The 57,671-nt window shown below is 59.4% G+C and carries 44 protein-coding genes and 6 pseudogenes (1 of these 50 cut by a window edge); 36 read left to right on the plus strand and 14 right to left on the minus strand.

The annotated features are described in order from the left end of the window. Window positions 1–94 precede the first annotated feature (94 nt). The 4 genes from gyrB to dnaA are packed head-to-tail and all read right to left on the minus strand — an operon-like array spanning window position 95 to window position 6,311. Window positions 95–2,518, minus strand: a complete 2,424-nt coding sequence (gene gyrB / locus JFV26_RS24490; RefSeq protein WP_201196039.1) for a DNA topoisomerase (ATP-hydrolyzing) subunit B — start codon at window positions 2,516–2,518, stop codon at window positions 95–97. A gap of 5 nt (window positions 2,519–2,523) precedes the next feature. Then, window positions 2,524–3,627, minus strand: coding sequence for a DNA replication/repair protein RecF (recF, locus tag JFV26_RS24495; protein WP_201196040.1), 1,104 nt, complete (start codon window positions 3,625–3,627; stop codon window positions 2,524–2,526). A gap of 20 nt (window positions 3,628–3,647) precedes the next feature. Beyond that, entirely contained in the window at window positions 3,648–4,751 is a 1,104-nt protein-coding gene (dnaN, locus tag JFV26_RS24500) for a DNA polymerase III subunit beta (protein ID WP_201196042.1), read from the minus strand. A gap of 39 nt (window positions 4,752–4,790) precedes the next feature. Further along, entirely contained in the window at window positions 4,791–6,311 is a 1,521-nt protein-coding gene (gene dnaA / locus JFV26_RS24505; protein WP_201196043.1) for a chromosomal replication initiator protein DnaA, read from the minus strand. 566 nt (window positions 6,312–6,877) lie between these two features. Here dnaA and rpmH point away from each other — a divergent pair. The 24 genes from rpmH to JFV26_RS24625 all read left to right on the plus strand — a co-directional run bounded on the left by rpmH (window position 6,878) and on the right by JFV26_RS24625 (window position 31,096). Beyond that, the gene (gene rpmH / locus JFV26_RS24510) at window positions 6,878–7,012 is read left to right on the plus strand and encodes a 50S ribosomal protein L34 (RefSeq protein WP_003213577.1); all 135 of its coding nucleotides are present in this window, start codon (window positions 6,878–6,880) and stop codon (window positions 7,010–7,012) included. Between the two features lie 16 nt (window positions 7,013–7,028). Further along, the gene (rnpA, locus tag JFV26_RS24515) at window positions 7,029–7,430 is read left to right on the plus strand and encodes a ribonuclease P protein component (RefSeq protein WP_201196098.1); all 402 of its coding nucleotides are present in this window, start codon (window positions 7,029–7,031) and stop codon (window positions 7,428–7,430) included. Then, window positions 7,423–7,668 carry a membrane protein insertion efficiency factor YidD gene (gene yidD, locus JFV26_RS24520; RefSeq protein ID WP_201196044.1) on the plus strand — a complete coding sequence of 82 codons (246 nt, stop codon included), beginning with the start codon at window positions 7,423–7,425 and terminating at the stop codon, window positions 7,666–7,668. The genes rnpA and yidD overlap by 8 nt, the downstream gene beginning before the upstream one ends. A gap of 2 nt (window positions 7,669–7,670) precedes the next feature. Continuing rightward, a complete protein-coding gene (gene yidC / locus JFV26_RS24525) occupies window positions 7,671–9,356 on the plus strand; it encodes a membrane protein insertase YidC (RefSeq protein WP_201196045.1) in 1,686 nt (561 codons plus the stop codon). Between the two features lie 79 nt (window positions 9,357–9,435). Then, complete coding sequence (gene mnmE / locus JFV26_RS24530) at window positions 9,436–10,806, plus strand: tRNA uridine-5-carboxymethylaminomethyl(34) synthesis GTPase MnmE (RefSeq protein WP_201196046.1); 1,371 nt, start codon at window positions 9,436–9,438, stop codon at window positions 10,804–10,806. Window positions 10,807–11,355: 549 nt separating this feature from the next. Beyond that, window positions 11,356–13,248, plus strand: coding sequence for a tRNA uridine-5-carboxymethylaminomethyl(34) synthesis enzyme MnmG (gene mnmG, locus JFV26_RS24535; RefSeq protein WP_201196047.1), 1,893 nt, complete (start codon window positions 11,356–11,358; stop codon window positions 13,246–13,248). Further along, on the plus strand, window positions 13,245–13,889 hold the full coding sequence (gene rsmG / locus JFV26_RS24540; protein WP_201196048.1) for a 16S rRNA (guanine(527)-N(7))-methyltransferase RsmG: 645 nt from the start codon (window positions 13,245–13,247) through the stop codon (window positions 13,887–13,889). Before mnmG ends, rsmG begins: the two co-directional genes overlap by 4 nt. Window positions 13,890–13,907: 18 nt before the next feature. Beyond that, window positions 13,908–14,705 carry a ParA family protein gene (locus JFV26_RS24545; protein WP_201196049.1) on the plus strand — a complete coding sequence of 266 codons (798 nt, stop codon included), beginning with the start codon at window positions 13,908–13,910 and terminating at the stop codon, window positions 14,703–14,705. A 9-nt stretch (window positions 14,706–14,714) separates the two neighbouring features. Next, on the plus strand, window positions 14,715–15,587 hold the full coding sequence (locus JFV26_RS24550) for a ParB/RepB/Spo0J family partition protein (RefSeq protein WP_201196050.1): 873 nt from the start codon (window positions 14,715–14,717) through the stop codon (window positions 15,585–15,587). A gap of 148 nt (window positions 15,588–15,735) precedes the next feature. Next, window positions 15,736–16,143, plus strand: coding sequence for a F0F1 ATP synthase subunit I (locus tag JFV26_RS24555; protein WP_201196051.1), 408 nt, complete (start codon window positions 15,736–15,738; stop codon window positions 16,141–16,143). Between the two features lie 16 nt (window positions 16,144–16,159). Further along, window positions 16,160–17,029 (plus strand): F0F1 ATP synthase subunit A, encoded by an 870-nt coding sequence (atpB, locus tag JFV26_RS24560; RefSeq protein ID WP_201196052.1) that lies wholly within the window; start codon window positions 16,160–16,162, stop codon window positions 17,027–17,029. 134 nt (window positions 17,030–17,163) lie between these two features. Next, a complete protein-coding gene (gene atpE, locus JFV26_RS24565; RefSeq protein ID WP_002555987.1) occupies window positions 17,164–17,421 on the plus strand; it encodes a F0F1 ATP synthase subunit C in 258 nt (85 codons plus the stop codon). 56 nt (window positions 17,422–17,477) lie between these two features. Next, on the plus strand, window positions 17,478–17,948 hold the full coding sequence (locus JFV26_RS24570; protein ID WP_008027535.1) for a F0F1 ATP synthase subunit B: 471 nt from the start codon (window positions 17,478–17,480) through the stop codon (window positions 17,946–17,948). Window positions 17,949–17,960: 12 nt separating this feature from the next. Further along, entirely contained in the window at window positions 17,961–18,497 is a 537-nt protein-coding gene (locus JFV26_RS24575; protein WP_201196053.1) for a F0F1 ATP synthase subunit delta, read from the plus strand. Between the two features lie 21 nt (window positions 18,498–18,518). Continuing rightward, window positions 18,519–20,063: a F0F1 ATP synthase subunit alpha gene (gene atpA / locus JFV26_RS24580; protein ID WP_007903032.1), complete on the plus strand. Its 1,545-nt coding sequence runs from the start codon at window positions 18,519–18,521 to the stop codon at window positions 20,061–20,063. Window positions 20,064–20,113: 50 nt separating this feature from the next. Then, complete coding sequence (atpG, locus tag JFV26_RS24585) at window positions 20,114–20,974, plus strand: F0F1 ATP synthase subunit gamma (RefSeq protein WP_201196055.1); 861 nt, start codon at window positions 20,114–20,116, stop codon at window positions 20,972–20,974. 27 nt (window positions 20,975–21,001) lie between these two features. Then, window positions 21,002–22,381: a F0F1 ATP synthase subunit beta gene (atpD, locus tag JFV26_RS24590; protein ID WP_201196056.1), complete on the plus strand. Its 1,380-nt coding sequence runs from the start codon at window positions 21,002–21,004 to the stop codon at window positions 22,379–22,381. A gap of 45 nt (window positions 22,382–22,426) precedes the next feature. Next, window positions 22,427–22,852 carry a F0F1 ATP synthase subunit epsilon gene (locus JFV26_RS24595; protein WP_201115593.1) on the plus strand — a complete coding sequence of 142 codons (426 nt, stop codon included), beginning with the start codon at window positions 22,427–22,429 and terminating at the stop codon, window positions 22,850–22,852. 116 nt (window positions 22,853–22,968) lie between these two features. Then, window positions 22,969–24,336 (plus strand): bifunctional UDP-N-acetylglucosamine diphosphorylase/glucosamine-1-phosphate N-acetyltransferase GlmU, encoded by a 1,368-nt coding sequence (gene glmU, locus JFV26_RS24600; RefSeq protein WP_201196057.1) that lies wholly within the window; start codon window positions 22,969–22,971, stop codon window positions 24,334–24,336. Window positions 24,337–24,537: 201 nt separating this feature from the next. Continuing rightward, window positions 24,538–25,314 (plus strand): DeoR/GlpR family DNA-binding transcription regulator, encoded by a 777-nt coding sequence (locus tag JFV26_RS24605; protein WP_201196058.1) that lies wholly within the window; start codon window positions 24,538–24,540, stop codon window positions 25,312–25,314. 1 nt (window position 25,315) lies between these two features. After that, window positions 25,316–27,151, plus strand: a complete 1,836-nt coding sequence (gene glmS / locus JFV26_RS24610; RefSeq protein WP_201196059.1) for a glutamine--fructose-6-phosphate transaminase (isomerizing) — start codon at window positions 25,316–25,318, stop codon at window positions 27,149–27,151. A gap of 82 nt (window positions 27,152–27,233) precedes the next feature. After that, on the plus strand, window positions 27,234–28,133 hold the full coding sequence (locus tag JFV26_RS24615; RefSeq protein WP_201196060.1) for a LysR family transcriptional regulator: 900 nt from the start codon (window positions 27,234–27,236) through the stop codon (window positions 28,131–28,133). Between the two features lie 250 nt (window positions 28,134–28,383). Next, window positions 28,384–29,010 (plus strand): glutathione S-transferase family protein, encoded by a 627-nt coding sequence (locus JFV26_RS24620; RefSeq protein ID WP_201196061.1) that lies wholly within the window; start codon window positions 28,384–28,386, stop codon window positions 29,008–29,010. Window positions 29,011–29,065: 55 nt separating this feature from the next. Further along, window positions 29,066–31,096, plus strand: a complete 2,031-nt coding sequence (locus tag JFV26_RS24625; RefSeq protein ID WP_201196062.1) for a 2Fe-2S iron-sulfur cluster-binding protein — start codon at window positions 29,066–29,068, stop codon at window positions 31,094–31,096. Between the two features lie 51 nt (window positions 31,097–31,147). Here JFV26_RS24625 and JFV26_RS24630 read toward each other — a convergent pair whose 3' ends face one another. From JFV26_RS24630 to JFV26_RS24665, 8 genes and pseudogenes are all read right to left on the minus strand, one after another. Further along, entirely contained in the window at window positions 31,148–32,278 is a 1,131-nt protein-coding gene (locus JFV26_RS24630) for a glycosyltransferase family 4 protein (protein WP_201196064.1), read from the minus strand. Further along, a pseudogene (locus JFV26_RS24635) lies at window positions 32,279–33,407 on the minus strand (glycosyltransferase family 4 protein). Next, a complete protein-coding gene (locus JFV26_RS24640) occupies window positions 33,391–34,758 on the minus strand; it encodes a glycosyltransferase family 4 protein (RefSeq protein WP_201196066.1) in 1,368 nt (455 codons plus the stop codon). The pseudogene JFV26_RS24635 and the gene JFV26_RS24640 overlap by 17 nt, the downstream one beginning before the upstream one ends. Further along, window positions 34,755–36,008, minus strand: coding sequence for an ABC transporter ATP-binding protein (locus tag JFV26_RS24645; RefSeq protein WP_201196068.1), 1,254 nt, complete (start codon window positions 36,006–36,008; stop codon window positions 34,755–34,757). The genes JFV26_RS24640 and JFV26_RS24645 overlap by 4 nt, the downstream gene beginning before the upstream one ends. Continuing rightward, the gene (locus JFV26_RS24650; RefSeq protein WP_201196070.1) at window positions 36,008–36,805 is read right to left on the minus strand and encodes an ABC transporter permease; all 798 of its coding nucleotides are present in this window, start codon (window positions 36,803–36,805) and stop codon (window positions 36,008–36,010) included. The genes JFV26_RS24645 and JFV26_RS24650 overlap by 1 nt, the downstream gene beginning before the upstream one ends. Then, on the minus strand, window positions 36,806–38,248 hold the full coding sequence (locus JFV26_RS24655) for a mannose-1-phosphate guanylyltransferase/mannose-6-phosphate isomerase (protein WP_201196072.1): 1,443 nt from the start codon (window positions 38,246–38,248) through the stop codon (window positions 36,806–36,808). Window positions 38,249–38,251: 3 nt separating this feature from the next. Beyond that, window positions 38,252–39,223 carry a GDP-mannose 4,6-dehydratase gene (gene gmd, locus JFV26_RS24660; protein WP_201196074.1) on the minus strand — a complete coding sequence of 324 codons (972 nt, stop codon included), beginning with the start codon at window positions 39,221–39,223 and terminating at the stop codon, window positions 38,252–38,254. Then, window positions 39,220–40,134 (minus strand): GDP-mannose 4,6-dehydratase, encoded by a 915-nt coding sequence (locus JFV26_RS24665; RefSeq protein WP_201196076.1) that lies wholly within the window; start codon window positions 40,132–40,134, stop codon window positions 39,220–39,222. The genes gmd and JFV26_RS24665 overlap by 4 nt, the downstream gene beginning before the upstream one ends. Before the next feature lie 440 nt (window positions 40,135–40,574). Between JFV26_RS24665 and JFV26_RS24670 the strand changes: the two genes are divergently transcribed. From JFV26_RS24670 to JFV26_RS24700, 7 genes and pseudogenes are all read left to right on the plus strand, one after another. After that, window positions 40,575–42,140, plus strand: a complete 1,566-nt coding sequence (locus tag JFV26_RS24670) for a glycosyltransferase (RefSeq protein ID WP_201196078.1) — start codon at window positions 40,575–40,577, stop codon at window positions 42,138–42,140. Further along, entirely contained in the window at window positions 42,134–43,438 is a 1,305-nt protein-coding gene (locus JFV26_RS24675) for a glycosyltransferase (RefSeq protein WP_201196080.1), read from the plus strand. Before JFV26_RS24670 ends, JFV26_RS24675 begins: the two co-directional genes overlap by 7 nt. Further along, window positions 43,435–44,320, plus strand: a pseudogene (locus JFV26_RS24680) (class I SAM-dependent methyltransferase). Before JFV26_RS24675 ends, JFV26_RS24680 begins: the two are co-directional and overlap by 4 nt. Then, window positions 44,317–45,471 (plus strand): acyltransferase family protein, encoded by a 1,155-nt coding sequence (locus JFV26_RS24685; RefSeq protein WP_201196082.1) that lies wholly within the window; start codon window positions 44,317–44,319, stop codon window positions 45,469–45,471. Before JFV26_RS24680 ends, JFV26_RS24685 begins: the two are co-directional and overlap by 4 nt. Then, entirely contained in the window at window positions 45,465–46,292 is an 828-nt protein-coding gene (locus JFV26_RS24690; RefSeq protein ID WP_201196084.1) for a class I SAM-dependent methyltransferase, read from the plus strand. Before JFV26_RS24685 ends, JFV26_RS24690 begins: the two co-directional genes overlap by 7 nt. Before the next feature lie 147 nt (window positions 46,293–46,439). Then, a complete protein-coding gene (locus JFV26_RS24695; protein ID WP_201196085.1) occupies window positions 46,440–47,636 on the plus strand; it encodes a DUF3142 domain-containing protein in 1,197 nt (398 codons plus the stop codon). Continuing rightward, on the plus strand, window positions 47,623–49,758 hold the full coding sequence (locus JFV26_RS24700) for a hypothetical protein (protein ID WP_201196086.1): 2,136 nt from the start codon (window positions 47,623–47,625) through the stop codon (window positions 49,756–49,758). The genes JFV26_RS24695 and JFV26_RS24700 overlap by 14 nt, the downstream gene beginning before the upstream one ends. A 3-nt stretch (window positions 49,759–49,761) precedes the next feature. Here JFV26_RS24700 and JFV26_RS24705 read toward each other — a convergent pair whose 3' ends face one another. After that, window positions 49,762–50,391, minus strand: a complete 630-nt coding sequence (locus JFV26_RS24705) for a LysE family transporter (protein WP_201196087.1) — start codon at window positions 50,389–50,391, stop codon at window positions 49,762–49,764. Between the two features lie 88 nt (window positions 50,392–50,479). Between JFV26_RS24705 and JFV26_RS24710 the strand changes: the two are divergent. Then, window positions 50,480–51,009, plus strand: a pseudogene (locus JFV26_RS24710) (Lrp/AsnC family transcriptional regulator). 58 nt (window positions 51,010–51,067) lie between these two features. Here JFV26_RS24710 and lpdA read toward each other — a convergent pair. Further along, window positions 51,068–52,467 (minus strand): annotated as a pseudogene (gene lpdA / locus JFV26_RS24715) (dihydrolipoyl dehydrogenase). 225 nt (window positions 52,468–52,692) lie between these two features. Here lpdA and hflK (JFV26_RS24720) point away from each other — a divergent pair. The 4 genes and pseudogenes from hflK (JFV26_RS24720) to JFV26_RS24735 all read left to right on the plus strand — a co-directional run. After that, a complete protein-coding gene (gene hflK / locus JFV26_RS24720; protein ID WP_201196099.1) occupies window positions 52,693–54,660 on the plus strand; it encodes a protease modulator HflK in 1,968 nt (655 codons plus the stop codon). Then, window positions 54,657–55,695, plus strand: a pseudogene (gene hflC, locus JFV26_RS24725) (protease modulator HflC). Before hflK (JFV26_RS24720) ends, hflC begins: the two are co-directional and overlap by 4 nt. Continuing rightward, complete coding sequence (gene hflK, locus JFV26_RS24730; protein WP_201196088.1) at window positions 55,692–56,750, plus strand: protease modulator HflK; 1,059 nt, start codon at window positions 55,692–55,694, stop codon at window positions 56,748–56,750. The pseudogene hflC and the gene hflK (JFV26_RS24730) overlap by 4 nt, the downstream one beginning before the upstream one ends. Then, a pseudogene (locus JFV26_RS24735) lies at window positions 56,747–57,671 on the plus strand (cation-translocating P-type ATPase); its annotated part runs 1,007 nt beyond the window's last position; the annotation flags it as partial. The gene hflK (JFV26_RS24730) and the pseudogene JFV26_RS24735, both read left to right, overlap by 4 nt.

Raw genomic sequence — 57,671 nt, forward strand, 5'->3', positions numbered from 1 at the left:
TCGGGCCGCGTTCGGACGATCTTTTGATTTTCCAGAAGCCATAAAAAAGGCCAACGCTTAAGCGTTGGCCTTTTTGTTTGGCGCTGCCGCTGGATCAGAAGTCCAGGTTGGAAACCGCCAGGGCGTTGCTTTCGATGAATTCACGACGGGGTTCGACCGCATCACCCATCAGGGTGTTGAAGATCTGGTCCGCGCCAATGGCGTCTTCGATGGTCACTTTGAGCATCCGGCGCTGGCTTGGGTCCATGGTGGTTTCCCACAACTGATCCGGGTTCATCTCGCCCAGACCTTTGTAGCGCTGGATGGTGTGACGCTTGGTGCTTTCAGCCATCAGCCATTCAAGGGCTTCCTTGAACTCGGTGACCGGCTTCTTGCGCTCGCCGCGCTGGATGTACGCGCCGTCGTCGAGCAAGGTGCTCAGTTGAGCGCCCAGCGAGACCACGGTTTTGTAATCGTTGCTGCCGAAGAAGTCGCGGTTGAAGGTGATGTAGTTCGACAGGCCGTGGGAGATCAGTTCGACCTCTGGCAGCCAGACGTTACGTTCACGGTCTTCACGCAGGCTGGCTTTGTAAACCAGGCCGGACTTCTCGACGGTGCGCAGGCGAACTTCAAACTTAGCCATCCAGTCCTGCATCGCTGCGTGATCGGACAGTTGCTCCAGCGTGACCGCCGGCAGGTAGATAAAGTGCTCGGTCAGTTCCTGTGGATACAGGCGCGACAGACGCTTGAGGGTCTTCATTACCAGGCGGAAGTCGTTCACCAGACGCTCAAGCGCTTCACCGGAAATGCCCGGGGCTTCTTCGTTCAGGTGCAGGCTCGCATCTTCCAGGGCCGACTGCGTCATGTACTCTTCCATGGCTTCGTCGTCTTTGATGTATTGCTCTTGCTTGCCTTTCTTGACCTTGTACAGCGGTGGCTGCGCGATGTAGATGTAGCCGCGCTCGATCAGCTCCGGCAACTGACGGAAGAAGAAGGTCAGCAGCAGGGTGCGGATGTGCGAACCGTCGACGTCAGCATCGGTCATGATGATGATGTTGTGATAGCGCAGCTTGTCGATGTTGTACTCGTCGCGGCCGATGCCGCAGCCCAGCGCGGTGATCAAGGTGCCCACTTCTTGCGAAGAGATCATCTTGTCGAAGCGTGCTTTCTCGACGTTCAGGATCTTGCCTTTCAACGGCAAGATGGCCTGGGTGCGACGGTTGCGACCCTGCTTGGCGGAACCGCCAGCAGAGTCACCTTCCACGAGGTACAGTTCGGAAAGGGCAGGGTCTTTTTCCTGGCAGTCAGCCAGTTTGCCCGGCAGGCCGGCGATATCCAGCGCACCTTTACGACGAGTCATCTCACGGGCTTTACGCGCCGCTTCACGCGCACGAGCCGCGTCGATCATCTTGCCGACGACCAGTTTGGCTTCGTTCGGGTTTTCCAGCAGGAAGTCGGAGAAATACTTGCCCATTTCCTGTTCGACCGCGGTCTTCACTTCGGAAGAAACCAGCTTGTCTTTGGTCTGGGAGCTGAACTTCGGATCCGGCACTTTCACCGAAATGATCGCGGTCAGGCCTTCGCGCGCATCGTCACCGGTGGTAGCGACTTTGTGCTTCTTCGCCAGGCCTTCAGCTTCGATGTAGGTGTTCAGGTTACGCGTCAGTGCGGAACGGAAACCCACCAGGTGAGTACCGCCATCGCGCTGTGGAATGTTGTTGGTGAAGCACAACAGGTTCTCGTTGAAGCTGTCGTTCCACTGCAAGGCGATTTCCACGGCGATGCCGTCTTCACGCTGGATGTTGAAGTGGAACACCTGGTTGACCGGGGTCTTGTTGGTGTTCAGGTATTCAACGAACGCACGCAGGCCGCCTTCGTACTTGAACAGCTCTTCCTTGCCGCTGCGCTCGTCCTTAAGGACGATGCCGACACCGGAGTTGAGGAAGGACAGTTCACGAATCCGCTTGGCCAGGATATCCCAGCTGAAGTGAATGTTCTTGAAGGTCAGGTCGGACGGTTTGAAGTGAATCTGGGTACCGGTGGATTCGCTCTCGCCGACGATTTTCATCGGCTCTTTCGGAACACCGTGGATGTAGGTCTGTTCCCAGATCTTGCCGCTGCGGCGAACGGTCAGGACCAGCTCTTCGGACAGGGCGTTCACAACCGAAACACCTACACCGTGCAGGCCGCCGGAGACTTTGTAGGAGTTGTCGTCGAACTTACCGCCGGCGTGCAGCACGGTCATGATGACCTCGGCTGCGGAAACGCCTTCTTCTTTGTGCACGTCTACCGGGATGCCACGACCGTTGTCGCGAACGGTGATGGATTCATCCGGGTGGATAATGATGCTGATGTCGTCGCAATGGCCAGCGAGCGCTTCATCAATGGAGTTGTCGACTACCTCGAAGACCATGTGGTGCAGACCGCTACCATCGTCGGTGTCACCAATGTACATACCGGGACGTTTGCGTACGGCATCCAGGCCTTTCAGCACTTTAATGCTCGTTGAGTCGTAGGTATTCGTATTTTCTTCGCTCAATGCCTTCACTCCCGATGGTCGTGGGTCTGGGTGATACGGCCCTGTTCCACGTGGAACAGAGCGACTGGCGTTTCCGTCTGCCAGCCTTCCCTCAATAATTCGTGATCTACACAGGTGATAAACACCTGGCAGCGTAAGTCTTCCAGCAAGCGGCAAAGCGCACGGCGGTGTTGCTCGTCCAGTTCGGACGGCAGGTCATCCACCAGATAAATACACTGGCCGCGTCGGGCCTGGCTAACCAAGTGCCCCTGGGCAATCCGCAATGCGCAGACCACCAACTTCTGCTGACCCCGGGACAAAATGTCCGCAGCGTTATGTGCGCCCAATCTAAGACGCAAGTCAGCGCGTTGTGGTCCGGCCTGGGTATGACCCATTTGCTGATCCCGCTGAAGGGACCCTGCGAGCACGGCACTCAGCTCGCGCTCTTTGTCCCAACCTCGGTAATAACTGAGCGTTAAGCCCTCGAGCTCAACCAGTTCGCTCAAGGTCTGTTCAAAGACTGGTTTCAAGGCTTTGATATAAGCGCGGCGGTATTCATCAATTTCTGCGCTGGCCTGGCACAGTTCCCTGTCCCAAACCGCTTGCGAAACGGCGTCAAGTGTACCATGCCGCAGCCAAGAGTTTCTCTGGCGCAGGGCCTTCTGCAAGCGCTGCCAGGTAGACATGAATCGGGGTTCCACGTGGAACACACCCCAGTCGAGAAACTGCCGGCGAATCTTCGGCGCCCCCTCCAACAGCCGGAAGCTGTCCGGGTTGATCAACTGCAGCGGCAGGATTTCCGCCAGTTGCGCCGCACTGCGGGCGTTTTGCCCGTCGATGCGGATCTGGAACTCACCTTGGCGGTCCCGGGATATCCCCAAGGCGCTGTGCCCACCCTCGGCCAATTCCACCTGACCAAACACCGTGCACGCCAACTGCTCGTACTGAATCACCGGTAATAGACGGGTGCTACGAAACGAACGAGCAAGCCCCAGCAGATGAATGGCTTCCAGAACACTGGTTTTGCCGCTGCCGTTGGCGCCGTAAAGAATGTTGATTCGGGGAGAGGGGGAGAAGGTCACCGGGTGCAGATTGCGCACCGCGGTGACCGAGACGCGACTTAAGGACATCTAGCTTCTGCTGAGCATGATTACAGACGCATCGGCATGACAACGTAGGCCGAGTCGTCGTTGTCAGACTCTTGCACCAGCGCACTGCTGTTGGAGTCGGACAGGATCAGGCGAACCTGCTCGGTGGTCATCACGCCCAGCACGTCGAGCAAGTAGCTCACGTTGAAGCCGATTTCCAGGGAGCCGCCGTTGTACTCAACACCCACCTCTTCTTCCGCTTCTTCCTGCTCAGGGTTGTTCGCCTGGATCTTCAACTGACCATTGGCCAGTTGCAGACGGATGCCGCGATACTTCTCGTTGGACAGAATCGCGGTACGGCTGAACGCTTCGCGCAGGGCCTGGCGATCGCCGAGCACCAGCTTGTCACCGCCCTTCGGCAGAACACGCTCGTAGTCCGGGAATTTGCCGTCGACCAGTTTAGAGGTGAAGGTGAATTCGCCAGTGGTCGCACGGATGTGGTGCTGACCCAGGACGATACTGACCAGACCGTCCGGTTCAGTCAGCAGGCGCGCCAGCTCAAGAATACCCTTGCGCGGTACGATCACCTGGTGACGATCCGGCTGACCGATATCGGCCTTCATCGAGCACATGGCCAGACGGTGACCGTCGGTGGCCACCGCGCGGATGATGCCTTCGGAAACTTCCAGCAGCATGCCGTTGAGGTAGTAACGCACGTCCTGCTGGGCCATGGCGAAGCTGGTGCGTTCGATCAGACGGCGCAGTTTGCTTTGCTCAAGGTTGCAAGTCAGCGAGCCTGGGCCTTCTTCAACCGTCGGGAAATCGTTGGACGGCAGGGTCGACAGGGTGAAGCGGCTACGGCCTGCCTTCACGACGAGCTTCTGCTCATCGACCTTGATGTCGATCAGTGCGTCGTTCGGCAGGCTCTTGCAGATATCCATCAACTTGCGCGCAGGCACGGTGATGGAACCTGGATCAGCCGGTTCCTCGAGTTGCACACGACCGACCAGCTCGACTTCCAGGTCGGTACCGGTCAGCGACAGTTGCTGGCCTTCGACAACCAGCAGCACGTTGGAGAGCACCGGCAAGGTCTGTCGGCGCTCGACGACACCTGCGACCAGTTGCAGGGGTTTCAACAGGGCTTCGCGTTGAATGGTGAAATGCATGGTCTAGTCCCTTGCCTTAATAAGCTGCGCTGGTGTTCATCAAGTGGTCAGTGTACGCAGCAGGTTCTTGTAGTCCTCGCGGATGTCCGCGTCGGATTCCTTAAGTTCGTTGATCTTGCGGCAGGCGTGCAAAACCGTCGTATGGTCGCGACCGCCAAACACATCGCCGATTTCCGGCAGGCTGTGGTTGGTCAGTTCCTTGGACAACGCCATGGCGACCTGACGGGGACGTGCCACCGAGCGCGAACGGCGCTTGGACAGCAGGTCCGAGATCTTGATCTTGTAGTACTCGGCGACGGTGCGCTGAATGTTATCCACAGAGACCAGTTTATCTTGCAGCGCCAACAAGTCTTTCAGGGATTCGCGAATCAGCTCGATGGTGATGTCGCGGCCCATGAAGTGCGAGTGGGCGATCACACGTTTAAGCGCGCCTTCCAGCTCACGGACGTTGGAGCGAATACGCTGGGCAATGAAGAACGCCGCGTCGTGTGGCAGATCGACTTTGGCCTGGTCGGCCTTTTTCATCAGGATCGCTACGCGGGTTTCCAGCTCCGGCGGCTCGACAGCTACCGTCAGGCCCCAGCCGAAGCGGGACTTGAGGCGTTCTTCAAGGCCTTCGATTTCTTTCGGATAGCGGTCACTGGTGAGAATGACCTGCTGGCCGCCTTCAAGCAGGGCGTTGAAGGTGTGGAAAAACTCTTCCTGGGAACGTTCCTTGCGGGCAAAGAACTGAATGTCATCGATCAGCAGCGCATCCACCGAACGGTAGAAGCGCTTGAACTCGTTGATCGCGTTCAGTTGCAGCGCCTTGACCATGTCGGCCACGAAACGCTCGGAATGCAGGTACACGACCTTGGCATTCGGGTTCTTCTTTAATAGGTGGTTACCTACAGCGTGCATCAAGTGGGTTTTACCCAAGCCTACGCCGCCATAAAGGAAGAGTGGGTTGTAGCCGTGCTTCGGGTTATCCGCCACTTGCCAGGCCGCAGCCCGGGCCAGTTGGTTGGACTTACCCTCGACGAAGTTTTCGAAGGTGAACGTGCGGTTCAGGTAGCTGGTGTGCTTGAGCGCGCCTTCAACCTGCACGGTGCGCTGTTCGGCGCGAACCGGGGCCTGTTGCGAACTGGCGCCGGCCATCGGGTCGAAGCTGTCACGGGACGGCTCTTCACTGACTTCGGCCACCTTTTGGGTCGAACGTTTGGTCTGAGTGGCGGCCGGGGCTGGCGCAGGCGCGCTGACTGGTGCTTGCGCAGCCTGAGCCTGGGAGGCCGCGGCGGCCAGCGGAGCATTAGGCGCCGCGCGCGGTGCCGAGCTGCGTTTGCTGCCTATTAATAAGGAAAGCGCCGGCGCCATGCCATTGCCATGCTCATCCAGCAGTTCGAGGACGCGGCCCAGGTACTTTTCGTTGACCCAGTCGAGAACAAAACGATTCGGTGCGTAGACACGCAACTCGTCGCCTTCGGCTTCGACCTGTAGTGGACGGATCCAAGTGTTGAATTGTTGGGCAGGCAGCTCATCGCGCAAAAGCTCCACGCACTGCTGCCAAAGTTCCACTGACACGGATATCCCCTAAGTTGAAAGCCGGTGAGGCAAAAACAAGCGGCCATTGTAGCGGTCAGACGCGCACTTATCCACATGCAGGTTGCGCACTCCCCATGAATTATCAATGCGTTAACTACTAAAAATGCGACCAGCGGTATGTGTATAAGCTCTGTGGATAACCGCCCCTGAGGGCACTGGACAAGTGGGGGCAAACTCGGTGGATAACTGACCTGTGGATAACTAGCCATTCCATACACAGCTTATCCGACAGCGCAGCACAGGCTGACCACCGTTTTCCACCGTAGTTGTCATTCCCTGTACATCACGGTTTAGAAGGGCTTAAGGCAGTTATCCACAGTAGATGGCGTCCCTAGCTTTTATAAGCTTTACAGAAAAGCTTTAAATAATTCCCTTCTTTATTTCTATATCTAGCGAAGGACCGTTCAACGAGAAAACCCCTGGAGATCTATTTATAAGGAAACGCTGGTTGGAAATTGACCTAGAGGCTTGCTTTCTCTAGAATCCCCGGTCTCTTAAAACGGGGGCCATTCCGGCCCGTTGTGGACGAACCAGGTAACACGACAATGAAACGTACTTTCCAACCAAGCACTATCAAACGCGCTCGTACCCACGGTTTCCGTGCTCGCATGGCTACCAAAAACGGTCGTGCCGTCCTGTCGCGTCGTCGCGCCAAAGGTCGTGCGCGTCTGGCAGTTTGATAATCCGGCACTGGAGGTGAGTCAGGACTTCAGTCGGGACAAGCGTTTGCTTACGCCCCGGCATTTCAAAGCAGTCTTTGACTCCCCTACCGGCAAGGTTCCGGGGAAAAATCTCCTGCTCCTTGCGCGCAACAACGATCTTGATCACCCCCGTCTCGGGTTGGTTATCGGGAAAAAGAGCGTAAAGCTCTCCGTCGAGCGCAATCGCCTCAAACGTCTGATGCGCGAATCGTTTCGCCTGAACCAGGATTCGCTGGTCGGCTGGGACATAGTTATCGTCGCGCGCAAAGGTTTGGGGGACGTAGAAAACCCCGAATTGATTCAGCATTTCGGCAAACTCTGGAAGCGTCTGGCACGCAGCACGCCAGTACCAGCAGTCAAAGCCGAAACTGTAGGGGTAGACAGTCCCGATGCGTAAACTGGCACTCGTTCCGATCCAGTTTTATCGCTATGCCATTAGTCCTCTGATGGCCAATCACTGTCGCTTCTACCCCAGTTGTTCCTGCTACGCGTATGAAGCCATAGAAAATCATGGCCTTCTGCGCGGTGGCTGGCTGGCCTTTCGTCGTTTAGGTCGCTGTCATCCGTGGAATCCCGGTGGTTTTGACCCGGTTCCGCCTATCCCTACCTCCCGTTCTTCTTCGATGGCCGAGTAATCATGGATATCAAACGCACGATCCTGATCGTCGCCCTGGCAATCGTGTCCTACGTTATGGTTCTTAAATGGAACCAGGACTATGGCCAGGCTGCCCTGCCGACTCAGAATGTTGCTTCCAGTACTACCGCACCGGGCCTACCGGACACGGCGACTGGCAATAATGCTTCTGTCAGTGACGACATTCCACGCGCCGCAAGCGATACCAGTGCCACTGCACCGACTGAAACTCCAGTAGCTGTAAGCAAAGACCTCATCCAGATCAAAACGGATGTGCTCAACCTGGCTATCGATCCACAAGGTGGTGATGTTGCCCAGTTGACGTTGCCGCTGTATCCACGTCGCCAGGACCATCCGGAAATTCCATTCCAGTTGTTCGACAACGGCAACGAGCGGACTTATCTGGCTCAGAGCGGCTTGATCGGCACCGACGGTCCGGACGCAAGTCCAACCGGTCGTCCGGTTTACTCCTCGGAGAAGAAGATCTACCAACTGGCCGACGGCCAGAACCAATTGATCGTGGACCTGAAGTTCAGCAAGGACGGCGTCAACTACATCAAGCGTTTCACAGTGAAACGTGGCCTGTATGACGTAACCGTTTCCTATCTGATCGACAACGAAAGCGCCAAGCCTTGGTCCGGCGCGATGTTCGCGCAACTGAAGCGTGACGCCAGCTCCGATCCTTCTTCCAGCACGGCCACCGGCACCGCGACTTACCTGGGCGCCGCCCTGTGGACAAGTAACGAGCCGTACAAGAAAGTGTCCATGAAGGACATGGACAAGGGCCAGCTGAAAGAAACCGTTAACGGTGGTTGGGTTGCCTGGTTGCAGCACTACTTCGTGACCGCGTGGATTCCGGCGAAGGGCGAAAGCAACGTCGTCCAGACCCGTAAAGACAGCAAAGGCAACTACATCATCGGCTACACCGCTCCGGCATTGACCGTTGCACCCGGTGCAAAAGCTGAAGTCAGCGCTGTTCTGTACGCCGGCCCGAAAAGCCAGGCTGTGCTGAAAGAGTTGTCCCCAGGTCTGGAACTGACCGTCGACTACGGCATTCTGTGGTTCATTGCCCAGCCGATCTTCTGGCTGCTGCAACACATCCACGCGATCGTCGGCAACTGGGGCTTCTCGATCATCTTCCTGACGATGCTGATCAAAGGGATTTTCTTCCCGCTGTCGGCAGCCAGCTACAAATCCATGGCGCGCATGCGTGCAGTGGCACCGAAACTGGCCGCGCTGAAAGAGCAACATGGCGACGACCGGCAGAAAATGTCCCAAGCCATGATGGAGCTGTACAAGAAAGAGAAGATCAATCCACTGGGTGGCTGCTTGCCAATCCTGGTGCAGATGCCGGTTTTCCTCTCGTTGTACTGGGTTCTGCTGGAAAGCGTTGAAATGCGCCAAGCGCCGTTCATGCTGTGGATTACTGACCTGTCGATCAAGGACCCGTTCTTCATTCTGCCGATCATCATGGGTGCAACCATGTTCATCCAGCAGCGGTTGAACCCGACGCCTCCGGATCCGATGCAGGCCAAGGTGATGAAGCTGATGCCAATCATCTTCACCTTCTTCTTCCTGTGGTTCCCGGCGGGTCTGGTGCTGTACTGGGTGGTCAACAACTGCCTGTCCATCAGCCAACAGTGGTACATCACGCGTAAAATCGAACGGGCTACCAAAGCAGCCGCTTGATTTACACTGTGGATAACCACTCAAAACGCCCCCTAGTGGGGCGTTTTGCTATCTGTCACTTTTGTCTGGATACCGGTTTATGAGCGTTCCTCGTGAAACCATCGCCGCCGTCGCCACCGCCCAAGGTCGCGGCGGTGTGGGCATTGTCCGTATTTCCGGGCCGCTGGCGAGTGTGGCGGCCAAAGCCATCAGCGGCCGTGAACTGAAACCGCGATATGCCCATTACGGCCCGTTCCTCAGTGAAAACGAAGAGGTGCTGGACGAAGGCATCGCCCTGTATTTTCCGGGACCGAACTCCTTTACTGGCGAAGATGTGCTGGAACTCCAGGGCCACGGTGGCCCGATCGTGCTCGATATGCTGCTCAAGCGCTGCCTGGAACTCGGTTGCCGCTTGGCCCGGCCGGGTGAATTCAGCGAGCGCGCCTTCCTTAACGATAAACTCGACCTGGCCCAGGCCGAGGCGATTGCCGATTTGATCGAGGCCAGTTCTGCACAAGCTGCGCGAAATGCCCTACGTTCCTTGCAAGGTGCGTTTTCCCTGCGTGTGCATAACCTCACTGAGCAATTGATCGGCCTGCGCATCTACGTTGAAGCCGCCATCGACTTCCCGGAAGAAGAAATCGACTTCCTCGCCGATGGCCACGTGCTGAGCATGCTCGACAAAGTCCGCGATGAATTATCCACAGTCCTTCGCGAAGCCGGGCAGGGCGCCTTGCTGCGGGACGGGATGAACGTCGTCATTGCCGGCCGGCCGAATGCCGGCAAATCCAGCCTGTTGAATGCCTTGGCCGGGCGTGAAGCCGCGATCGTCACCGAGATCGCCGGCACCACCCGGGACATTCTTCGCGAACATATCCACATCGACGGCATGCCGTTGCACGTGGTCGACACCGCGGGGCTGCGCGATACCGATGACCAAGTGGAAAAAATCGGTGTAGAGCGAGCATTGAAGGCCATCGGTGAAGCGGATCGGGTGTTGTTGGTGGTGGATGCCACAGCTCCGGAAGCGCTTGATCCGTTTGCATTGTGGCCAGAATTCCTTGAAACCCGGCCAGATCCGGCGAAAGTCACGCTGATCCGTAACAAGGCTGACCTGACGGGTGAAGCGATTGCGCTGGAAGTCAGCGACGATGGCCATGTCACCATCAGCTTGAGTGCCAAGTCGGCAGGCGAGGGCCTTGAGTTGCTGCGTGAACACCTCAAGACCTGCATGGGCTACGAGCAGACCTCTGAAAGCAGCTTCAGCGCACGCCGGCGTCACCTGGAGGCGTTGCGACATGCCAGTGCGTCCCTTGAGCACGGTCGGGCTCAGCTGACGCTCGCGGGTGCCGGTGAGTTATTGGCCGAAGATCTGCGTCAGGCGCAGCAGTCTTTGGGCGAAATCACCGGTGCTTTCAGCTCCGATGACCTGCTGGGGCGGATCTTTTCCAGCTTCTGTATCGGTAAATAGTCCTTCTGCTGTTCACAGACAGGCCATTCGCGCCTGTCTGTTCCCTCCTTTTCTGAAACTTTCCCAGAGTGCCGAGCAGATTCTTTCTGCTTAAGCGGATTTCCCGCGTCCTGAATTCCCTCATTCGACGCTTTTCTGTGGATTAAGCCCTGTGAATAACTGCCTCTAAGGGCAGTTGATAACAGGGCCTGAAAACTGAAGATAAACCCATCTGTGGATAACCACCCCTTTCATCCACAGGCTTAGACCGGTTATCCAACGGCCTCCTTGGCACATGACCACAGGGTTTTGAATCTCTGTACATATTGAATATAAAAGCCTGTAGAGATCTATCCACAGAAATGGTGCTCAGTAGAAATAAACATAAAAACAAAGATTTAATAAATTTCTCTCTTTTTAATTTCTATAACCCCGACTTCTCCACAGCTGGTTAAATTTTGTGCAAAGGGTTCTTTAGGAAGGGCGAAGTCCCTATACTTGCCGACCGGGTCCAGAAACCGGGCTCAAACTATTCCTGAATTACCTACTTAAGCAGGCACGAGGTGCGTGGTGGATTTCCCTTCCCGTTTTGAAGTGATCGTCATCGGCGGCGGTCATGCCGGTACCGAGGCAGCACTGGCGTCAGCACGCATGGGGGCAAAAACCCTGTTGCTGACGCATAACGTGGAAACCCTCGGTGCCATGAGTTGCAACCCTGCCATTGGCGGGATCGGCAAAAGCCACCTGGTCAAGGAAATCGATGCCCTCGGCGGCGCGATGGCCATGGCCACCGATAAGGGCGGTATTCAGTTTCGTGTGTTGAACAGCCGTAAAGGCCCGGCCGTACGAGCGACTCGCGCTCAGGCAGATCGGGTTCTGTACAAGGCCGCTGTCCGCGAAGTTCTGGAAAACCAGCCGAACCTGTGGATATTTCAACAAGCCGCCGACGACCTGATCGTCGAACAGGAACAGGTGCGCGGTGTTGTCACCCAAATGGGTCTGCGTTTCTTCGCCGATTCCGTGGTGTTGACCACTGGCACCTTCCTCGGCGGACTTATCCACATCGGGATGCAGAATTATTCCGGCGGTCGCGCCGGTGATCCGCCATCGATTGCCCTGGCTCACCGTTTGCGTGAGTTGCCACTGCGCGTTGGTCGCTTGAAAACTGGTACGCCGCCGCGGATCGACGGTCGTTCTGTGGATTTCTCGGTGATGACCGAGCAAGCCGGGGATACGCCGATCCCGGTGATGTCGTTCATGGGGTCCAAAGAACAGCACCCGAAACAGGTGAGCTGCTGGATTACCCACACCAACACCCGGACCCACGAAATCATTGCCGCCAACCTTGATCGTTCGCCGATGTATTCCGGTGTGATCGAAGGCATTGGCCCGCGTTATTGCCCGTCGATTGAAGACAAGATCCATCGCTTTGCCGACAAGGAAAGCCACCAGGTCTTCATCGAGCCGGAAGGTTTGACCACGCACGAGCTGTACCCGAACGGGATATCCACAAGCTTGCCGTTCGACGTGCAATTGCAGATTGTCCAATCGATCCGCGGCATGGAAAACGCACACATCGTTCGTCCGGGCTACGCCATCGAGTACGACTACTTCGACCCGCGTGACTTGAAGTACAGCCTGGAAACCAAAGTGATTGGCGGTCTGTTCTTCGCCGGGCAAATCAACGGCACCACGGGTTACGAAGAAGCCGGCGCCCAAGGATTGCTGGCCGGAGCCAACGCCGCACTGCGCGCACAGGGCAAAGATGCCTGGTGCCCGCGTCGCGATGAGGCGTACATCGGGGTGTTGGTCGACGACCTGATTACGTTGGGTACCCAGGAACCGTACCGGATGTTTACGTCCCGGGCCGAATACCGCCTGATCCTGCGCGAAGACAACGCTGATCTGCGCTTGACCGAAAAAGGTCGCGAACTCGGTTTGGTCGATGACGCGCGCTGGGCAGCGTTCTGCAAGAAACGCGAAAGCATCGATCTGGAAGAGCAGCGCCTGAAAAGTACCTGGGTTCGCCCTGGCACCGAGCAGGGTGATGCGATTTCCGAGAAGTTCGGCACACCACTGACTCATGAATACAACTTGCTGAACCTCTTGAGCCGTCCGGAAATCGACTACGCTGGTCTGATCGCCGTGACTGGCGGTGGTGCAGAAGATCCACAGGTCGCGGAACAGGTTGAAATCAAGACCAAATACGCCGGCTACATCGATCGTCAACAGGATGAAATCGTTCGTCTGCGGGCCAGCGAAGATACAAAACTGCCTGTGGATATCGATTACACGAACATCTCCGGTCTCTCCAAAGAGATCCAGAGCAAGCTCGGTGCGACCCGTCCAGAGACTTTGGGCCAGGCGTCGCGTATCCCGGGCGTGACCCCGGCAGCCATTTCGCTGTTGATGATTCATTTGAAAAAACGCGGCGCGGGCCGTCAGTTGGAGCAAAGCGCTTGAGTTCGTTGGTCACCTCGCAACATGCAGAAGAGTTATCCACAGGTGCTCGCCAGCTCGGTGTCACACTGACAGAAACCCAGCACGCGTTGCTGCTGGGTTATCTGGCCCTGTTGATAAAATGGAACAAGGCCTACAACCTGACCGCCGTGCGCGATCCGGACGAAATGGTGTCGCGTCATTTGCTCGACAGCTTGAGCGTGATGTCGTTTGTCGAAAACGGTCGTTGGCTGGATGTGGGTAGCGGTGGAGGTATGCCGGGCATTCCGTTGGCCATCCTCTTTCCGGAGTCCCAGGTCACCTGCCTGGACAGCAACGGCAAGAAAACCCGCTTCCTGACCCAGGTCAAACTCGAACTCAAACTGGATAACTTGCAAGTTATCCACAGTCGCGTCGAAGCGTTCCAGCCAGAACAGCCGTTCAACGGGATCATCTCCCGGGCGTTCAGCAGCATGGAGAACTTCAGCAACTGGACTCGCCACCTCGGCGACCGCGATACACGTTGGCTGGCAATGAAGGGCGTTCATCCCGCCGATGAGCTGGTAGCATTGCCGGCAGACTTCCACCTCGATAGCGAACACGCCCTGGCCGTACCTGGTTGCCAAGGCCAACGCCATCTGCTGATACTGCGCCGCACGGCATGATTGGGAACACAAGCAAGAATGGCTAAGGTATTCGCGATAGCGAACCAAAAGGGTGGTGTGGGCAAGACCACCACCTGCATCAACCTCGCAGCTTCCCTGGTTGCTACCAAGCGCCGGGTGCTGTTGATCGATCTCGATCCACAGGGCAACGCCACCATGGGTAGCGGTGTGGATAAACACGGCCTGGAAAACTCGGTCTACGACCTGCTGATCGGTGAATGCGACCTGGCCCAGGCCATGCACTTCTCCGAGCACGGTGGTTACCAGTTGTTGCCGGCCAACCGCGATTTGACGGCGGCCGAAGTGGTTCTGCTGGAAATGCAGATGAAGGAAAGCCGCCTGCGCAGTGCGTTGGCGCCGATCCGTGAAAACTACGATTACATTTTGATCGACTGCCCGCCGTCACTGTCGATGCTTACCCTGAACGCATTGGTCGCAGCCGATGGGGTAATTATCCCCATGCAGTGTGAGTACTTCGCACTGGAAGGTTTGAGCGACCTTGTGGATAACATCAAGCGCATCGCCGAACTGCTGAACCCGAACCTGAAAGTCGAAGGCCTGCTGCGGACCATGTACGACCCGCGCCTGAGCCTGATGAACGATGTCTCGGCCCAGCTCAAGGAACACTTCGGCGAGCAGCTCTACGACACCGTGATTCCACGCAACATCCGCCTGGCCGAAGCGCCAAGCTATGGCATGCCGGCACTGGCGTACGACAAATCATCGCGTGGCGCCATCGCCTACCTGGCATTGGCGGGCGAAGTGGTTCGCCGTCAACGCAAAAACTCACGCACCGCCGCCGCTCAGGCAACTTAAGGAATCCCCATGGCCGTCAAGAAACGAGGTCTCGGACGTGGACTGGATGCACTGCTGAGTGGTCCGACTGTCAGCTCGCTCGAAGAGCAAGCGGTACAAGCCGATCAGCGCGAGCTGCAACACCTGCCCCTGGACCTGATCCAGCGCGGCAAGTACCAGCCGCGTCGAGACATGGATCCTCAGGCGCTCGAAGAACTCGCGCAATCGATCAAGGCCCAGGGTGTGATGCAGCCGATCGTGGTTCGCCCGATTGGCGGCGGTCGCTTTGAAATCATCGCTGGCGAACGCCGCTGGCGTGCCAGCCAACAGGCTGGCCAGGAAACCATCCCGGCGATGGTGCGCGATGTGCCGGATGAAACCGCCATCGCCATGGCACTGATCGAGAACATCCAGCGCGAAGATCTCAATCCGATCGAGGAAGCAGTTGCCCTGCAGCGTTTGCAGCAGGAATTCCAACTGACTCAGCAACAAGTCGCCGAAGCTGTCGGTAAGTCCCGGGTAACTGTGGCTAACCTGCTACGCTTGATCGCGTTGCCGGAAGTCATCAAAACCATGCTGTCCCACGGCGACCTGGAAATGGGTCATGCACGTGCTTTGCTCGGTTTGCCGGAGAATCAACAGGTTGAAGGGGCGCGACATGTTGTCGCACGTGGGCTGACCGTGCGCCAAACCGAAGCACTGGTTCGCCAGTGGTTGGGGGGTAAACAAGAGCCTGCTGAACCGGTAAAACCGGACCCGGATATCGCTCGACTCGAACAGCGCCTGGCCGAGCGCCTAGGCTCTGCGGTGCAGATCCGCCACGGAAAGAAGGGCAAAGGTCAGTTGGTGATTGGTTACAACTCTCTCGACGAGCTTCAAGGCGTGCTTGCACACATCCGCTGAAACATTTCCTCATGTAGCGCGCAGTCGGAAATCACTACCTGGCAGTTGAATAGGGGCTGAACCGCCCCTATACTCTGCGCGCATTTTGTCGGCACAAATTATGCCAAGTTATTGAATTCTGGCAGCCGACCATTGGGGGAAAGAAGTGATGGAAACCCGCACGCCAAACCGCTTGCCGTTCCATCGCCTGGCAGTTTTTCCGGTGTTAATGGCTCAATTTGTCGTTTTGCTCATAGCCGCTTTGGCGCTCTGGCAATGGCACGGAGTCGTTGCCGGGTACTCAGGACTCTGCGGAGGCCTGATAGCCTTGTTACCCAATGTTTATTTCGCTCATAGGGCATTTCGGTTTTCCGGCGCCCGAGCAGCTCAAGCCATCGTCCGGTCTTTTTATGCCGGCGAGGCGGGCAAACTGATTTTGACGGCAGTGCTCTTTGCATTGACGTTTGCAGGTGTAAAGCCATTGGCGCCGCTAGCTGTATTCGGCGTCTTCGTGTTGACCCAACTGGTCAGCTGGTTTTCGCCCCTGCTGATGAGAACAAGACTTTCGAGACCTTAGGGCGTTTGAGGCAACCATGGCAGAAACAACCGCTTCGGGCTATATCCAGCACCACTTGCAGAACCTGACCTTCGGGCATCTACCTAACGGCGGATGGGGCTTTGCTCACACCGCAGCAGAAGCCAAAGAAATGGGCTTCTGGGCTTTCCACGTCGATACCCTCGGCTGGTCGGTCGCGTTGGGTCTGATCTTCGTTCTGATTTTCCGCATGGCGGCAAAGAAGGCGACTTCGGGTCAACCGGGTGCATTGCAGAACTTCGTTGAAGTATTGGTCGAATTCGTCGATGGCAGCGTGAAAGACAGCTTCCATGGCCGTAGCCCGGTGATTGCACCGCTGGCACTGACCATCTTCGTCTGGGTCTTCCTGATGAACGCCATCGACCTGATCCCGGTCGACTGGATTCCTCACCTGGCCATGTTCGTCTCTGGTGATGCGCACATTCCGTTCCGTGCCGTATCGACCACTGACCCGAACGCTACCCTGGGCATGGCCCTGTCGGTGTTCGCGCTGATCATTTTCTACAGCATCAAGGTCAAGGGTATCGGCGGCTTCATCGGCGAACTGACCCTGCACCCGTTTGGTAGCAAGAACATTTTCCTGCAAGCGCTGCTGATCCCGGTGAACTTCCTGTTGGAATTCGTCACCTTGATCGCCAAGCCAATCTCTCTGGCACTGCGTCTGTTCGGCAACATGTATGCCGGCGAGCTGGTCTTCATCCTGATTGCTGTGATGTTCGGCAGCGGTCTGCTCTGGCTTAGCGGCCTGGGCATAGTTCTGCAGTGGGCGTGGGCTGTGTTCCACATCCTGATCATCACCCTGCAGGCGTTTATCTTCATGATGCTGACCATCGTCTACCTGTCGATGGCGCACGAAGAGAACCATTAAGACCAGTCTCGACTAGTCTGATGTCCCACTCGGTCAAACGAGTGGGTGCCCGAACAGGGCTTATGAAACGATTTGTTTTACCGCTTTAAAATCTAAAAAACCTAAACCATACGACGTAAAAGTCGGGAGGAAAGATGGAAACTGTAGTTGGTCTAACCGCTATCGCTGTTGCACTGTTGATCGGCCTGGGCGCACTGGGTACCGCAATTGGTTTCGGCCTGTTGGGCGGCAAGTTCCTGGAAGGCGCAGCGCGTCAGCCAGAAATGGTTCCAATGCTGCAAGTCAAAATGTTCATCGTTGCCGGTCTGCTCGACGCCGTAACCATGATCGGTGTTGGTATCGCTCTGTTCTTCACCTTCGCGAACCCATTCGTTGGTCAACTCGCTGGCTAATTACTCGAACCTTCGAGTAATTGGTGTGATGTGCAACGAACGAGCGAGGTGTTGGCGTGAACATTAATGCAACCCTGATTGGCCAGTCCGTTGCGTTCTTCATTTTTGTACTGTTTTGCATGAAGTTCGTGTGGCCTCCGGTCATCGCGGCTTTGCACGAACGTCAGAAGAAGATCGCGGATGGACTGGACGCTGCCGCCCGAGCAGCTCGCGACCTGGAGCTGGCCCAAGATAAAGCGGGTCAGCAACTGCGCGAAGCGAAAGCTCAGGCAGCCGAAATCATTGAGCAAGCCAAGAAACGCGGTAACCAGATCGTTGAAGAGGCTGTTGAAAAAGCCCGTATCGACGCTGACCGTGTGAAGGTTCAGGCTCAGGCCGAGATCGAGCAGGAACTGAACAGTGTCAAAGACGCGCTGCGTGCCCAACTGGGTGCACTGGCCGTTGGTGGCGCCGAGAAGATCCTGGGTGCCACAATCGATCAAAACGCGCACGCGGAGCTGGTAAACAAACTGGCTGCTGAAATTTAAGCGAGGGCGATCATGGCAGAATTGACCACGTTGGCCCGACCTTACGCTAAGGCAGCCTTCGAGCACGCCCAGGCCCACCAGCAACTGGCCTCTTGGTCAGCCATGCTCGGCCTGGCTGCAGCAGTGTCGCAAGACGACACCATGCAGCGCGTGCTCAAGGCCCCGCGACTGACGAGCGCAGACAAGGCCGCCACGTTTATTGACGTGTGCGGCGACAAGTTTGATGTGAAGGTACAGAACTTCATTCACGTCGTTGCCGAAAACGACCGTCTCCCGCTTTTGCCGGAGATATCCGCTCTGTTTGACCTGTACAAGGCCGAACAAGAGAAATCGGTAGACGTTGAAGTCACCAGTGCTTTTGCATTGAACCAAGAACAGCAAGACAAACTCGCCAAGGTTCTCAGTGCACGACTCAACCGGGAAGTGCGCCTGCAAGTTGCGGAGGATGCCGCCCTTATTGGTGGTGTCATCATTCGCGCCGGCGACCTGGTAATCGATGGCTCGATTCGCGGCAAACTCGCGAATCTTGCCGAAGCATTGAAATCTTGAGTTTGAAGGGGCAGCAGAGCAATGCAGCAACTCAATCCTTCCGAAATAAGTGAAATTATCAAGGGCCGCATCGACAAGCTCGATGTGACCTCCCAAGCCCGTAACGAAGGCACTGTCGTCAGCGTATCTGACGGTATCGTGCGGATTCACGGTCTGGCCGACGTCATGTACGGCGAGATGATCGAGTTTCCGGGCGGCGTCTTCGGTATGGCCCTCAACCTTGAGCAGGATTCTGTAGGCGCCGTTGTATTGGGCTCCTACCAGTCTCTGGCTGAAGGCATGAGCGCCAAGTGCACTGGCCGCATCCTCGAAGTTCCGGTTGGTAAGGAACTGCTGGGTCGCGTAGTCGACGCACTGGGTAACCCAGTTGACGGCAAAGGTCCGCTGAACAACACCGAGACCGATGCGGTCGAGAAAGTTGCTCCAGGCGTGATCTGGCGTAAGTCGGTAGACCAGCCTGTACAGACTGGCTACAAGGCTGTCGATGCCATGATCCCTGTCGGCCGTGGCCAGCGTGAGCTGATCATTGGTGACCGTCAGATCGGTAAAACCGCTCTGGCGATCGACGCGATCATCAACCAGAAAGACAGCGGCATTTTCTGCGTCTACGTAGCGATCGGTCAGAAGCAATCGACCATCGCCAACGTTGTTCGCAAGCTGGAAGAAAACGGCGCACTGGCTAACACCATCGTCGTTGCTGCGAGCGCTTCGGAATCTGCAGCACTGCAATTCCTGGCACCGTACTCCGGTTGCACCATGGGTGAATTCTTCCGCGACCGCGGTGAAGACGCGCTGATCGTTTATGACGATCTGTCCAAGCAAGCAGTGGCTTACCGCCAGATTTCCCTGCTGCTGCGCCGTCCACCAGGCCGTGAAGCTTACCCAGGCGACGTGTTCTATCTCCACTCCCGTCTGCTGGAGCGCGCATCCCGCGTTTCGGAAGAATACGTAGAGAAGTTCACCAACGGCGCAGTGACCGGCAAAACCGGTTCCCTGACCGCACTGCCGATCATCGAAACCCAGGCTGGCGACGTTTCCGCGTTCGTTCCGACCAACGTGATTTCCATCACCGACGGTCAGATCTTCCTGGAATCGGCCATGTTCAACTCCGGGATCCGTCCTGCTGTGAACGCCGGTGTTTCGGTATCCCGTGTGGGTGGTGCCGCTCAGACCAAGATCATCAAGAAGCTCTCCGGTGGTATCCGTACCGCTCTGGCTCAGTACCGTGAACTGGCGGCATTCGCCCAGTTCGCTTCTGACCTGGACGAAGCGACCCGTAAGCAACTTGAGCATGGTCAGCGCGTTACCGAGCTGATGAAGCAGAAGCAATACGCACCAATGTCGATTGCTGACATGGCGCTGTCGCTGTATGCCGCTGAGCGTGGGTTCCTGACTGACGTTGAAATCGCCAAGATCGGCAGCTTCGAACAAGCGCTGATTGCTTTCTTCAACCGCGATCACGCCGAATTGATGGCGAAGATCAACGTGAAGGGTGACTTCAATGACGAAATCGACGCTGGCATGAAAGCCGGTATCGAGAAGTTCAAGGCCACCCAAACCTGGTAAGCCGCAGCGGGAGCCGCAAGGCTCCCGCTTGCTAACCTGATAGGTGTTACATGGCAGGCGCAAAAGAGATTCGCAGTAAGATTGCGAGCATCAAAAGCACGCAAAAGATTACCAGCGCCATGGAAAAAGTGGCGGTCAGTAAAATGCGCAAGGCACAAATGCGCATGGCTGCTAGCCGTCCTTATGCGGAGCGCATCCGCCAGGTTATTGGCCATTTGGCCAACGCTAACCCGGAATATCGCCACCCATTCATGATCGACCGTGAAATCAAGCGTGTTGGTTATGTCGTGGTGAGCAGTGACCGTGGTCTGTGTGGTGGCTTGAACACCAACCTGTTCAAGGCCTTGGTCAAGGACATGGCGAAAAACCGTGAAAACGGCGTCGAGATCGATCTGTGTGTAGTGGGTAGCAAGGGTGCGGCTTTCTTCCGCAACTTCGGCGGTAACGTCGTAGCAGCTATCAGCCACCTGGGTGAAGAGCCATCGATCAATGATCTGATTGGCAGCGTCAAGGTGATGCTGGATGCCTACCTGGATGGCCGTATCGACCGTCTGAGCGTTGTGTCCAACAAGTTCATCAACACCATGACGCAACAGCCTACCGTGGAGCAATTGATTCCATTGGTGGCAACCCCGGATAAAGGCCTCAAGCACCACTGGGACTATCTCTACGAACCGGATGCCAAAGAGCTGCTTGACGGCTTGATGGTTCGCTACGTGGAGTCGCAGGTCTACCAGGCGGTGGTCGAGAACAACGCGGCTGAACAAGCTGCGCGGATGATCGCGATGAAGAACGCTACCGACAACGCCGGTGATTTGATCAGCGATTTGCAGCTGATCTACAACAAGGCGCGTCAGGCTGCGATCACCCAAGAGATCTCGGAAATCGTCGGCGGCGCTGCCGCGGTTTAACGGTTCAAATATTCAGAGGATCCAGCTATGAGTAGCGGACGTATCGTTCAAATCATCGGCGCCGTTATCGACGTGGAATTTCCACGCGACAGCGTACCGAGCATCTACAACGCTTTGAAAGTACAAAGCGATGCCGGCACCACTCTGGAAGTTCAGCAGCAGCTGGGCGATGGCGTGGTTCGTACCATTGCAATGGGTTCCACCGAAGGCTTGAAGCGCGGTCTGGAAGTCACTGACTCTGGCGCAGCCATCTCCGTACCAGTCGGTAAAGCGACCCTGGGCCGGATCATGGACGTCCTCGGTAACCCGATCGACGAAGCTGGCCCGATCGACACCGAAGAGCGCTGGGGCATTCACCGTCCTGCGCCAACCTTCGCTGAACAAGCGGGCGGCAACGACCTGCTGGAAACCGGCATCAAGGTTATCGACCTGGTTTGCCCGTTCGCCAAGGGCGGTAAAGTCGGTCTGTTCGGTGGTGCCGGTGTAGGCAAAACCGTAAACATGATGGAACTGATCCGTAACATCGCCATCGAGCACAGCGGTTATTCCGTGTTCGCCGGTGTGGGTGAGCGTACTCGTGAGGGTAACGACTTCTACCACGAGATGAAGGATTCCAACGTTCTGGACAAAGTGGCACTGGTTTACGGTCAGATGAACGAGCCGCCGGGTAACCGTCTGCGCGTAGCACTGACCGGCCTGACCATGGCCGAGAAGTTCCGTGACGAAGGTAACGACGTTCTGCTGTTCGTCGACAACATCTATCGTTACACCCTGGCCGGTACTGAAGTATCCGCACTGCTGGGCCGTATGCCTTCCGCAGTAGGTTACCAGCCGACCCTGGCCGAAGAGATGGGTACTCTGCAAGAGCGCATCACTTCGACCAAAAACGGTTCGATCACCTCGATCCAAGCGGTATACGTACCTGCGGATGACTTGACTGACCCGTCGCCAGCGACCACTTTCGCCCACTTGGACGCCACCGTCGTTCTGTCCCGTGACATCGCTTCCCTGGGTATCTACCCAGCGGTCGATCCACTCGACTCGACTTCGCGCCAGCTGGATCCGAACGTGATCGGCCAGGACCACTACGACACCGCTCGCGGCGTTCAGTACGTTCTGCAGCGTTATAAAGAACTGAAGGACATCATTGCGATCCTGGGTATGGACGAGCTGTCGGAAACCGACAAGCAGTTGGTAAACCGTGCTCGTAAGATCCAGCGCTTCTTGTCGCAGCCGTTCTTCGTGGCTGAAGTCTTCACCGGTGCTTCGGGTAAATACGTTTCCCTGAAAGACACCATTGCTGGCTTCAAAGGCATCCTCAACGGTGACTACGACCACCTGCCAGAACAAGCGTTCTACATGGTCGGCGGCATCGAAGAAGCGATCGAGAAAGCCAAGAAACTGTAATCCCGGCGCCCGGCAACGGGCGCTAATTTAGGTTGAGGCAATCAGATGGCTATGACAGTCCATTGCGATATCGTCAGCGCGGAAGGGGAAATCTTTTCCGGCCTGGTCGAGATGGTGATTGCGCACGGTGCACTGGGTGATCTTGGTATCGCCCTGGGTCACGCGCCGCTGATCACTAATCTGAAACCAGGTCCTATCCGCCTGATCAAGCAGGGCGGGGAAACCGAGGTGTTTTACATCTCCGGTGGTTTCCTCGAGGTTCAGCCGAACATGGTCAAGGTTCTTGCCGACACCGTGCAACGTGCTGCCGACCTGGATGAAGCCTCCGCTCAGGAAGCCGTTAAGGCTGCCGAGAAGGCCTTGCATGAACGTGGTGCAGAATTCGATTACGGTTCTGCTGCCGCACGTCTGGCCGAGGCGACAGCTCAGCTGCGCACCGTCCAGCAGATCCGCAAGAAGTTTGGCGGTTAATCCGTCATCGACTTGTTGTGCGATTGATTAAAAAGGGTAGCCTCGGCTACCCTTTTTCTTTTCCGACTTTCATAATCTGGTCGCAGTTGCTGACCACCCAGGATTGGTAGCCAGTCATGTCTCTCGAAATCGTTATCCTCGCTGCGGGCCAAGGCACTCGCATGCGTTCGGCATTGCCCAAGGTCCTGCACCCGATTGCCGGCAACTCGATGCTTGGCCATGTTATCCACAGCGCCCGGCAACTTGATCCACAGCGCATCCATGTGGTGATCGGCCACGGCGCCGATGCCGTGCGTGAGCGCCTGGCAGCGGATGACCTGAATTTCGTGCTGCAAGACAAGCAACTGGGCACCGGTCACGCGGTGGCCCAGGCCGTACCGTTCATTACCTCCGATACCGTACTGATTCTCTACGGTGACGTGCCGCTGATCGAAGTCGAAACCCTGCAACGCCTGCTCAAGCAGGTGGCGCCGCAGCAGTTGGGCTTGCTCACCGTCGAGTTGGATGACCCGACTGGCTACGGCCGTATCGTTCGTGATGCCGGCGGCAAGGTCACGGCCATCGTCGAGCAGAAAGATGCCAGCGAAGCCGAACGCGCGATCACCGAAGGCAACACCGGGATTCTGGCTGTACCGTTTGAGCGTCTGGGTGACTGGATGAGCCGGCTCTCCAACAACAATGCACAGGGCGAGTACTACCTGACCGACGTGATTGCGATGGCGGTCAGCGATGGTCTGGTGGTGGCCACTGAACATCCTCACGACGCCATGGAAGTGCAGGGCGCCAACGACCGCATACAACTCTCGGAGCTTGAGCGTCACTATCAGTTGCGCGCCGGCCGGCGCTTGATGGCTCAAGGCGTGACCCTGCGCGATCCGGCCCGTTTCGATGTGCGCGGTGAGGTGACCATTGGTCGTGATGTGCTGATCGACATCAACGTGATCCTCGAAGGCAACGTTGTTATCGAAGACGACGTGGTGATTGGCCCGAACTGCGTGATCAAGGACAGCACCTTGCGCAAAGGCGTGGTGATCAAGGCCAACAGTCACATCGAAGGCGCGATTATGGGTGAGGGCAGTGATGCCGGTCCGTTCGCGCGTTTGCGTCCAGGTACGGTGCTGGAAGCACGAGCCCATGTGGGTAACTTTGTCGAACTGAAAAACGCGCACTTGGGCGAGGGCGCCAAGGCCGGTCACCTGACGTACCTGGGCGATGCCGAAATCGGCGCCCGGACCAACATTGGTGCCGGCACCATCACCTGCAACTACGACGGTGCGAACAAGTGGAAAACCGTGTTGGGTGAAGATGTGTTCATTGGCTCCAACAACTCGTTGGTGGCGCCTGTGGATATCTCGTCGGGGGCTACCACTGCGGCGGGTTCGACCATTACCCAGAATGTGGATAACGCACAGTTGGCAGTGGGTCGGGCACGGCAGAAGAACATCGATGGCTGGAAGCGGCCTGTAAAAATCAAAAAGAGCTGAGTTATCCACAGTTCATAAGATCAAAAGATCGCAGCCTTCGGCAGCTCCTACGGGGTGAGCGTAAATCCCGTGTAGGAGCTGCTGGAGGCTGCGATCTTTTTTGTGTTATCCACAGATCTTTTTTCTTGCTCTGGCTTGACGAAGTTTCGCCAATAGGTTTTGATTGCTTACGTTATCTTTCGAATCGAAACTTACCAGCCCATGTCGAAGCGCAATACACCACAACGCCGCCACAACATCCTTGCCTTGCTCAACGAGCAGGGGGAAGTCAGTGTGGATGAATTGGCCAAGCGTTTCGAAACCTCGGAAGTTACGGTTCGCAAAGACTTGGCTGCACTTGAAAGCAATGGCCTGCTGCTACGCCGCTACGGTGGCGCGATCACCATGCCGCAGGAACTGGTCGCTGACCTTGGCCAGCCGGTTTCCAAGTACAAGCAAGCCATTGCTCGCGCCGCGGTCCTGCGGATTCGTGAGCATGCACGGATCATCATCGACAGCGGCAGCACCACCGCCGCCATGATCCCGGAACTCGGCCAGCAACCCGGCTTGGTGGTGATGACCAATTCCTTGAATGTCGCCAGCGCCCTGAGCGAACTGGAGCACGAACCGGTATTGTTGATGACCGGCGGCACCTGGGATCCCCATTCAGAGTCCTTTCAAGGGCAGGTGGCCGAGCAGGTACTACGCTCTTACGACTTCGACCAACTGTTCATCGGTGCCGACGGCATCGATCTGGTACGCGGCACCACGACCTTCAACGAACTACTGGGACTGAGCCGGGTCATGGCTGAAGTCGCCCGGGAAGTGGTGGTGATGGTCGAGGCCGACAAGATCGGCCGCAAGATTCCCAACCTGGAGCTGCCCTGGAGCAGCGTCCATACCCTTATTACCGATGATCGCTTGCCGCTTGAGGCACGGGATCAGATTCAGGCCCGCGGTATCAATTTGATTCTCGCGGCTGTCAGTCAGGAGAAATAGCATGTGTGGAATTGTCGGCGCAGTCGCAGAACGTAACATCACCGCCATCCTGCTCGAAGGCCTGAAGCGCCTGGAATACCGTGGCTATGACAGCGCTGGTGTCGCGGTCTTCACCAATGACGGAATGCTTGATCGCGTCCGTCGTCCGGGCAAGGTCAGTGAGCTGGATCAAGCCCTGGCCGAAGCGCCGCTGATCGGTCGTCTGGGCATCGCCCATACCCGTTGGGCCACCCATGGTGCCCCTTGCGAACGCAATGCCCACCCGCATTTCTCCGGGCAGAACCTGGCCGTGGTGCACAACGGCATCATCGAGAACCACGAAGCCCTGCGCGAACAATTGAAAGCCCTGGGTTACGTGTTTTCCTCCGACACTGACACCGAAGTCATCGCCCACCTGCTGGCGCACAAACTCAAGGACCTGCACGACCTGACCGTAGCCCTTAAGGCCACCGTCAAAGAACTGCACGGTGCTTATGGTCTGGCGGTTATCAGCGCCGACCAGCCGGATCGTCTGGTTGCCGCCCGCAGCGGCAGCCCGCTGGTGATCGGTCTGGGCCTGGGGGAAAACTTCCTCGCTTCCGACCAATTGGCCCTGCGCCAGGTCACCGACCGCTTCATGTACATGGAAGAAGGCGACATCGCCGAGATTCGTCGCGACAGCGTACAAATCTGGGACATTAACGGCAAAGCCGTTGAGCGCGAAGCCGTGCAGTACCGCGACAGTGCCGAATCGGCCGAGAAGGGCGAGTTCCGCCACTTCATGCTCAAGGAAATCCATGAGCAGCCTTCAGTCGTGCAACGCACCCTGGAAGGGCGCCTGAGCCAGCAACAAGTGCTGGTGCAAGCGTTCGGTCCACAGGCTGCCGAGCTGTTCGCCAAGGTTCGCAACGTGCAGATCGTCGCCTGCGGCACCAGCTACCACGCCGGTATGGTTGCTCGTTACTGGCTCGAAGAGCTGGCCGGTATTCCGTGCCAGGTCGAAGTCGCCAGCGAGTTTCGCTACCGCAAAGTGGTGGTTCAGCCCGACACCCTGTTCGTGACCATCTCCCAATCCGGCGAAACCGCCGACACCCTGGCCGCCCTGCGTAACGCCAAGGAACTGGGTTTCCTCGCCAGCCTGGCAATCTGCAACGTCGGGATCAGTTCACTGGTGCGTGAATCCGACCTGACCTTGCTGACCCAGGCCGGTCGCGAAATCGGCGTGGCCTCGACCAAAGCCTTCACCACTCAATTGGTCGGCTTGTTGCTGCTGACCCTGTCCCTCGGCCAGGTACGCGGTACCTTGGCCAAAGGTGTCGAAGCCACCCTGGTGGAAGAACTGCGTCGCCTGCCAACCCGCCTGGGCGAAGCCCTGGCAATGGACAGTACCGTGGAAAAAATCGCCGAACTGTTCGCCGACAAGAACCACACCTTGTTCCTGGGCCGTGGCGCGCAATACCCGGTGGCGATGGAAGGGGCTCTGAAACTCAAAGAGATCTCCTACATCCACGCCGAAGCCTACCCGGCCGGCGAACTGAAACACGGCCCGCTGGCGCTGGTGGATAACGACATGCCAGTGGTCACCGTGGCACCGAACAACGAACTGCTGGAGAAGTTGAAATCCAACCTCCAGGAAGTCCGCGCCCGTGGCGGCCAGTTGATCGTCTTCGCTGACGAGAAAGCCGGCATGGTCAATGGCGAAGGCACTTACGTTGTACAGATGCCGCACATCCACGACATCCTGTCGCCGATCCTCTACACCATCCCGCTGCAGTTGCTGTCGTACTACGTGGCGGTGTTGAAAGGCACGGATGTGGACCAGCCGCGTAACCTGGCGAAGTCGGTGACGGTGGAATAAGTTATCCACAGGTGATGTAACAGCAAAAGATCGCAGCCTGCCGCAGGCTGCGATCTTTTGGTTTTCAATTGAGGACACACCGATGGACCGCTTCCAGGAAATGCAGGTCTTCGCCGCCGTCGCCCAGGAGCAAGGCTTCTCGGCGGCGGCGCGGCGTTTGGGGATGTCGGCGGCCAGTGTCACCCGCGCGGTGGCGGCGCTGGAGAAACGCATCGGCACCTTGCTGCTGACGCGCACCACCCGCAGCGTGCACTTGAGCGAGGCCGGTCAGCGTTACCTTGAAGACTGTCGCAGAATTCTCGCCGAGGTGCAGGAAGCCGAGGATTCGGCGGCAGGTAGCCACGCGCAACCCCGTGGGCAGTTGACGATCACCGCGCCAGTGTTGTTCGGCGAGTTGTTCGTCACGCCGGTAATGGTGCGTTACCTCGATCAATTCCCTGAAGTGATGATCAACGGCTTGCTGGTTGATCGTGTGGTGAGCATGGTTGAGGAGGGCATCGATGTCGCGGTGCGCATTGGCGAGCTGCCCGACAGTAATCAGCACGCCATTCGGGTGGGTGAAGTGAGACGAGTGATCTGTGCTTCGCCCGGTTATCTGCACGCGCATGGTCGTCCTCGGCATCCCGAGGAGTTGTCCGGCGCGCCGGTTGTCGCCACCTCGTCCATCGGCCAACTCAGGAACTGGCCCTTCCTCGATAAAGGTCAGCCAATTAGCGTTCGCCCGGAACCGCGCCTGGTGGTCACCGCCAATCAGGCTGCGATTACCGCCGCGTGCCTCGGCCTGGGGTTTACCCGCGTGCTGTCCTATCAGGTGGCGGGCAAAGTCGCGGCCGGTGAGTTGGAAATCGTCCTGGCTGACTTCGAACTGCCGCCTCTACCGATCCACATCGTCTACCAGGGCGGGCGCAAAGCCCCGGCGCGGATCCGCAGCTTTGTGGATTTTATGGTGAGGGCGCTGCGTGAACATCCCGCCTTGGGGTAAGCGCAGAACCTGTGGGAGCGGGCTTGCTCGCGAAGGCAATTTCATATTCTCCAAAGATGTTGACTGATCGTCCGTCTTCGCGAGCAAGCCCGCTCCCACAAGGATCGGTGCTGGGCTTGGGGTTTATTGCATTGGCTGAAATAATGGATTGCGTTTGCTGGTTATTCTGTTGTTTTTGTGAAGGGCGGAAGATGGCGGCCATCGGTGCTGATCATTGTCTGAACGGCGCCACCACCCAGCGGAGTCGATCATGCACGCCATCAAGCTCTACAACTTCCCTCGCTCCGGCCACGCTCACCGTGCCGAGTTGATGCTTTCCCTGTTGCAACTGCCGACTGATTTGATCTTTGTTGACCTGGCCAAAGGCGAGCACAAACAGCCGGAGTTCCTGGCGCTCAACTCGTTTGGCCAGGTGCCGGTGCTGGATGATCAAGGCGTAGTGCTGGCGGATTCCAACGCAATCCTGGTGTACCTGGCGCAGAAATATGGCAACGGTCGCTGGCTGCCGACCGACCCGGTCGGTGCCGCCAAGGTTCAGCGCTGGTTGTCGGTGGCGGCTGGGCAGATTGCCTTCGGCCCCGCCAGAGCGCGGCTGATCACGGTGTTTGGTGCGCCTTACAATGCTGAAGAAGTGATCGCTCGTTCACACGACCTGCTCAAAGTGATCGATCAGGAGCTGGCCAACAGCACCTATCTGGTGGGCAACGAGCCGACCATCGCCGACGTCGCGGCCTACAGTTACATCGCCCATGCGCCGGAAGGCAACGTGTCCCTGGAGGACTACGCCAACGTCCGCGCCTGGCTGGCGCGGATCGAAGCCTTGCCCGGGTTTGTCGGCATGCCGCGCACCGTCGCCGGTCTGCAACAAACCGCCTGATGCTTGCGGCCCGACCGTGTCGGGCCGTCCACATTGCACCTCGGGAGATGCTGTTATGGAACATTCACCGTGGCACGCCGGCGAGCGGCAGTTGCAGGAACACGTGGGTGTTGCCGAGCGAATGGAAACCCTCGGTCACAGGGTGATTCGCAGCGAGATGCCAGACCAGCATCGCCAGTTCTATCAGCAACTGCCGTTCATGCTGTATGGCGCGGTCGATGCCAACGGCGAACCGTGGGCGAGCATCCTCGAAGGGAAACCCGGCTTCGCGCATTCTCCTGCGCCTACAGGGTTGCAGTTCGATAGCCTGCCGGCGGCCGATGATCCTGCGCAATTGCACGCCGGGGACGCGATTGGTCTGTTGGGCATCGAATTGCACACCCGGCGGCGCAACCGGCTCAATGGCCGGGTCGGTGCCATGACCGCGAGCGGCTTCGGTGTTTCGGTGCAGCAGTCCTTCGGCAACTGCCCGCAATACATCCAATTGCGCCAGTTTCATTCGGTGGCGCTGGCGGATCCTTCGACCCGCGTCGCGCAGCACCTCAACGCACTGGATGACGCTGCCAAAGCGATGATTGCCGAGGCGGATACCTTCTTTGTCGCCAGTTATGTGGACCTCGACGGTCAACGCTCGGTGGACGTGTCTCATCGTGGTGGCCAGCCCGGTTTCGTGCGCATTGAAGGCAATCGCCTGACTATTCCGGACTTCGCCGGCAACCTGCACTTCAACACCTTGGGCAACCTGCTGCTCAACCCTCGGGCCGGTTTGCTGTTTATCGACTTCAAAACCGGCGACCTGTTGCAACTCAGCGGTCGCACTGAAGTCATCCTCGGCGGCCCGCAGGTCGAAGCCTTTCAGGGCGCCGAGCGCTTGTGGACGTTTGACGTTGAACGCCTGGTGCGGCGGCCTGCGGCGTTGGCCCTGCGTTGGCGGTTCGATGGCATGTCGCCCAACAGCCTGATGACCGGCACTTGGACGCAGGCGGCTGCTCGTCTGCAAGCCCAGGCGTTGGGTGATGCCTGGCGGCCGCTGCGAGTGGTGCGGATCGAAGCCGAAAGCCAAAGCATTCGCTCGATTTATCTGGAGCCTGACGACGGTATCGGGCTGCCGGTGTTCCAGGCCGGGCAGCATTTGCCGCTGCGTTTTAAGGTGGGCGGCGAAACACATATCCGTACCTACAGCCTGTCGAGTGCGCCGTCCGATGACTTCTTCCGCATCAGCGTGAAGCGTGATGGCCTGGTGTCGACCCATGTGCATGACGAGATTCATGTCGGCGACGTGCTGGAAGCCCGCGCGCCTCAGGGGCATTTCACCGTGGCGCCCGATGAGCGTCGGCCTTTGGTGCTGTTGGCCGCCGGGGTCGGCATCACGCCGTTGCTGTCGATGGTGCGCGAGGTGGTTTATCAAGGCTGGCGCACGCGGCACATCCGGCCGACCTGGTTCTTCCAGAGTTCGCGGACCCTGGCCGATCAACCCTTTCGTTCCGAGCTGGACCGCTTGCTTGAAGGTGCCGGTGACACAGTTCGCATGCTGCGCCTGCTCAGCCAGCCGGAGCCCGAGGCGCGGGAGGGCGAAGACTTCGACCTGAGCGGACGCATCGACACGGCACTGCTGCAAACGATCCTTGAGGTCGAAGACTACGATCAACTGGATTTTGTCCTCTGCGGGCCAGGCGGTTTTACCCAAGGGCTGTACGACAGCCTGCGGGAATTGGACATCCGCGATTCAAGGATTCACGCCGAAACCTTTGGCCCGTCGACGCTGCGTCGGCGCCCGGATACTGATGCGATCGTCATCGAACAACCCCCGGCCGCAACGACCTCGGTGCCGGTGGTGTTCCAGCGCTCGGCCAAAGAAGCACGCTGGCAACCGGATGGCGGCAGTTTGCTGGAGTTGGCGCAAAGCCGCGGCTTACGCCCGGAATTCAGTTGTCGCGGTGGGTCGTGCGGGACCTGCAAGACCCGATTGATCAGCGGCCAGGTGAATTATCCACAGCCCCCGGCTGCGGTGACGGAGGAGGGGCTGGTGCTGATTTGTTGTGCTATTCCGGCCAAGGGTTCCGAGCCGTTAGTGCTCGACCTATAACCACCGCAATACCCCTGTGGGGCTTCAGAGCAGGGGGCATTCCCACAACAGTCAGGCATAGGACAGGGATTTTTCTTCCAGCAGTTCCTGATACAGTTCCGTCCACTTGCGGCCCATTTCATCGGCGGTGAATAACTGCCGATACCGCGCTTCAGCCTTCACGCCCATTGCCGCCGCGCGAACCGGGTCGTCCCACAGCGTGCGCATGGCCTCGCGGAACGCCTGTGGATTACTGGGTGGCACTACCAGCCCGGTTTCGTTGTGGATGTTGATGTAGCTGGTGCCGGTGCCAATTTCGCTGGAGATCATCGGTTTGCCGTACATCGCGCCCTCCAGCAGCGAAATCCCGAACGCCTCGGAGCGCAGGTGCGACGGGAATACGATGGCATAGCTCAGTTGCAGCAACGCAACCTTGTCTTCATCCCCCAGCCGTCCGAGGAAGTGGACGTTGCGCAAACCCAGCGCTGCCGCTTGGGCGTGCAGCTCGGTTTCCAGTGGCCCGGCACCGACGATCACCACCGGGTAATCCACGTCTTTCAAGGCATCGAGCAGGATGTGCAAACCCTTGTAGTAACGCATCACCCCCACGAACAGGAAAAACTTATCCCCAAGCTTCTGCCGCCAATGGGCCATGCGTTCGGTATCGGGCTGTGGATAACCGGCCTTGTTCAAACCGTAGGGAATGACGCGGGTCTTGTCTTGAAACTGCTGCAATACATCGCTGGTGTGCAGGTAGTTGGGCGAGGCGGCGACGATGCGGTCGGCGCTGGCGAGGAAACGGTTCATCAGCGGCCGATAGAGTTTGAGCAGGTGTTTCTGCCGGATGATGTCCGAGTGGTAGGTGACCACGCAGGGTTTATTCATGCCGCTGGCGAAGTGCACCAGGTCCATGAACGGCCACGGGAAGTGGTAATTGACCACGTCCGCTTCGGCTGCCAGTTCGCGAAACTGTTTGAACACGCTCCAGGAAAACCCCGTGGAGGCGAACTGAATGTCGAGTTTGGCTCGATGCACTTCATGCTGGCCGAGTTTCACCACGGGCGGCGTCGGGTCGGTGCTCAGCGTCAGCACCTGGCCCTCGATGCCGTGCTGGGCGCCGCTTTCGCAGAGCTGGAAGATGACTTGTTCGATGCCACCTACGGAGTCGGGCAGGTACGTCTTGAAAAAATGAAGAACTCGCATTCAACCTCCCAAAGCCTGGCGGTAGGCGCGGGCTGTGATCCTCGCGCAACGCTCCCAGGAAAAAGCTTCGCTTGTTGTAGTCCCGCTTCTCGGCATGCCTGCCAATGCGTTTTATCGTCGATCAGTCGGCTCATCGCATCGCGCAAGCCGACAGGGTCGTCAGGTTCAATGTAGTTGCCCGCAGCCCCGGCCACCTCCGGCATCGCCGAATGCCGAACCAGAATCACCGGCGTGCCGCTGGCCATGGCTTCCAGAACCGGGAGGCCGAAGCCTTCATAGAGCGATGGAAAAATCAGTGCCCGCGCCCCCGCCAGTAGCTGCGCCACTTGCTCGTCAGGCAGGTAGCCCAGTAAACAGACGTGCCCGGCGGCCAGTGCCTGGCGCAGCTCTTCGCTGAATTGCTCGCGCTGCCAGCCGGCCATGCCGACGATCAACAGCGGAAACCGCTGGCGCTGCGCCTCCGGCAACAAGGCGTGAGCGCGCAGGGCCAGGGCCAGGTTTTTGCGCGGCTCCAGGGTGCCGACGCAGAGGAAGTATTCCCGCGTCTCGACGCCATGGGCCTTGAGAACCACGTCGATGTCTTCGGCTGAGCGCGGATGGAAGCGTGCCGCTACACCCAGCGGCGCGACGATGAAACGCTCGGCTGGCAATGCGAAATAAGCCTGGGCCTCGTCGGCAATAAACTGCGAATCGGTCAGGATCAGTTGCGCCTGTTGCACGCCATCGGCCAGTCGCCGCTCGATTTCGCGCAAGCGGGCCGGCGGTTGCGTCTCGGGGTAATGCAGATGCGTCAGGTCATGCAGGGTGATGACTGTCGGGCCGTCGAACGACAGCGGCCACAAACTCGGTTCGTGATAAAGATCGATCGACTGGGACCGGCCCTGATCGAAGCGTTTCTGCGCCAGCCAGCGTCGGGCCTGATAGGCCCCGGAATTTGCCGCAGTAACGGCGACAGTCGCGAGTAGCCGGGCATGGCCGCGTCGGGCAGCGACGTGCTCCAGCCCCAGCCGTGGAACAGCGACAGTTCGACGTCCGGTTCGCAGGCGAGCGCGCCCACCAGTTCGGCAACGTAATGGCCGATGCCGGTGCGCGGGGCCTGGAGGATGCGGGCGTTAAGGGCAATTCGCATGTTGCCTCTGTGCCACGGCCGGTGTCGGCTGAAGATTGCGCAGGGTGCGTTCGGCCAGTTGCGCACTGGCTTCACGCCAGCCGATCCACTGCCAGTCCGCGACATTGCGAGCCGCCGGGAATTGAGTGCTGTTCTCGTAGCGAACGACCAGATCGGCCAGGGTTTGCGGCTTGGCCAGGTCGAAGTAGGCCATGAACTCACCGCCAATTTCGCGGAAGATCGGGATATCACTGCCCATCGCTGGCAACCCGCGTTGCATGGCTTCCACCAGGGGCAGGCCGAAGCCTTCGACCCGTGACGGAAATACCAGCGAACGGGCGTGGGAGTAGGCGTACTCGAGGCTGGTGTCGCTCAGGTCGTTGAACATGAACAGCCGTTTGTTCAGCTGTGGGTGATTACGTACGCGGGCAAGCAGGGCGTCGCACTTCCAGCCGATGCGCCCGGCGATGCACAGTCGGACAGTCGAACCCGCCGCCCAGGCGAGCTCAAAGGCGTCCAGCAGGTAGTCGTGGTTCTTGCGCGGCTCGATGGTGCTGACCATCAGGAACACCGGCTCCGGGGTGTCGAACATCTGCGTCAGACGCGGTTCGACGGTGGCGCGGGCTTCGCTCAGGTCCAGTTCGGAGCCGAGGTGGAAATAGTCGAACCACAAGGCATCGGCTTTCGCCGGACCGACCCGGCGCTGCAATTCTTCACGTACCTGATCGCGCACCGTGGCGGATATCGCCACATAGCCGTCGGCGGTTTGCGTGATCCAGTCGAACCATTCGTTGAAAACCTGTGCCAGCCGCGTGTCGTAGAACTGCGGGTGGGTCAGGGGAATCAAGTCGTAGATCACCGAGACGATGCCCACGCCATCGCGCTTGAGTCGTTCGGCAAACGGGAAGAAGTCGGTGTGCCAGGAGGAATCCAGTAGCACCAGTTGATCCCCCGGTTGATGCTGCAACGGCGAGCAACGCTTGGGCAGTTGATACTGATTGACCTGATCGATCAGCCGCAGCGGTACGCTGAAACAGGCCAGTGCGGTCAGACGGTAAGCCACGTACAACAAGCGTTTTGCAAATTTCGAGGTGCAGCGCTTGTCGAGGCGCTGGTGCAGCTGCCAGAAGCCATGGGCCAGGCGTTCGAGCCGCCCGGCGAAGGTCATCAGGCCATCGAAAAACGGGATGTTCAACGAACCCAGCTTCAGCACTCGATAGAGTTTGCCTTTAAGCATCACCACCGGGATGCACTCAACGCCGTCCACGCTGGGCGGCAGTTGGTTGATGACGTTGCGCACCACCCGCTGAATGCCCGAGTTGACCTTGGGGTGCTGGAACACGTGGGTGCACTCCACCAGCAGGCGAGTCATGACGCGCGCTCCTGGGGAATGGATTTGGCCGTGCGCGTGATGGTGGTCCGGGCCCCCAGCCAGGAGCAGCCGACGAAGTCTTCGTGGCGGTTATTGATGACGTGGAACACCAGGCCGTAGTCGCGCCATTCGAAGTTGCGGTCCAGGTGCGAGTCCAGGCGTGACAGGCTCAGCGCCACCGAATAGTTGCCCTTGCCCAGGCCCATGACGAAGGCAAAGCGATAGGTCACTCGTTCGCCAGCGTGCAGGTCATTCAGGGCTTTGTCCTGGCGATGGGTGTTGATGCCGTACATGGCCTGGCCCAGGCGATCCTTGATCATGAAGCCCAGCACCAGGCGTTCGATGTCCTGGCGAATCTCTACCTGCACTTCCAGCACCACCGGTTGGCCAACTTCGGCGGCATCGATGGCGCGTTCGTTTTCGTCCAGCAGGCGCACGCTGAGGATCCCGGCCTCACCGGTACCGGAGATGGTCTGCACCTGGCCACCGGCGAGCATTTCCTGGCGCACGGTCTGGCCTTCGCGTTCGGCGAGCAACGCGTTGTAGTAATCCATGACCGCTTCGGGTTTGTCGTGCATGGCCATGCGGCCGCGGTCCAGCAGGATCGCCGAGTCGCAGATCGACTGGATCGCCCCACGGTCGTGGGACACGATCAGCAAGGTGGTGCCGGCTTTGCGGAAGCTGCGGATGCGGTCGAAACTCTTGTGCTGGAAGTAGGCGTCGCCCACCGACAACGCTTCGTCGACGATCAGGATGTCCGGGCGCCGGGCGGTGGCCACGCTGAACGCCAGGCGCATCTGCATGCCGCTGGAATAGGTACGCACCGGCTGATCGATGGCCTCGCCGATTTCGGCAAAACGCTCGATCTCCGGCATCAGGGCTTCGATCTCTTCAACGTGCATGCCCAGCAGTTGTCCGGCCATGACGGCGTTCTGCCGGCCGGTGAAATCCGGGTGAAAGCCCATGCCCAGTTCCAGCAGGGCGGCGACCTTGCCTTCGAGCTGAATGTTGCCGCAGGTCGGCTGGGTGGTGCCGGTGATCATCTTCAGCAACGTGCTTTTACCGGCACCGTTGACCCCGACGATGCCCACTGCTTCACCGGGGGCGATTTCGAATGCCACGTCTTGCAGCACCCAGTGCTGACGGTGGCGTATCGGCGAAAACGGGATCAGCCACTCGGCCAGTCGGCTCCAGCGCGTGGGGTATTGCTTGTAGGCCTTGCTCAGGCCGGTGACGCGTATATGCCCCATCAGAGTTCATCCACCATTTCGCCGACTCGCTGGCGAAACAGCCGCAGCCCGATCATGCAGAACAGCACACCGGTCACGAAGATCGGCAGCAGGGAACTCCAGACCGGCCACTGGCCGTAAAGGAACAGGTTCTGATAACTGGTCATCAGGTTGGTCAGCGGGTTGAGTTGCAGCAGGCGCTGGACCCATTCCGGCAGGATGCTCATCGGGTAGACGATCGGCGTCAGCCAGAACCAGAATTGCAGGCAAATGCCATAGAACTGGCCGATGTCGCGAAAGAACACGTTCAACACCCCGAGAATCATGCCGAGCCCGGCGCAGAACATCACCTGCAACGCCAGCAGCGGCAGCAGAGCCAAAAGGGCCAGGCCCGGCCAGCGTCCGGTGATCAGCAGAAAGCCGAGGAACAGCCCGATGATGATTGCGAAATTGATGCCGGCGTTGCACAGCACGATTACTGGCAGGCAGATCCGCGGGAAGCTGATTTTCTTCAGCAGGTTGGCGTTTTCCAGAAACATGTTCTGGCACCGCAAGGTGATTTCCGAGAACAGGCCCCAGGTCAGCAAACCGGCGCAGAGGTAGACGCTGTAGGCCATGCCGTCATCCACGCCCGGCAAGCGGGCGCGCATGATGTGGGCAAAGACCACCGTGTACACGACAATCATCGACAGTGGATTGAGTACGGTCCAGAGGGCACCGAACAACGAGTTGCGATAACGCGCTTGGAACTCTCGCTTGACGCTACCGAGGATGAAACCTCGATAACCCCACAGCGAGCGGTACAGGGAAAGCAGCATTCAAACCGTCCTGCCGTATTGGTCTTCGAAGCGGACGATGTCGTCCTCTCCCAGGTATTCGCCGCTTTGTACTTCAATGATCACCAGGTCGATCACGCCCGGGTTTTCCAGGCGATGCTTGTGCCCGGCGGCAATGAACGTGGATTCGTTCTTGGCCACCAGGTGGGTGCCGGTACCGTTGTTGGTGACCTTGGCCATGCCTTCGACCACGACCCAGTGTTCGTTGCGGTGGTGGTGCATTTGCAACGACAGCTTGCCGCCCGGCTTGACCACGATGCGCTTGATCTTGAAGCGCGTGCCTTCCTCGAGCACGGTATAGCTGCCCCATGGCCGGCTGACGGTGCGGTGCAGGCGATAGGCTTCGTGCTTTTTGTCCTTGAGCTGCTTGGCCACCCGGCGCACATCCTGCGCGCGGTCGGCGTGGGCCACCAGCACGGCGTCGGCGGTGTCGACGATGATCAAGTTATCCACACCCACGGCGGCGACCAGTCGGCCTTCGCTTTGGACAAAGTTGTTGTGGCTGTCGACGAAGATCGCATCGCCACTGGCTCGGTTGTTTTGTGCATCTGCCGGCACCAGCGCGGCCATCGCGCCCCAGGAGCCGATGTCGCTCCAATCGAAACCGGCGGGCACCACGACCACTTTGTCCGAGCGTTCCATCAAGGCGTAGTCGATGGAGATGTCGGTGATTTCGGCAAACAGCGCCGGCGACAATTCCTGTTGCAGGCAACCGCCGGTTTCCACCGATGGGCTGACGGCCATGCAGGCCTGGGTCTGTTCCAGCAGTTCGGGGGCGTGAACCTGCAACTCGGCCAGCAACGTGGCCACCGAGAAGCAGAACATGCCGGAGTTCCACAGGAAGTTGCCGCTTTCCAGGTAATGGGTCGCGGTTTGCAGGTCGGGTTTTTCGACGAAGCGTTGCACCCTGGCCGCGCCTTTGTCGTCCAGCGGCGCGCCGGTCTCGATGTAGCCGAAGCCGATTTCCGGTGCCGTCGGTTCTACGCCGAACGTCACCAGGTAGCCGGCCTTGGCCAGCGTCATGGCGTGTTCGACCGCGCTTTGCAAGGCGTCGACATTGACGATCAAATGATCGGCCGGCATGACCACCATGATCGCTTCGTCACCGTGCAGGGCTTGCAGCGACAGCGCCGCCGCCGCAATGGCCGGGGCGGTGTTGCGGCCCGTCGGCTCAAGCAGGAAGTGCCCGCGATGGCGAGACATTTGCGCGTCCTGGTAGTGATCCTTGCTCTGGAAGTAATACTCGCGATTGGTCACCGTGACGATATCGCCCCAACCGTCGAGCAGGCCCGCTGCGCGCCGGTAGGTCTTGCCCAGCAGCGACTGGCCGTCGGGCAGCGTCATGAATGGCTTGGGGTGCCCTTCTCGGGACACCGGCCACAAACGGGTCCCGGCACCGCCGGAGAGAATCACAGGAATCAGCATGGCCTACTCCTTGGCGACGCGCTTCATGTCCGCATCCATCATCATGCGGATCAAGGTATCCAGATCGGTTTTTGGTTTCCAGCCCAGCACACGCCGAGCCTTGGCCGGGTTCCCGAGGAGCACGTCGACTTCGGCCGGGCGGAAAAACGCCGGGTCGATCTTCACGTAGTCGCGGTAGTTGAGGCCAATGTGATCGAAGGCTATGCGGCACATTTCGCGCACGGTGGTGGTCACGCCGGTGGCAACCACGTAGTCATCGGCCTTGTCCTGTTGCAGCATCATCCACATCGCTTCGACGTAGTCGCCGGCAAACCCCCAGTCGCGCTTGGAGTCGATATTGCCCAGTCGCAGTTCGCTCTGTTTGCCTTGCTTGATGCGGGCGGCGGCGTCGGTGACCTTGCGGGTCACGAACTCGATGCCGCGCAGCGGTGATTCGTGGTTGAACAGGATCCCGCTGCTGGCGTGCAGGTTGAAGCTCTCGCGGTAGTTCACGGTGATCCAGTGACCGTAGAGCTTGGCCACGCCGTACGGGCTGCGTGGGTAGAACGGGGTGTTTTCGTCTTGCTGCTCGGCCTGGATCAGGCCGAACATTTCGCTGGTGGACGCTTGATAGAAACGCGTGTGCGGGCTGAACTGACGGATCGCCTCCAGCAGGTGAGTCACCCCCAGGCCGTCGACGATGCCGGTGGTCACCGGTTGATCCCAGGAGGCGGCGACAAAGCTTTGCGCCGCCAGGTTGTAAACCTCGTCCGGCGCCGACTTGATCACCGCGCGCTGCACGGAGCAGGCATCGGCCATATCGCCGTCCAGGTAAATGATGTCGCCCTCAACCCCCATCTCGCGCAGGCGCCAGCGTGAATCGCTGCTGCGCCGGGCGACCAGTCCATGGACCTTGTAGCCCTTGTCGAGCAGCAGTTTGGCCAGATACGCGCCGTCCTGGCCGGTGATCCCTGTGATCAGTGCACTTTTAGTCATTGTTCTTTTACTCGTTTCTCCCAGTCGGACAGGATCGCCCGCAGGGATTGTTGTGTTGTGATTTCAGGCGTCCATCCTGTGGTCTGGGCGAGCTTGGCATGGCTGCCACAAACGCGACGCTGATCTGCGCGGCGAAGACGCGCAGGGTCCTGAATCAATTGCATGTCGACCTGGGCGAGGTCCCCTAGCTGCTCGATCAAACTGCGGATGCTCTGCTCGCGCCCCGAGCAAATGTTGTAGACCTGCCCCGGCGTGCCTTTTTCGAGCAGCGCCAGGTAGGCCGAAATCACATCGTCCACGTCGAGGAAGTCGCGGGTGACATCGATGTCGCCGACTTCCAGTTGTGGGGCTTGCAGGCCTTGTTTGATTCGGTTGATCTGCCGCGCGGCACTGGCGATGACGAAGCTGTCTTTCTGCCCGGTGCCGATGTGGTTGAACGGACGGGCGACCAGCACCGGCCAGTCTTCGCTCAGGCCCCATTGCAGGCTCAAGAATTCCGCCGACAGCTTGCTCACGGCATATGGGTTGCGCGGGCAGGGTGGCTGGATTTCGGTGATGGGCAGTTGGGCTTCGCTGACCTGGCCGTAGACATCGCCGGAGCTGACGTACAGGAAGGTGCCGCTGAAACCGCGGGCCTTGAGGGCTTGCAGCAGGTTCAGGGTACCGAGCAGGTTGATGTTCAGCGTGCGCGCCGGATCCCGGAAGGCTTCGGGAACGTAGGTTTGGCCGGCCAGATGAATGACCGCGTCGGGCAGCTCGGGCCACAGGCCTGCGAGGCTGTCCGGGTTGCCGAGGTCATAGCGCGAAGGGGCCGTCAGCAGCTCCCATGTCGAGGCATCGGCATTCAGACGCGATTGGATGTGTTGCCCTACGAATCCACTCAGCCCCGTAACGAACAGACGCTTTTTCAAACAGCAGCCCCTTGGTCATTAAACTTCTGCCATTTCCCACAGGCTTGACGGGAATGTCTGTCAGACCGTGTGAAAACATCGGTAAGAAAACAGGCGAAGTCTTTGTTGTAGTTGTTTGGTAGCCAATCTGTGCCAATTACGGCGCAATTTCAACAGGTCCAACCGTGACTGGTCAGTTCTCGTTAGCGTAGCCTCATTTTTCTCGTCGGGCGGTTCACGAATCCTCAACGGATGTGTTTAGAATGCCCCTCGTCACGATTATCCAGCGATCGTTCGGGGTGTTGCGAAAGTTGTTCCCATACCCCGCGAAGCTGACCATTAAAACAAGAACGTAGACGGGCAAGAAGACGATGGACGACGACCGGCAAACGCCGCCGCGATCCGTCGCTTCGCCGTCATAGAGTGGGGCTGCCGGGACGGCGGTTTCATCGTGGGATGCCATGAATTTCATTCTTTACTCGGACGTCAACGACAGCTCGATCAGCCAGAGCCTCGGTCGGCCCGAATACAGTTATTACTTCGTGCTCAAGGCGTATCGCCCGGTGTTTGAAAGCCTTGGGCGGGTGCACGTGGTGTCCAGCGTCGCCGAAGTCGATCCCCTCTACAGGCAACTGCTCGCTGCTGGCGAAGACAGCCTGTTCCTGTCGTTTACCCCGCCGCAGAAAACCCCGACCGACCTTGAGTGCCCGACGATCTGCGTGGTGGCCTGGGAGTTCGATTCGATTCCCGATGAGCAGTGGGACAACGACCCGCGCCAGGACTGGACGCAAATGCTCGCGCGCCAGGGCCGGGTTATCACGCTCTCCAGCCACACCGCCCGGGCGATTCGCCGGGCCATGGGTGAAGACTTCCCGGTGTTGGTGTTGCCGACGCCGTTGTGGGAAAACTTCGCGGCTATTCGTAGTCACCACACCAGCGCGCCGGTGAACCCCGGTTCAACACTGGAGATCAAGGGCTGCATCTTTGATACGCGGACCCTCGGGCTCAACGCCGATGCACTGATTCCGCTGTTGCCGACCGCCGAAGAGCTGGCGGCACTGGAGGCCCTGCGGCCGCCGCCGCTGACGCTCAAACGCCGCTTCGTCATTGCCCGGCATTACCTGCGCCTGTGGGCGCTGGACTTGGGCAAGGCGCAACCAACGCCCGTGTGTCGCACCTATTTCCTCAAACAGTGGTATTGGGAGGGGATTCGCGATGTGTTATCGGACGGGGCTCATGAACGAATGGCCAACGCGCTGCCGAGTATCGCCGGCCCGCAGCCGATTGTGCTGCCCGAACCGGTGCCGCGGGATCTGCCCGACACCACCGGCCAGGTCGAAACCCGGGTCGACGGCGTGGTCTATGCCACGGTGTTCAATCCCAAGGACGGCCGCAAGAACTGGCATCAACTGATCACCGCATTCTGCTGGGCGTTCCGCGAAACCGACGACGCCACGCTGGTGCTGAAGATTACCCAAAGCGACCTGTCGTCCTACTACGACGAACTGATGACGCTGCTCGCGCAGTTGTCGCCATTTGCCTGTCGAGTGGTCGTGATGCACGGTTATCTGGACGATCCGCAATACGCCCGGCTTTATGAAGCCGCCAGTTTTTACGTCAATGCTTCGCGCTGCGAGGGCCTGTGCCTGCCGCTGATGGAGTTCATGGCCAGCGGTAAACCGGTGATCGCCCCGGACCACACGGCGATGGAGGATTACATCGATGAGCGCGTGGCGTTTGTGGTCAAGTCCAGCGAAGAGCTGACCATCTGGCCCCAGGACACCCGAATCATCTACCGCACCCTGCGTTATCGGCCGGACTGGGGGTCGCTGAAAACCGCCTACGAACACAGTTACCAGATGGCCAAGGCACAACCGCAGGACTACCGGCGCATGTCCCGCGCCGCCATCGACCGCATGCACGATTACTGCGCGTTCGCCCCGGTGCAGCAACGCCTGTCGGATTTCTTCGGGTTGGCGCCACAGGCCTGTGTGCCTGCGACCGTGACGGATAACGCCTCATGCTGATCATCATTCATTCGGAAACCAACCAGCGCACGATAGCCCAGAACCTCGGCCGCTCGGAGTACAGCTATTACTTCGTGCTCAAGGAGTACCGGCCGGTGCTGGAGCGACTGGGGCGGGTGGTCGAAGTCAGCGATCCGCAGATCGAAGTCGATGCGCTGTACCTTGACTGCCTGTCCCGTGGCGAAGACTGTGTGTTCCTGTCGTTCTCGCCTCCGCATCGCACGCCGGTCAATTTTGCCTGCCCGACCCTGGCGGTGTTCGCCTGGGAGTTCAGCACCATTCCCAACGAGCCGTTCGCCGGGGAGCCGCGCAATGACTGGCGCAGCGTGTTGCGGGCGTCCGGTGCAGCCATCACCCATTCCAGCTACACCGTCAACGCGGTGCGTGAGGCGATGGGCGCGGACTATCCGATCGTCGCCGTGCCGGCGCCGGTGTGGGACCGTTTCGCTGCCCGTGGCGCGCAGTTGCAACGCCAGCCGCTGGCTGATCAGGTGAAATTGAAGATCAAAGGGGTGGTGGCGGACAGTCGCCAGCTCGACCCGCAGGCGTTTGGCCCGGAGCACTTGCGTCGCGGAAAGGGCATCGATTTCGACGCACCGGCCAGTGAGCACGAGTTGCTGCTCGACGGGGTGATCTACACTTCGGTGTTCAATCCCAGTGACGGGCGCAAGAACTGGGAAGACATGCTCAGTGCGTTCTGCGTGACCTTCCGCGAGGTTGAAGACGCGACGCTGGTGTTCAAACTGACCCACCACGATGCCGAAGAAGCCCTGGCCGACATCCTTCATCATTTGTACAAAAACCAGTCTTACCGCTGCCGCATCGTGCTGATTTACGGCTACCTGGCGGATGCGGATTACGAGCAACTGGTTCAGGCCACAAGCTATGTGGTCAACACCGCTTATGGTGAAGGCCAGTGCCTGCCGCTGATGGAGTTCATGTCCTGCGGCAAACCGGCGGTGGCACCGCGTACCACGGCGATGCTCGATTACCTGGATGCCGACAACGCTTTCATCATCGATACTACCGACGAACTGACCGCCTGGCCCCACGACCCGCGCCGGGCGTTCCGCACGTTGCGCTACACCACCAATTGGGCGTCGGTGTGCACGGCGTATCGAGCCAGTTATGAAGTGGCCAAGGGTCATCCCGAGCGCTATGCGCAGATGTCCGGCCATGCGGTGGCGAGCCTGCAAACCTTCTGCAGTCAGGCGATTGCCGAGCAACGTTTGAAAGGGTTTTTCGCCGAGCTGTTCAAGAGCCGTGTCGCGCCTGTCATGGAAACCCCCGAGGCATGATCCGCGCACTATTGCGACGTCTGTTCCCCGGGCGAAACCCGAACCGTTGCCGGTGATACACAGCGCCGTGTCGCCACGGGATGTGGGGCTGCGCGATGCCATGCTCGATGGCTGGTTTCTGGGTGACAGCGGCGAACTGCTCAAGGGCTTTGCCATCAACGCGGACGACACCCTGCTGGATGTCGGTTGCGGTGAAGGCGTGGCAACGCTGTTTGCGGTGCGTCAGGGCGCGTCGGTGATCTTCACCGACAGTGAACACGACAAGGTCCGGGATCTGGCCCGGCAAGTGGAAGCGCAGTCGACCCGGCAAAATCTTGGGTTGGTCAGCAACAGCCTGCCGCTGCCCCTGGCCGATGGTTGCGCGAGCAAAGTCGTGTGCATGGAAGTGCTCGAACACATCGATCAGCCTGAACCGTTCATGGCTGAACTGGTGCGCATGGGGCGGCCCGGGCGCTATATCTACTGAGCGTACCGGCGCCAGTCGGCGAACATTTGCAGCAAGGCATCGCCCCCGCCAGCTATTTCCAGTCGCCCAATCACGTACAGATTTTTACCCCCGAGCGGTTTGCCGCGATGGTCGAAGACGCCGGGCTGGTGATTGAGCATCGCCAGGCCACCGGGTTTTTCTGGGTCATGGGCATGATCTTTTTCTGGGCCAGCGAACGGGCGGCCGGGCGCGACCTGGGTGGCGCGGTGCGCGACCGGATTCAGGCGCCGTACCCACCGCTGATGGAGAGCTGGGCGCACACCTGGCAAGACTTGCTGGCGCAGCCCAATGGCCTGGCGATCAAGCAGATGCTCGATCAATTCATGCCCAAGAGTCAGGTGATCATCGCCCGCAAACCGCTGGATTGCGATGCAACGTCCGGGAGGATGGAATGAGCAGTAAACGAATCATGGACATCGAGTTGCTGCGCGGCATTGCGGTACTCGGCGTGTTGTTTCATCACATGCAGGGCAGCCTGTTCACCGACCCCGTGCCGTTGCTGGAAAGCATTCATGCCTGGGCGCAACCGTGGTGGGGCGTCGACCTGTTTTTCGCGATCTCGGGTTTTGTGATCGCGCGTAGCCTGATACCTGCCTTGCAAGGGTGCAATACGCGTCAGGAATACTGGCAGCAGACGCGCAACTTCTGGCTGCGACGGGCCTTTCGACTACTGCCTTCGGCGTGGCTGTGGCTGGCGCTGATGTTGCTGGCCTGCGTATTGATCAACCGCTCCGGAGCGTTCGGCACGTTGCATGCGAACCTGCAGGCGACGCTGGCCGGGGTCGCGCAGTTCGCCAATTTCCGTTTCGCCGACAGCTTTTATCGCTACGAATACGGTACCAGTTTCGTCTACTGGAGCCTGTCGCTGGAGGAGCAGTTCTACCTGCTGTTTCCATTGCTGATTCTGCTCTGCCGCAAGCACCTGGTCTGGGCCTTGCTGGCGTTGGTCGCGGTGCAGTTGTTCACCTTGCGCACGCCCATCCTGATGGTGGTTCGCACCGACGCACTGGCCCTCGGCATCCTGTTGGCAATGTGGAGTGCGCGCCCGGACTATGTGCGCTGGGAGCCGACATTCTTGCGTCGGCCGTGGGCGGGCGTCTCGGTGCTGCTGCTCTTGGCGCTGGTGCTGAGCGTGATTGCCACGGATCGTTTTACCTTCACCAACTATCGGATCGGCGCCATTGCCGTGCTCAGTGCGGTGCTGGTGTGGATCGCGTCCTACAACCGTGATTACTTGATGCCGGCGGGTTTGCTGAAAAACCTGATGGTGTGGATCGGCAGTCGCTCCTACGGGATTTACCTGATCCACATTCCGGCCTATTCGCTGGTGCGCGAAGTGATCTTCCGCTTGCAGGCCGCCGGTCTGCCAAGTCCGGCCGGTCATCCAATCCTGACCATCCTGATGGCTGGCGGGCTGATCGTCCTGCTGAGCGAACTCAATTACCGCTTCGTCGAAATGCCGATGCGCAATCGCGGCGCCTCGCTGGTGCAACGGCTGAGCGCGTCCCGAACCGCCGTCCCATCCCCTGGAGCTACCTCATGCTGAGCCTTTTGAAGAAACTCACGGCGGGCAGGCCCGCTCCCGCTCCCGTGGAGCCCGTGGCACCGGTCGTCGACAAGGTCGACCCTTACATGCTCGGCCTGCGCGACGCGGTGCTCAGCGGCTGGTTCAACCAGGAAACTGACGAGGTCTACACCGGTTTCAAGATAACCGCTGAGGACGTCATGCTCGACGTCGGCTGCGGGGATGGCGGCACCGTGCACTTTGGCGGCATGCGCGGGGCGAAGATCATCATTGCCGACATTGACGCGGCCAAGGTCGAAGCAACCCGGCAACGGCTGATCGATACGCCGGCCCGCGACGTCGAGTGCCACGTGACCAACTGCAATCCGCTGCCGATTGCCGATGCGACCGCTACCCGCGTGGTGTCCACCGAAGTCATCGAGCACGTGGACGACCCGGCGCAGTTCCTCGCTGAACTCGTGCGGGTCGGCAAGCCGGGGGCGCTGTATTTGCTCAGCGTTCCGCACCCCACCTCCGAAGACCTGCAAACGGGCATCGCCGCGCCGGAGTACTTCCAGAAGCCCAACCACGTTCGCATCATCAGCGAAGAGCAGTTCAAGACGATGGTCAGCGACGCCGGCCTGGAAGTGCTGAGCCACAGCCAGTACGGATTCTACTGGTCGATCTGGATGCTGTTGTTCTGGGAAGCCAAGGTCGATTTCAGCAATCCCGACCATCCAATGCTCCATCACTGGGCGGATACCTGGAGATTGGTTCTCGATTCGCCACGGGGTGCGCAGATCAAGCAGGCGCTGGATGCCGTCGTGGCGAAAAGTCAGGTGATCATCGCTCGCAAGCCCTAGATCACTGACCTGTGGGAGCGGGCTTGCTCGCGAAGAGGGAGTGTCAGTCGGCATTGATGTTACCTGACACACCGCTTTCGCGAGCAAGCCCGCTCCCACAGGGTTTTGTGTACCCTGTTGGCCTGTATTTCAGGGATCAGGGATGTGATGTCGCTCTTTATTCGCCTGTCGGTAATGCTTGCTGCGGTGCTGTTGCTCAACGGTTGCGAGCACCACGACGCCCCACCACTCGATCAACAACTCTATGTCTGGCAACGCCAATGGATCCCGGCCCATGAGGCCGCGTTGCGCGATAGCCGTGCCGATTTCTCGACCTTGCGGGTGCTGGCGTTGCAGGCATTCCCGCAGGAAGGCTGGCGACGGGCGCGGATTGATCCGGGGTTGCTCAAGCACGATGGTCGGCCGCTGATTGCGGTGATTCGTCTGGATGGCCAGCTCAAGGCGCTGGATCAGGACGATGTCATCACGCAGATCCAGCAGGTGCTCGCCGATTGGCAATCCCAAGGCCTGACCCTGGCCGGCGTGGAAATCGACCACGATGCCGGCAACGCTCGGCTGCCAGCCTATCGGGCGTTCCTCTCGCAACTGCGCGCCGCATTGCCGGCGTCTCTGCCACTGAGCATCACCGCGTTGCCGGCCTGGCTCGACAGTGCTGAATTGCCCGCGCTGTTGGCGACGGTCGACAGCAGCGTGTTGCAAGTGCATGCGGTCAGTGACCCGCGTCGAGGGTTGTTCAACGCGGATCAGGCGAAACAGTGGGCCAAGGCCTGGAGTCGTATCACGGCTAAACCGTTCTACCTGGCACTGCCGGCGTATGGCGTGGCGTTGTTGCCCGACGCCGGTGGTGCGCCGGTCGTCGAAAGCGAAGTGGCCATCGAGCGGGGTGGCAAACGCCGGGAATTGTTGGCCGATCCGCTGCAATTGAGCACATTGGCAACCGAGTTGCGCCAGGATCCGCCGGCCCATCTGGCCGGCCTGATCTGGTTCCGTCTGCCACTGGCCGGTGATCGCCGCGCCTGGAGCCTGACGACACTGGGCGCCGTGGCTCGCGCAGAGGCGTTGAACAGTCGCCTGAGCCTGAAACTATCCGCGGAAAACGGCCTCTATGACATCGCCATCAATAACCAGGGCAACCTCGACAGCGACTGGCCCGAACGCTTGACGCTGGCGGTGCAAGGCTGTGATGGCGCTGATGCGCTGGCCGGTTATGCGTTGCAACAGAGCCCGGATCTGCTTACCTTCACCCGCTTGCGCGCCGGTCGAATTCCGGCCGGCGGACAGCGCGCCATCGGTTGGGCACGCTGCGCAACTATTGATCAAGGAGGTTCGAATGTTCACCCGTAACTGGCCCCGCCATCTGCTCTGCCTGAGCCTGAGCTTGCCGCTGGGTTCGGCGTTGGCCTGCGGGCCGGACTTCCCGATGCGGCTGCTGGATGACCGTGGCCAGTCACTCTCGGAGCTGCCGGAAGGCAGTTTCAACTTTGAGATCAATCGCCTCGGGCAGGCCATCGCCGGGCTGAAAAACGTCACGGAGGCAACCTATAGCCTGGACCACGAATACGGCAATGTGCCGGTTTACACCGATCAGCGGGACAAGGCTGAGCAGGCCGGTTTGAGCGCTGAACAGCAAGCGCTGGTGAAGCGACTGCGCAGCCTGACTGATGCCCGTCAGGTCGAGACTCAGGGCGCGAGCCTGCCGGTTGATCTGCGGCTGTACCTGGCGGGGGCCGTGGCGTTCAACGCCGGGGATCATCAGCTCGCCGCTCAATATTTCCAAAAAGTGTTGGCGCTGCCGGCCGATCAACGACCGTTGCGCAGCACCTGGGCGGCTTATTCATTGGGGCGGGCGCTGTTCGCCATGAGCGCCGAGGCGGGCGCGGCGCCGGACCTGTTGACCCAGGCTCAGAAGGCCTTCGAACAGGCTCGTCAGTTAAGTGCCGATGGCTTCAGCGATCCGCTGGAACTGGGCGTCGCCAGCCTCGGCGAAGAAGCGCGAGTGGTTCGCACCGCGGGCGATTGGAATCGCGCTATCGAGCTTTACGCCACGCAAAACCTGCTCGGTTCAACGGTGGGTTATTCCTCTCTCAAACAATTGATGAGCGAGCTGATGGCGCTGCCTGACGATCAGTTGGCTGTGTTGCTTCAGGGTAAATCGGTGCAGCAATTGGTCACGGCATCGTTGATCAGTCGCGTTGGCTGGTCATTCGGTGATCAACCGCCGAGCGAGAAAAAACTGATTCAACTGTTGCAAAACAGTACCCGTGGCAGCCTGGATAACGCTGATCGTTTGGCGGCGATGAATTATCAACAGGGTGATTACGCCAGCGCCAAGGCCTTTCTTGAACACGCCGGCGACGGCGGTCTGGCCTGGTGGATACGGGCCAAACTGGCGCTGCGCGAGGGCGATAAAACCGCTGCCGCTGCGGCCTATGCGAAAGCGGCCCAGGCGTTCCCGCCGAATGAATCCTGGGGCGAACGACGTACGCCAGACTGGGATTTTGAAACGGTCCAGCCTGAATGTCGGGTCGAGGGGGAAAGCGCGATCCTAGCCCTGCAACGCGGCGATTACCTGCAAGCCTTCGATCAGCTCTATCGCAGCCAAGGCGTTTACTGGCTCGACGCGGCCACGGTCGCGGAGCGGGTGCTGACCGTCGATGAACTCAAGCATTACGTCGACACCCAAGTGCCGGCAGTACCGCCGCTGACTCAGCAGGAGCGTGACAACTATGTACCGCTGCCCGTGGCGGCAAAGCTGCGCGATTTGCTCGGGCGGCGGTTGTTGCGCGAAGAGCGCTACGACGAGGCACTGGGTTACTTCGACAATCCCGATCTAGCGAAAAAAGCCAGGTTGTATGCCCAGCAGCGGCAGTTGGCTGATTCCGCCTGGTGGCCGACTAAACGGGCCGCGGCGCTGTTCAATGCAGCCTGGACCGCGCGCGAGTGGGGGATGGACATTCTGGGCTACGAGATGAGCCCGGACTTCGCGACTTTTGGCGGCAATTACAGCCTTGAGAGTACAGAGCTCAAGGTCGGGCCGCTGGTGAGTGAAGGGGAAGTCCAGCGCCAGCAAGCCGGCGCGGCTCAGCCCGACGAGCGTTTCCACTACCGTTTTGTCGCCACGGCATTGGCCGGTCGCGCCGCCGACAACTTGCCTCATACCAGTCAGGCCTTTGCGGCGGTGCTGTGTGCGGCGGCGGGGTGGAACAGCAGCCCTGAAGAACAAAGTGCGCTCTACCAGCGCTATGTCAAAGAGGGCCCTTACGTAGACTGGGCGGTGGACTTCGGTCACCAGTGCCCGTATCCCGACTTTGAAAATGCCAGCAAACGCTATGTGACCCAGGTTACCGACACCACGCGTTCGGCGCTGCGGCCGTACAAGCGGCCATTGCAGATGGGTGGCGTGATCGCGGTGACAGCGGCGGCGCTGTTGTTGGTCAATCGCCGCCGTCGTCGTAAGGTGCAGTAAGGTTCACGCCTGTTGAACAAAAGTCAGCCTCACGGCGAAACCGATCAACAGGCTGCCAAACAGCCATTGCTGTAGGCGTTGGGCGGATGGGCTGCGTTGCAACCAACGGCCCAGCGCAGCGCCAGTCAGCGCGTAGGCGCTGTCGAACAGCAAACCGGCGACCACCAGCAACACGCCAAGGGTGGCGAACTGCGCGAGCACCGGCCCGGCATGCGGGTCGATGAACTGCGGCAGCAGCACCGAGCAGAACAACAGCGCCTTGGGGTTGAGCAGGTTGGTCAGCAAACCGCGCTGGATCGAGTCGCGCCAACGCGGTTTGTCGCCGGCAGCGCTTGCCCCATTCAGGCTCGGCAGCAGGGTGGTGCGCAGGCATTGAATGCCGATCCACAGCAAGTACGCCGCGCCGACCAGGCGCACCACATCGAAGGTCCAGGGCGCAGCCTTGAACAGCGCCGCCAGCCCCAGCGCCGCCAAGGCCACATGACAACCCCGGGCAATACCCAGGCCTATCGCCGTGGCCAGCGCCGCGCCTTTGCCCTGACGGGCGCCGGTTTGCAGCAACAGGATCATGTCCGGGCCAGGCAGCAGATACACCACTGCCAACGCCATGAAAAACAGCCAGAGTCCTGCCACGTTGCACCCCATTCGTTGTCGATTTGGTAGGGTCAGTCTAGGACCGGAGGGCAGGGCAGGTGCTTGCGTAGTTCGCTTCTATAACCTTATGAATTGGCATAACCTGCCACGTTATGACGTGCACACCATCAGGATCTGCCAAACCATGAAACTGGACGCCTACGACCGCAAGATTCTCGCCGCCCTGCAACGGGACGGTCGGCTGAGCAATGTGCAACTGGCCGATGAGATTGGACTGTCGGCATCTCCGTGCTTGCGCCGGGTGCGGATGCTCGAAGAGGCAGGGGTGATTCGCGGTTATCAGGCCAACCTCGATCGTGACGAAGTGGGGCTGGGGCTGACGGTGTTTGTCGGGGTCAAGGTTGAACGCCACAACGATGAACAGGCCGAGGCGTTTCGTCTCGCGGTTACATCACTGCCCGAGGTGATTTCGGCGTTCCTGGTGTCGGGGGAATCGGATTTTTGCTGCAAGTGGTGGTGCCGGACCTGCGTGCCTACGACCGGTTTCTCACCGGGCGCTTGCTGAAGTTGCCGGGGGTGAGTGATATCCGTAGCAACTTTGCGATCCACACGGTGAAGACGCCGGGGGCGTTGCCGTTGGAGCATTTACCCGATTAAAAGCAAAAGATCGCAGCCTTCGGCAGCTCCTACAGGTGCGATCTTTTTATCTTTTGATCTACATCTGCGTCGCTATCCCCTCCACATTCATCGCCGCCTGGCGCAACGCCTCGGAGCGGGTCGGGTGCGGGTGGCAAGTCAGGGCGATGTCCTCGGCCGAGGCGCTGAACTCCATGGCCACGCAATATTCACCGATCATTTCACTGACGCTTGGGCCCACCAGATGCACGCCGAGGATTTCGTCGGTGCGTTCATCGGCCAGCACTTTGGCGAAGCCTTCAGTCTCGTGGTTGATTTTCGCCCGGCTGTTGGCGGTGAACGGAAACTTGCCGACCTTGTACGCACGACCCTCTGCCTTGAGTTGTTCTTCGGTCTTGCCGACGCTGGCCAGCTCCGGTCGGGTGTAGATCACGTTGGGGATCAGGTTGTAATTGACCTCGCCGGCCTTGCCGATGATCTGCTCGATGCAGGCCATGGCCTCGTCTTCGGCCTTGTGTGCGAGCATCGGCCCGGACGTGACGTCGCCGATTACCCAGACGCCAGTGGCTTCGGTGCGGTGACCCTTATTGGCGAGCATGCCGCGTTTGTCGGTGGTGAGGCCGACGGTTTCCAGGCCCAGGCCCTGGGTGTAAGGCCGGCGTCCGATGGCCACCAGCACATAATCGGCTTCAAGCAATTCTGCGGTGCCACCAGCGGCGGGCTCAACGCTGAGCTGCACGCCGTTGGCCGAGGTGATGGCGCTGGTGACTTTCGAACTCAACTTGAAGCTGATGCCTTGCCTGCTCAATGAACGCTGCAGGGTTTTGCCGGCCTCGCCATCGACACCGGGGCAGATCCGGTCGAGAAACTCGACCACCGTCACCTGAGCGCCCAGCCGCCGCCAGACCGATCCCAACTCCAGACCGATTACTCCGGCGCCGATCACCACCAGATGCTTCGGCACTTCGGCCAGGGACAATGCACCGGTTGAATCGAGGATGCGCTTGTTATCGATGTCCACGCCGGGCAGGGAGTGGGCTCGGAGCCCGTGGCGATGATGATGTCTTTGGCGCTGAGTTCGGTCTTTCCACCCTCGCTGTCAGTCACGGTGACCTTGCCCGGCCCGTCGATATGGCCCCAGCCCTTGATCCAGTCGACTTTGTTTTTGCGAAACAGAAACTCGATGCCTTTGGTCAGCCCGGTAACGCTTTCGTCCTTCTGTTTCATCATCTGGGCAAGATTAAGCGTCGGTTTGACCTCGATCCCCAGGTTGGCGAATTCCGCACCCATGGCCGCGTCGTAGAGTTCGGAGGCGTGCAGCAGTGCCTTGGACGGCATGCAGCCGACATTCAGGCAGGTGCCGCCGAGGGTAGCGCGGCCTTCGACGCAAGCAGCCTTGAGGCCGAGCTGGCCGGCGCGGATCGCTGCGTTGTAACCGCCTGGGCCACCGCCCAGAATCACGACGTCATAGGTGCTCATGCTTGTACTCCTGGAGTAAAAGGGACCGGATGGATCAACGTAGTCGTAGATGAAAATTATGGACGTAATATGTGCGTTCCAACGCATTTAGGTCAAGGCTTCAGGTAAATGACAGGTTGAGCACTTTTAGATAGAACGATTTAGTACGGAAATTTCACTACTTTCGTTATATGGTAACGAATTGTGTCGGTTTTTGACGTTGGCAACGATAAACACTGGGGTGGTATGCAAGTCGATCTTGATGTCGATGGAACGCAAGTAGCCGGGTTGCCGCGCTTTCAGCAGGCGCTCTTTCACGGGCGACGATTGCGTCAATATGCAATCGGCTTGAGCGTCTTGGCTGGGGTGGGGCTATTACTGGCGTTTTTTACCGGGCTGTTTGCGCCGCAGTCACTGTGGGCGGCGCTGCTGGTCAATCAGAGTGCCGGTTTGCTGGTACTCATCGCGGGTCTGCAATCGGCCTGGTGGGTGACCGAATGGCGCGCGCAGGCAATGAATCCGACTGTGTCGGTGCCAGTGGTGGTCGAAGCCGACGAAACCGTTGCGCCGGCGGGCTGGTACGAACGCCTGTTGGACCGGCTCGGTCTGCGCTGGCAACACATGCTGGTGCAGATCGGTGCGCCGACCTTGTGGCTGGCCGGCTGGGCGTTGCTGGCGTTGTTCAGCATCGAACAGTTCTGGAACCTGGCGCTGACGCCTGCTGCGCTGGGCTTGTCGGCCAGCGTCGGTGCGGCGCTTTCTTTGTTACTGGCCTTCGGTTTGCTGGTGCTGGAGCGTCAACTGGCCCAGGAAAACCTTGCCGAATGGCCGGAAGCAGGATCGTTGGCACAGCTGGCACGTGTGGCGATTATCTGTTTGGCGTTGAGCGCGTTGTGCCTGCTGTTCGGCAACGACACCTCGGTTTGGCCGGTACGTCTGGCGGTGCTGATCGGTTTGCTGCCGGGGCTGGTGGCCGTCGAATTGCTGCTGCGTGCGGTGCTGTCGCTGTTCAGTCCGCAGCGTGAACAACTTGAACCATCGTTGCTGGCGCGAAGCTTTGTCGCCGACATGCTGCGCTGGCCGCCACAACCGTTGCTGGCGTTGCAGCACGAATTGCACAATCGCTTCGGCATCGACCTGCGGCAAATCTGGGCGTTCACTTACATGCGCCGGGCGTTTTTCCCGGTGTTGGCGGTGGTGGCGATTGTCGGTTGGTCACTCACCGGTATTCACGAAATTGCGCTGCAAGGGCGCGGTATCTATGAACGTTTCGGCAAACCGGTGGAGGTATTCGGACCGGGTTTGCACGCGGGTTTGCCTTGGCCGTTGGGTCGAGTGTTGAGCATCGAGAACGGTGTGGTCCATGAGTTGGCCACCAGCGTCGCTGAAGCGTCGGCGCCGGTTGTAGCTGAACCGGCCGAAGGCCCGGCCCCGGCGATTGCCAATCGCTTGTGGGACGCCAGCCATGTGAACGACAAATCCCAAGTCATCGCCAGCAGCCGTGCCGACAAGCAGAGCTTCCAGATCGTCAACATGGACGTGCGTTTCGTCTATCGCATTGGCCTGACCGATAAAGACGCGTTGGCCGCGACCTACAACAGTGCTGATGTGCCGACGCTGATTCGCAGCACCGCCAGCCGGATTCTGGTCCACGACTTCGCCTCGCGCACCCTCGACGGTTTGCTCGGTGAGGACCGGGTAGGGCTGGGCGAAGAGATCGGCCGTGCCGTACAGGCAGACCTGAAAAAACTCGACAGCGGCGTGGAAATTCTCGCCACTGTGGTTGAAGCAATTCACCCGCCGGCCGGTGCTGCCAACGCGTATCACGCTGTGCAAGCGGCGCAGATTGGCGCTCAGGCGTTGATCTCTCGTGAACGCGGCGCGGCAGCGGAGGCGACCAATCAGGCGCAGTTGCAGGCCAGCATTGCTCGCGATCAAGCCACCGCCAGCGCCCGCGAAATCAATGCGGCGGCGCAGGCATCCGACCTCCGGTTCAGCGCCGAGCGCAAGGCCTTCGCCAGCGCCGGCCAGGCCTTTGTGCTGGAGCAATACTTTAGCCAACTGACCCAGGGCCTGGCCAACGCCAAGTTGCTGGTTCTCGATCATCGCCTGGGCGGCAGCAGCAACGCGCCGACCATCGACCTCCGTACATTCACGCTGCCGGCTGACCCTGCGCCGGCGCGTAATACCGCTCAGCCAGGAGCTGCCAATTGAGCCAGTCGCATACTCACGATCACGATGACCAAACTGGCCACGATCACGGCCATGGCGGGCATCATCACGGACATCACCATCATCACCACGGTGATCCTCAGGAGGCCGGTCCATTCCCGTGGCGGCGCATGGGTTGGGCGGCGTTGCTGGTGGCATTCGCCATCGCAGCAGCGAGCCTGGTGCAAGTGCGTTCGGGGAGGCCACGGTGATTACCCGTTTCGGCAACCCCTCGCGGGTGTTGCTGGAGCCGGGGCTGAGTTGGCGTTGGCCGGCACCGTTCGAGGCGGCAATCCCCGTGGACTTGCGCTTGCGCACAACGTCCAGCGGTTTGCAGGATGTCGGCACCGGGATGGTTTGCGCATCATCGTTCAGGCTTATGTCGCGTGGCAGGTGCAGGGCGATCCGGACAACGTGCAGCGCTTTATGCGCGCGGTGCAGAACCAGCCCGATGAAGCGGCGCGGCAGATTCGCACCTTTGTTGGCTCGGCACTGGAAACCACCGCCAGCAGCTTTGATCTGGCCAACCTGGTGAACACCGACGCTAACCAGGTGCACATTGGCGAATTCGAAGCGCAGTTGCGCCAGCAGATCGATCAACAGTTGCTGACCACCTACGGCGTGCGAGTGCTGCAAGTCGGCATTGAGCGACTGACATTGCCGTCGGTGACACTCACTGCCACCGTCGATCGTATGCGCGCCGAGCGTGAAACAATCGCCACCGAACGTACCGCGATAGGCAAACGCGAAGCCGCGCAAATTCGTTCCGCCGCCGAACGTGATGCGCGAATTGTGCAGGCTGATGCCACGGTGAAAGCTGCTGACATCGAAGCACAATCCCGCGTCGAAGCTGCGCAAATTTACGGTCGCGCGTATGCCGGATCACCGCAGCTCTATAACTTGCTGCGTTCACTCGACACCTTGGGCACCATCGTTTCGCCGGGCACCAAACTGATTTTGCGCACCGATGCCGCGCCGTTCCGAGTGCTGGTTGACGGTCCGCCAAGCCTCGATAACAAGTCCGGATCGCAGCCATGAATTTGGTTCCACGTGGAACAAATGAGTTAAGCAGTCCCTGGATTCAGGCCGGGCGTCTGGCTTTTCTGGCGTTATATGCGGTGACGGTGCTGGCCGCTTTGGCTTGGGCATTCTCCAATGTGCGGCAGATTGACCCGCAGAATCGTGCGGTGGTTTTGCACTTTGGTGCGCTGGATCGCATTCAAAATGCCGGTCTGTTGTTGGCGTGGCCGCGTCCGTTCGAGCAGGTGATTTTATTGCCGGCGGCGGATCGAGTGATCGAACGTCGAGTGGAAAATCTGCTGCGCAGCGATGTGGCGTTGCAGGCTGATCGAGTCGCCACGTTCGCCACGCCGCTCAGTGATGCACTGGCTGGCTCTGGCTATTTATTGACCGGTGATGCCGGCGTGGTGCAACTGGATGTGCGGGTGTTTTACAAAGTCACCGAGCCGTACGCCTTCGTCCTTCAGGGCGAACATGTGCTGCCGGCACTGGATCGCCTGGTCACCCGCAGTGCAGTGGCGCTAACGGCCGCGCGGGATCTGGACACCATTCTGGTGGCGCGTCCTGAACTGATCGGCGCCGATAACAAAGCCGCCGAACGCCGTGAACGCCTGCGCGGTGATCTGGTGCAAGGCATCAACCAGCGCCTCGCCGAACTGACGGCGACCGGGCAGGGGATCGGCATTGAGGTCGCCCGCGTCGACGTGCAATCGAGTCTGCCTGGCCCTGCAGTAAACGCCTTCAACGCCGTGCTGACCGCAAGCCAGCAAGCCGACAAAGCCGTGGCGAATGCGCGCACCGAAGCCGAGAAACTCACCCAGACTGCCAACGAACAAGCCGACCGTGCCCTGCAAGTGGCTCACGCTCAAGCGAGCGAGCGACTGGCCAAAGCTTCGGCCGATACCGCGACGGTACTGAGCCTGGCCAAGGCGCAACAGCAGGGCACTGACCCGCAAATGTTGCTGCGCATTTACCGTGAGCGGATGCCGAAGATTCTCGGTCAGGCCGGCTCGGTGACCACGGTCGATCCGAAAGACGATTCCCGCCTGATCATTCAGGGAGCTGCACAATGACTGCCCACACCGCCGCCGCACCGAGCATGTTGTCCTCGGCTGAGCAACGCAGCGCCGCACGCCAACTGACCTTGGCGATGCTCGCCCTCGGTTTGCTCGGGTTGGGTCTGATCTGGCGTTGGCTGTCGCCGGAGCAAACCGGCGTCAGCCAATTGCTGCTGGGCTTCGCCTCGGTGCTGGTCGCCGTACCGGTGATGCGTTCGGCCTGGTACAGCTTGCGTTACCCAAGCCTGCACGGAATCACCGATCAACTGATTGCCCTGGCCATGCTCGGTGCCTGGGCCACCGGTGATTTGCTCACGGCAGCGTTGCTGCCGATCATCATGATCTTCGGCCATGTGCTGGAAGAGCGCAGTGTGATCGGTTCTCAGGAAGCCATTCACGCGCTCGGCAAACTGACCCGCAGTCACGCGCGCAAGGTTCAGGCTGACGGCGCTATCGTCGAAGTCGACAACGGCACGCTCAAGGCTGGCGACATTGTGGAAGTGCGCGCCGGGGATCGAGTGCCGGCGGATGGCCGGGTGTTGTCCGGTCAGGCAAGTCTCGACACCGCATCGATCACCGGCGAGTCGGTGCCGTTGGAAGCGGTGGTCGGCATGACCGTGTTCGGCGGTGCGATCAATCTTGATGGCCTGCTGCGCATTGAAGTGACCCGCACCGGCAACGAGTCGACCCTCGGCAAAGTGATCGCGCTGATGCAGAGCGCCGAGCGTTCCAAACCGCCAATTACCCGTTTGCTTGAACGTTACGCCGGCAGCTACATGGTGCTGGTGTTGCTGCTGGCGGCGGTTACCTGGTTCGTCACCAATGACGCCCAGGCAATGCTTGCGGTGTTGGTGGCGGCTTGCCCATGTGCGCTGGTGCTGTCGGCACCGGCCACGGCGATTGCCGGGGTGGCGGTGGCGGCGCGTCACGGGATCC

The sequence above is a fragment of the Pseudomonas sp. TH31 genome (genome assembly GCF_016650815.1).
GTDB lineage: Bacteria > Pseudomonadota > Gammaproteobacteria > Pseudomonadales > Pseudomonadaceae > Aquipseudomonas.

Excerpts from the sequence above, each read along its gene's own strand:
- recF (WP_201196040.1), bottom strand. The coding sequence starts at position 3,627 with ATGTCCTTAAGTCGCGTCTCGGTCACCGCGGTGCGCAATCTGCACCCG.
- dnaN (WP_201196042.1), bottom strand. The coding sequence starts at position 4,751 with ATGCATTTCACCATTCAACGCGAAGCCCTGTTGAAACCCCTGCAACTG.
- rpmH (WP_003213577.1), top strand. The coding sequence starts at position 6,878 with ATGAAACGTACTTTCCAACCAAGCACTATCAAACGCGCTCGTACCCAC.
- yidD (WP_201196044.1), top strand. The coding sequence starts at position 7,423 with ATGCGTAAACTGGCACTCGTTCCGATCCAGTTTTATCGCTATGCCATT.
- yidC (WP_201196045.1), top strand. The coding sequence starts at position 7,671 with ATGGATATCAAACGCACGATCCTGATCGTCGCCCTGGCAATCGTGTCC.
- mnmE (WP_201196046.1), top strand. The coding sequence starts at position 9,436 with ATGAGCGTTCCTCGTGAAACCATCGCCGCCGTCGCCACCGCCCAAGGT.
- JFV26_RS24545 (WP_201196049.1), top strand. The coding sequence starts at position 13,908 with ATGGCTAAGGTATTCGCGATAGCGAACCAAAAGGGTGGTGTGGGCAAG.
- JFV26_RS24550 (WP_201196050.1), top strand. The coding sequence starts at position 14,715 with ATGGCCGTCAAGAAACGAGGTCTCGGACGTGGACTGGATGCACTGCTG.
- JFV26_RS24555 (WP_201196051.1), top strand. The coding sequence starts at position 15,736 with ATGGAAACCCGCACGCCAAACCGCTTGCCGTTCCATCGCCTGGCAGTT.
- atpB (WP_201196052.1), top strand. The coding sequence starts at position 16,160 with ATGGCAGAAACAACCGCTTCGGGCTATATCCAGCACCACTTGCAGAAC.
- atpE (WP_002555987.1), top strand. The coding sequence starts at position 17,164 with ATGGAAACTGTAGTTGGTCTAACCGCTATCGCTGTTGCACTGTTGATC.
- JFV26_RS24575 (WP_201196053.1), top strand. The coding sequence starts at position 17,961 with ATGGCAGAATTGACCACGTTGGCCCGACCTTACGCTAAGGCAGCCTTC.
- atpA (WP_007903032.1), top strand. The coding sequence starts at position 18,519 with ATGCAGCAACTCAATCCTTCCGAAATAAGTGAAATTATCAAGGGCCGC.
- atpG (WP_201196055.1), top strand. The coding sequence starts at position 20,114 with ATGGCAGGCGCAAAAGAGATTCGCAGTAAGATTGCGAGCATCAAAAGC.
- atpD (WP_201196056.1), top strand. The coding sequence starts at position 21,002 with ATGAGTAGCGGACGTATCGTTCAAATCATCGGCGCCGTTATCGACGTG.
- JFV26_RS24595 (WP_201115593.1), top strand. The coding sequence starts at position 22,427 with ATGGCTATGACAGTCCATTGCGATATCGTCAGCGCGGAAGGGGAAATC.
- glmU (WP_201196057.1), top strand. The coding sequence starts at position 22,969 with ATGTCTCTCGAAATCGTTATCCTCGCTGCGGGCCAAGGCACTCGCATG.
- JFV26_RS24605 (WP_201196058.1), top strand. The coding sequence starts at position 24,538 with ATGTCGAAGCGCAATACACCACAACGCCGCCACAACATCCTTGCCTTG.
- glmS (WP_201196059.1), top strand. The coding sequence starts at position 25,316 with ATGTGTGGAATTGTCGGCGCAGTCGCAGAACGTAACATCACCGCCATC.
- JFV26_RS24615 (WP_201196060.1), top strand. The coding sequence starts at position 27,234 with ATGGACCGCTTCCAGGAAATGCAGGTCTTCGCCGCCGTCGCCCAGGAG.
- JFV26_RS24620 (WP_201196061.1), top strand. The coding sequence starts at position 28,384 with ATGCACGCCATCAAGCTCTACAACTTCCCTCGCTCCGGCCACGCTCAC.
- JFV26_RS24625 (WP_201196062.1), top strand. The coding sequence starts at position 29,066 with ATGGAACATTCACCGTGGCACGCCGGCGAGCGGCAGTTGCAGGAACAC.
- JFV26_RS24630 (WP_201196064.1), bottom strand. The coding sequence starts at position 32,278 with ATGCGAGTTCTTCATTTTTTCAAGACGTACCTGCCCGACTCCGTAGGT.
- JFV26_RS24640 (WP_201196066.1), bottom strand. The coding sequence starts at position 34,758 with ATGACTCGCCTGCTGGTGGAGTGCACCCACGTGTTCCAGCACCCCAAG.
- JFV26_RS24645 (WP_201196068.1), bottom strand. The coding sequence starts at position 36,008 with ATGGGGCATATACGCGTCACCGGCCTGAGCAAGGCCTACAAGCAATAC.
- JFV26_RS24650 (WP_201196070.1), bottom strand. The coding sequence starts at position 36,805 with ATGCTGCTTTCCCTGTACCGCTCGCTGTGGGGTTATCGAGGTTTCATC.
- JFV26_RS24655 (WP_201196072.1), bottom strand. The coding sequence starts at position 38,248 with ATGCTGATTCCTGTGATTCTCTCCGGCGGTGCCGGGACCCGTTTGTGG.
- gmd (WP_201196074.1), bottom strand. The coding sequence starts at position 39,223 with ATGACTAAAAGTGCACTGATCACAGGGATCACCGGCCAGGACGGCGCG.
- JFV26_RS24670 (WP_201196078.1), top strand. The coding sequence starts at position 40,575 with ATGAATTTCATTCTTTACTCGGACGTCAACGACAGCTCGATCAGCCAG.
- JFV26_RS24675 (WP_201196080.1), top strand. The coding sequence starts at position 42,134 with ATGCTGATCATCATTCATTCGGAAACCAACCAGCGCACGATAGCCCAG.
- JFV26_RS24685 (WP_201196082.1), top strand. The coding sequence starts at position 44,317 with ATGAGCAGTAAACGAATCATGGACATCGAGTTGCTGCGCGGCATTGCG.
- JFV26_RS24690 (WP_201196084.1), top strand. The coding sequence starts at position 45,465 with ATGCTGAGCCTTTTGAAGAAACTCACGGCGGGCAGGCCCGCTCCCGCT.
- JFV26_RS24695 (WP_201196085.1), top strand. The coding sequence starts at position 46,440 with ATGTCGCTCTTTATTCGCCTGTCGGTAATGCTTGCTGCGGTGCTGTTG.
- JFV26_RS24700 (WP_201196086.1), top strand. The coding sequence starts at position 47,623 with ATGTTCACCCGTAACTGGCCCCGCCATCTGCTCTGCCTGAGCCTGAGC.
- hflK (WP_201196099.1), top strand. The coding sequence starts at position 52,693 with ATGCAAGTCGATCTTGATGTCGATGGAACGCAAGTAGCCGGGTTGCCG.
- hflK (WP_201196088.1), top strand. The coding sequence starts at position 55,692 with ATGAATTTGGTTCCACGTGGAACAAATGAGTTAAGCAGTCCCTGGATT.